Annotated in this window: 48 protein-coding genes, 1 tRNA gene and 2 pseudogenes (2 of these 51 running past the window's edge); 25 read left to right on the top strand and 26 right to left on the bottom strand. The window is 65.4% G+C overall.

The window, feature by feature from the left end:
* The 4 genes from AAE021_RS12895 to AAE021_RS12910 form a co-directional block, all read left to right on the top strand.
* Nucleotides 1–867 carry the 3' portion of a Gfo/Idh/MocA family oxidoreductase gene (locus tag AAE021_RS12895; protein WP_342022741.1) on the top strand. Its footprint begins 234 nt before the window's first position, so only the last 867 of its 1,101 coding nucleotides appear in the window; its start codon lies off the left edge, out of view; its stop codon occupies nucleotides 865–867.
* On the top strand, nucleotides 867–1,853 hold the full coding sequence (locus AAE021_RS12900; RefSeq protein WP_342022742.1) for a PmoA family protein: 987 nt from the start codon (nucleotides 867–869) through the stop codon (nucleotides 1,851–1,853). The genes AAE021_RS12895 and AAE021_RS12900 overlap by 1 nt, the downstream gene beginning before the upstream one ends.
* Nucleotides 1,853–2,632, top strand: a complete 780-nt coding sequence (locus AAE021_RS12905; RefSeq protein WP_342022743.1) for a cupin domain-containing protein — start codon at nucleotides 1,853–1,855, stop codon at nucleotides 2,630–2,632. Before AAE021_RS12900 ends, AAE021_RS12905 begins: the two co-directional genes overlap by 1 nt.
* 79 nt (nucleotides 2,633–2,711) lie before the next feature.
* Entirely contained in the window at nucleotides 2,712–3,011 is a 300-nt protein-coding gene (locus tag AAE021_RS12910; protein WP_342022744.1) for a hypothetical protein, read from the top strand.
* Nucleotides 3,012–3,052: 41 nt separating this feature from the next.
* Here AAE021_RS12910 and AAE021_RS12915 read toward each other — a convergent pair whose 3' ends face one another.
* The 3 genes from AAE021_RS12915 to AAE021_RS12925 all read right to left on the bottom strand — a co-directional run bounded on the left by AAE021_RS12915 (nucleotide 3,053) and on the right by AAE021_RS12925 (nucleotide 6,368).
* A complete protein-coding gene (locus AAE021_RS12915) occupies nucleotides 3,053–5,503 on the bottom strand; it encodes a Tex family protein (protein ID WP_342025408.1) in 2,451 nt (816 codons plus the stop codon).
* Nucleotides 5,504–5,586: 83 nt separating this feature from the next.
* On the bottom strand, nucleotides 5,587–5,871 hold the full coding sequence (locus AAE021_RS12920; RefSeq protein WP_342022745.1) for a helix-turn-helix transcriptional regulator: 285 nt from the start codon (nucleotides 5,869–5,871) through the stop codon (nucleotides 5,587–5,589).
* Complete coding sequence (locus tag AAE021_RS12925) at nucleotides 5,871–6,368, bottom strand: DUF2975 domain-containing protein (RefSeq protein WP_342022746.1); 498 nt, start codon at nucleotides 6,366–6,368, stop codon at nucleotides 5,871–5,873. The genes AAE021_RS12920 and AAE021_RS12925 overlap by 1 nt, the downstream gene beginning before the upstream one ends.
* 179 nt (nucleotides 6,369–6,547) lie before the next feature.
* Here AAE021_RS12925 and AAE021_RS12930 point away from each other — a divergent pair, with 179 nt between their 5' ends.
* Complete coding sequence (locus AAE021_RS12930; protein WP_342022747.1) at nucleotides 6,548–7,024, top strand: hypothetical protein; 477 nt, start codon at nucleotides 6,548–6,550, stop codon at nucleotides 7,022–7,024.
* A 66-nt stretch (nucleotides 7,025–7,090) separates the two neighbouring features.
* Nucleotides 7,091–7,849: a DUF998 domain-containing protein gene (locus tag AAE021_RS12935; protein WP_342022748.1), complete on the top strand. Its 759-nt coding sequence runs from the start codon at nucleotides 7,091–7,093 to the stop codon at nucleotides 7,847–7,849.
* Here AAE021_RS12935 and AAE021_RS12940 read toward each other — a convergent pair.
* On the bottom strand, nucleotides 7,809–8,105 hold the full coding sequence (locus tag AAE021_RS12940; RefSeq protein WP_342025409.1) for a DUF503 domain-containing protein: 297 nt from the start codon (nucleotides 8,103–8,105) through the stop codon (nucleotides 7,809–7,811). The genes AAE021_RS12935 and AAE021_RS12940 overlap by 41 nt on opposite strands.
* 106 nt (nucleotides 8,106–8,211) lie before the next feature.
* Here AAE021_RS12940 and AAE021_RS12945 point away from each other — a divergent pair, with 106 nt between their 5' ends.
* The 3 genes from AAE021_RS12945 to AAE021_RS12955 all read left to right on the top strand — a co-directional run bounded on the left by AAE021_RS12945 (nucleotide 8,212) and on the right by AAE021_RS12955 (nucleotide 11,217).
* Nucleotides 8,212–8,688 carry a DUF2243 domain-containing protein gene (locus tag AAE021_RS12945; protein WP_342022749.1) on the top strand — a complete coding sequence of 159 codons (477 nt, stop codon included), beginning with the start codon at nucleotides 8,212–8,214 and terminating at the stop codon, nucleotides 8,686–8,688.
* Nucleotide 8,689: 1 nt separating this feature from the next.
* A complete protein-coding gene (locus AAE021_RS12950) occupies nucleotides 8,690–9,487 on the top strand; it encodes a cytochrome c oxidase assembly protein (RefSeq protein WP_342022750.1) in 798 nt (265 codons plus the stop codon).
* 137 nt (nucleotides 9,488–9,624) lie between these two features.
* A complete protein-coding gene (locus AAE021_RS12955; protein WP_342022751.1) occupies nucleotides 9,625–11,217 on the top strand; it encodes a RecQ family ATP-dependent DNA helicase in 1,593 nt (530 codons plus the stop codon).
* A 20-nt stretch (nucleotides 11,218–11,237) separates the two neighbouring features.
* On the opposite strand, the gene mmsB is transcribed toward AAE021_RS12955, so the two are convergent.
* Both mmsB and AAE021_RS12965 read right to left on the bottom strand, forming a co-directional pair.
* Complete coding sequence (mmsB, locus tag AAE021_RS12960) at nucleotides 11,238–12,146, bottom strand: 3-hydroxyisobutyrate dehydrogenase (protein ID WP_342022752.1); 909 nt, start codon at nucleotides 12,144–12,146, stop codon at nucleotides 11,238–11,240.
* Between the two features lie 95 nt (nucleotides 12,147–12,241).
* A complete protein-coding gene (locus AAE021_RS12965; RefSeq protein WP_342022753.1) occupies nucleotides 12,242–13,726 on the bottom strand; it encodes an MFS transporter in 1,485 nt (494 codons plus the stop codon).
* Between the two features lie 243 nt (nucleotides 13,727–13,969).
* Here AAE021_RS12965 and AAE021_RS12970 point away from each other — a divergent pair, with 243 nt between their 5' ends.
* The 3 genes from AAE021_RS12970 to AAE021_RS12980 are packed head-to-tail and all read left to right on the top strand — an operon-like array spanning nucleotide 13,970 to nucleotide 17,261.
* The gene (locus AAE021_RS12970) at nucleotides 13,970–15,247 is read left to right on the top strand and encodes a type III polyketide synthase (RefSeq protein WP_342022754.1); all 1,278 of its coding nucleotides are present in this window, start codon (nucleotides 13,970–13,972) and stop codon (nucleotides 15,245–15,247) included.
* A complete protein-coding gene (locus AAE021_RS12975) occupies nucleotides 15,244–16,038 on the top strand; it encodes a class I SAM-dependent methyltransferase (protein ID WP_342022756.1) in 795 nt (264 codons plus the stop codon). The genes AAE021_RS12970 and AAE021_RS12975 overlap by 4 nt, the downstream gene beginning before the upstream one ends.
* Nucleotides 16,035–17,261: an NAD(P)/FAD-dependent oxidoreductase gene (locus AAE021_RS12980; RefSeq protein ID WP_342022757.1), complete on the top strand. Its 1,227-nt coding sequence runs from the start codon at nucleotides 16,035–16,037 to the stop codon at nucleotides 17,259–17,261. Before AAE021_RS12975 ends, AAE021_RS12980 begins: the two co-directional genes overlap by 4 nt.
* Nucleotides 17,262–17,336: 75 nt before the next feature.
* Here AAE021_RS12980 and AAE021_RS12985 read toward each other — a convergent pair.
* Both AAE021_RS12985 and AAE021_RS12990 read right to left on the bottom strand, forming a co-directional pair.
* Nucleotides 17,337–18,911 (bottom strand): annotated as a pseudogene (locus AAE021_RS12985) (MDR family MFS transporter); the annotation flags it as partial.
* Between the two features lie 125 nt (nucleotides 18,912–19,036).
* A complete protein-coding gene (locus AAE021_RS12990) occupies nucleotides 19,037–19,534 on the bottom strand; it encodes a MarR family winged helix-turn-helix transcriptional regulator (protein ID WP_342022758.1) in 498 nt (165 codons plus the stop codon).
* 164 nt (nucleotides 19,535–19,698) lie between these two features.
* Here AAE021_RS12990 and AAE021_RS12995 point away from each other — a divergent pair, with 164 nt between their 5' ends.
* Together AAE021_RS12995 and AAE021_RS13000 are read left to right on the top strand one after the other, a co-directional pair.
* On the top strand, nucleotides 19,699–19,938 hold the full coding sequence (locus AAE021_RS12995) for a hypothetical protein (RefSeq protein WP_342022759.1): 240 nt from the start codon (nucleotides 19,699–19,701) through the stop codon (nucleotides 19,936–19,938).
* 14 nt (nucleotides 19,939–19,952) lie between these two features.
* A complete protein-coding gene (locus AAE021_RS13000; protein WP_342022760.1) occupies nucleotides 19,953–20,567 on the top strand; it encodes a hypothetical protein in 615 nt (204 codons plus the stop codon).
* Between the two features lie 25 nt (nucleotides 20,568–20,592).
* Here AAE021_RS13000 and AAE021_RS13005 read toward each other — a convergent pair whose 3' ends face one another.
* The gene (locus tag AAE021_RS13005; protein ID WP_342025410.1) at nucleotides 20,593–22,257 is read right to left on the bottom strand and encodes a thiamine pyrophosphate-binding protein; all 1,665 of its coding nucleotides are present in this window, start codon (nucleotides 22,255–22,257) and stop codon (nucleotides 20,593–20,595) included.
* Between the two features lie 101 nt (nucleotides 22,258–22,358).
* Nucleotides 22,359–23,327 (bottom strand): agmatinase, encoded by a 969-nt coding sequence (speB, locus tag AAE021_RS13010; RefSeq protein WP_342022761.1) that lies wholly within the window; start codon nucleotides 23,325–23,327, stop codon nucleotides 22,359–22,361.
* A gap of 161 nt (nucleotides 23,328–23,488) precedes the next feature.
* On the opposite strand from speB, the gene AAE021_RS13015 reads away from it, so the two are divergent.
* Nucleotides 23,489–25,174 carry an FAD-dependent monooxygenase gene (locus AAE021_RS13015; RefSeq protein WP_342022762.1) on the top strand — a complete coding sequence of 562 codons (1,686 nt, stop codon included), beginning with the start codon at nucleotides 23,489–23,491 and terminating at the stop codon, nucleotides 25,172–25,174.
* A gap of 18 nt (nucleotides 25,175–25,192) precedes the next feature.
* Here AAE021_RS13015 and AAE021_RS13020 read toward each other — a convergent pair whose 3' ends face one another.
* Nucleotides 25,193–25,768 (bottom strand): helix-turn-helix domain-containing protein, encoded by a 576-nt coding sequence (locus AAE021_RS13020; RefSeq protein WP_342022763.1) that lies wholly within the window; start codon nucleotides 25,766–25,768, stop codon nucleotides 25,193–25,195.
* A 194-nt stretch (nucleotides 25,769–25,962) separates the two neighbouring features.
* Here AAE021_RS13020 and AAE021_RS13025 point away from each other — a divergent pair, with 194 nt between their 5' ends.
* A complete protein-coding gene (locus tag AAE021_RS13025) occupies nucleotides 25,963–27,498 on the top strand; it encodes a sodium:solute symporter (protein WP_342022764.1) in 1,536 nt (511 codons plus the stop codon).
* Between the two features lie 4 nt (nucleotides 27,499–27,502).
* Here the strand turns inward: AAE021_RS13025 and AAE021_RS13030 are convergent, their stop codons facing one another.
* Both AAE021_RS13030 and AAE021_RS13035 read right to left on the bottom strand, forming a co-directional pair.
* Nucleotides 27,503–28,666, bottom strand: a complete 1,164-nt coding sequence (locus AAE021_RS13030) for an AI-2E family transporter (protein ID WP_342022765.1) — start codon at nucleotides 28,664–28,666, stop codon at nucleotides 27,503–27,505.
* 64 nt (nucleotides 28,667–28,730) lie between these two features.
* Nucleotides 28,731–30,497 (bottom strand): long-chain-fatty-acid--CoA ligase, encoded by a 1,767-nt coding sequence (locus AAE021_RS13035; protein ID WP_342022766.1) that lies wholly within the window; start codon nucleotides 30,495–30,497, stop codon nucleotides 28,731–28,733.
* 359 nt (nucleotides 30,498–30,856) lie between these two features.
* Here AAE021_RS13035 and AAE021_RS13040 point away from each other — a divergent pair, with 359 nt between their 5' ends.
* The 3 genes and pseudogenes from AAE021_RS13040 to AAE021_RS18120 form a co-directional block, all read left to right on the top strand.
* Complete coding sequence (locus AAE021_RS13040; RefSeq protein ID WP_342022767.1) at nucleotides 30,857–31,981, top strand: VIT1/CCC1 transporter family protein; 1,125 nt, start codon at nucleotides 30,857–30,859, stop codon at nucleotides 31,979–31,981.
* Between the two features lie 81 nt (nucleotides 31,982–32,062).
* On the top strand, nucleotides 32,063–32,890 hold the full coding sequence (locus AAE021_RS13045) for an aldo/keto reductase (RefSeq protein ID WP_342022768.1): 828 nt from the start codon (nucleotides 32,063–32,065) through the stop codon (nucleotides 32,888–32,890).
* A gap of 210 nt (nucleotides 32,891–33,100) precedes the next feature.
* A pseudogene (locus AAE021_RS18120) lies at nucleotides 33,101–33,337 on the top strand (hypothetical protein); the annotation flags it as partial.
* A gap of 304 nt (nucleotides 33,338–33,641) precedes the next feature.
* On the opposite strand, the gene AAE021_RS13050 reads toward AAE021_RS18120, so the two are convergent.
* Complete coding sequence (locus tag AAE021_RS13050; RefSeq protein ID WP_342022769.1) at nucleotides 33,642–33,971, bottom strand: hypothetical protein; 330 nt, start codon at nucleotides 33,969–33,971, stop codon at nucleotides 33,642–33,644.
* A gap of 88 nt (nucleotides 33,972–34,059) precedes the next feature.
* Between AAE021_RS13050 and AAE021_RS13055 the strand changes: the two genes are divergently transcribed.
* A complete protein-coding gene (locus tag AAE021_RS13055; protein WP_342022770.1) occupies nucleotides 34,060–34,566 on the top strand; it encodes a hypothetical protein in 507 nt (168 codons plus the stop codon).
* 484 nt (nucleotides 34,567–35,050) lie between these two features.
* Nucleotides 35,051–36,991, top strand: a complete 1,941-nt coding sequence (locus AAE021_RS13060) for a BCCT family transporter (protein ID WP_342022771.1) — start codon at nucleotides 35,051–35,053, stop codon at nucleotides 36,989–36,991.
* A gap of 109 nt (nucleotides 36,992–37,100) precedes the next feature.
* On the opposite strand, the gene AAE021_RS13065 is transcribed toward AAE021_RS13060, so the two are convergent.
* The 6 genes from AAE021_RS13065 to AAE021_RS13090 form a co-directional block, all read right to left on the bottom strand.
* A complete protein-coding gene (locus tag AAE021_RS13065; protein ID WP_342022772.1) occupies nucleotides 37,101–38,510 on the bottom strand; it encodes a sugar porter family MFS transporter in 1,410 nt (469 codons plus the stop codon).
* Nucleotides 38,511–38,594: 84 nt separating this feature from the next.
* A complete protein-coding gene (sucD, locus tag AAE021_RS13070; RefSeq protein WP_342022773.1) occupies nucleotides 38,595–39,497 on the bottom strand; it encodes a succinate--CoA ligase subunit alpha in 903 nt (300 codons plus the stop codon).
* A gap of 38 nt (nucleotides 39,498–39,535) precedes the next feature.
* Nucleotides 39,536–40,705 carry an ADP-forming succinate--CoA ligase subunit beta gene (gene sucC, locus AAE021_RS13075; RefSeq protein ID WP_342022774.1) on the bottom strand — a complete coding sequence of 390 codons (1,170 nt, stop codon included), beginning with the start codon at nucleotides 40,703–40,705 and terminating at the stop codon, nucleotides 39,536–39,538.
* Between the two features lie 207 nt (nucleotides 40,706–40,912).
* Entirely contained in the window at nucleotides 40,913–43,402 is a 2,490-nt protein-coding gene (gene pcrA, locus AAE021_RS13080; protein WP_342022775.1) for a DNA helicase PcrA, read from the bottom strand.
* A 56-nt stretch (nucleotides 43,403–43,458) separates the two neighbouring features.
* Entirely contained in the window at nucleotides 43,459–44,259 is an 801-nt protein-coding gene (locus AAE021_RS13085; RefSeq protein WP_342022776.1) for an inositol monophosphatase family protein, read from the bottom strand.
* 122 nt (nucleotides 44,260–44,381) lie between these two features.
* A complete protein-coding gene (locus AAE021_RS13090; protein WP_342022777.1) occupies nucleotides 44,382–45,569 on the bottom strand; it encodes an acyltransferase in 1,188 nt (395 codons plus the stop codon).
* Between the two features lie 115 nt (nucleotides 45,570–45,684).
* Between AAE021_RS13090 and AAE021_RS13095 the strand changes: the two genes are divergently transcribed.
* On the top strand, nucleotides 45,685–46,296 hold the full coding sequence (locus AAE021_RS13095; protein WP_342022778.1) for a hypothetical protein: 612 nt from the start codon (nucleotides 45,685–45,687) through the stop codon (nucleotides 46,294–46,296).
* Nucleotides 46,297–46,449: 153 nt separating this feature from the next.
* Here the strand turns inward: AAE021_RS13095 and AAE021_RS13100 are convergent, their stop codons facing one another.
* The gene (locus AAE021_RS13100) at nucleotides 46,450–48,588 is read right to left on the bottom strand and encodes an MMPL family transporter (RefSeq protein ID WP_342022779.1); all 2,139 of its coding nucleotides are present in this window, start codon (nucleotides 48,586–48,588) and stop codon (nucleotides 46,450–46,452) included.
* Between the two features lie 79 nt (nucleotides 48,589–48,667).
* Here AAE021_RS13100 and AAE021_RS13105 point away from each other — a divergent pair, with 79 nt between their 5' ends.
* Together AAE021_RS13105 and AAE021_RS13110 are read left to right on the top strand one after the other, a co-directional pair.
* Nucleotides 48,668–49,219 (top strand): MarR family winged helix-turn-helix transcriptional regulator, encoded by a 552-nt coding sequence (locus AAE021_RS13105; RefSeq protein ID WP_342022780.1) that lies wholly within the window; start codon nucleotides 48,668–48,670, stop codon nucleotides 49,217–49,219.
* Between the two features lie 67 nt (nucleotides 49,220–49,286).
* Nucleotides 49,287–49,363: transfer RNA gene (locus AAE021_RS13110), tRNA-Arg, on the top strand.
* Nucleotides 49,364–49,505: 142 nt separating this feature from the next.
* Here the strand turns inward: AAE021_RS13110 and AAE021_RS13115 are convergent.
* The gene (locus AAE021_RS13115) at nucleotides 49,506–51,398 is read right to left on the bottom strand and encodes an ABC transporter ATP-binding protein (RefSeq protein ID WP_342022781.1); all 1,893 of its coding nucleotides are present in this window, start codon (nucleotides 51,396–51,398) and stop codon (nucleotides 49,506–49,508) included.
* 255 nt (nucleotides 51,399–51,653) lie between these two features.
* Here AAE021_RS13115 and AAE021_RS13120 point away from each other — a divergent pair, with 255 nt between their 5' ends.
* Nucleotides 51,654–53,321: a sensor histidine kinase gene (locus AAE021_RS13120; protein ID WP_342022782.1), complete on the top strand. Its 1,668-nt coding sequence runs from the start codon at nucleotides 51,654–51,656 to the stop codon at nucleotides 53,319–53,321.
* Nucleotides 53,322–53,373: 52 nt separating this feature from the next.
* Here the strand turns inward: AAE021_RS13120 and fdhD are convergent, their stop codons facing one another.
* The 4 genes from fdhD to mobA all read right to left on the bottom strand — a co-directional run.
* The gene (gene fdhD, locus AAE021_RS13125; RefSeq protein ID WP_342022783.1) at nucleotides 53,374–54,201 is read right to left on the bottom strand and encodes a formate dehydrogenase accessory sulfurtransferase FdhD; all 828 of its coding nucleotides are present in this window, start codon (nucleotides 54,199–54,201) and stop codon (nucleotides 53,374–53,376) included.
* Nucleotides 54,202–54,331: 130 nt separating this feature from the next.
* Nucleotides 54,332–55,630 (bottom strand): molybdopterin molybdotransferase MoeA, encoded by a 1,299-nt coding sequence (locus AAE021_RS13130; RefSeq protein WP_342022784.1) that lies wholly within the window; start codon nucleotides 55,628–55,630, stop codon nucleotides 54,332–54,334.
* Complete coding sequence (locus AAE021_RS13135) at nucleotides 55,620–55,910, bottom strand: DUF6457 domain-containing protein (protein ID WP_342022785.1); 291 nt, start codon at nucleotides 55,908–55,910, stop codon at nucleotides 55,620–55,622. The genes AAE021_RS13130 and AAE021_RS13135 overlap by 11 nt, the downstream gene beginning before the upstream one ends.
* A 41-nt stretch (nucleotides 55,911–55,951) precedes the next feature.
* On the bottom strand, nucleotides 55,952–56,351 hold the 3' portion of the coding sequence (mobA, locus tag AAE021_RS13140; protein WP_342022786.1) for a molybdenum cofactor guanylyltransferase. Its footprint extends 296 nt past the window's final position; the window shows 400 of its 696 coding nt (coding positions 297–696); the start codon falls outside the window, past its right edge; it ends in the stop codon at nucleotides 55,952–55,954.

The following is a 56,351-nucleotide window of genomic DNA, read 5'->3' on the forward strand; positions in this document are numbered from 1 at the left end:
TTCCACAAGGATCAGGCCATTGAAGCGCTGGGCAGCAACGTGAACGTGCTGTCGGAAAAGCCGCCGGCGTTGACCCTGGCGGACATGGATGAGATTGCGGCGGCTGAGGCGGCCTCGGAGGCCTTCTTTGCCACCGTTTTCCAGCACCGCTTTGGATCGGGAGCGGAGAACCTCAAGCGCCTGATGAGTGGAGATGACCTCGGCCGTCCGCTGGCCGCAATCTGCAACACCCTCTGGTACCGGCCCGACAGCTACTTTGACCTTCCGTGGCGGGGACAGTGGCTGGTGGAAGGCGGTGGGCCGACCATGGGCCACGGGATCCATCAGTTCGACCTCCTGCTGTCCCTGTTGGGGAACTGGAGCGAGGTGACGGCAGTTGCTGCCCGGCAGGCTCTTCCCACCAACACCGAAGACTTTTCCGCTGCGATTGTCAGCTTTGAAAACGGCGCGGTTGCCACCATCATCAACAGCCTCCTGGCGCCCAAGGAGACCAGCTACCTCCGCTTCGATTTCAGTGGAGCGACGGTGGAGCTCGAGCACCTGTACGGCTATTCGGATGACAGCTGGTCCCTCTCCCCCGCACCGGGCCATGAGGATCTGGAACGGCAGTGGAAAGAGGGCTTAACGGGACGGGCGTCCGGGCACTCGTCCCAGTTTGCCGCCATCTTCGACGCCCTTGAGTCCGGCGGCGTACCGCCCGTTACCAGCACGGATTCCCGGATGACCATGGACCTCATAGCTGCCATCTACGCCTCCGCGTTTACCCGCAAGCCGGTCTCCCGCGGATCGATCGACAAGAACTCCCCCTTCTATGGGGCCATGGATGGCAACTCCGCCCCGTGGGCAGACGTGAAAGAGAGCCACTAATGAGCCAGCACCACTCCCCCCTCACCGAGCCGGGACGCCCGGGACTGTCCCTGGACCACGAGCACGGACGCAGTTTGCGGGTGGCTTTCGACGGCCAGGACATTTTCCGGTACGTCTACGGCCCCTGGGATCCTCAGTTTGAATCGCCCCGCCCCTATTTCCACCCCCTGACCACGCTTGGCGGCAAGGAAGTCAGCACCTACCGCCCCCATGATCACCTCTGGCACAAGGGGATGGCCTGGTCGCTGCCCAACGTCGGAACCGAGAATTTCTGGGGCGGGCCAACCTATAACCGCGGCCGCGGCTATGAGCAGCTGGAAAACAACGGATCCACCAACCACGTGGAGTTCACCTCGCTGGAAGTCACCCCAGAGCGCATCACCGTGGTGGAAAGCTTGGAGTGGATCACCCAGGCCGGCGAACTGTGGGTCCGCGAGGAGCGTCGGTTTGCCGTGGAGGTCCTTGATGGCGAGCACGGCGAGCGGGCGTGGGCGCTGACCTATGCCACCAACTTCACAAATGTTTCCGGCGCGGAGATCGTGATGGGAAGCCCCACCACGAAGGGCCGCGAAAATGCCGGCTACGGCGGGTTGTTCTGGCGGGGACCCCGGTCCTTCACCGGCGGTTCCGTCTACATTCCCGGCCGGACCGGCGGGGACGATCTCAACGGAATCCGAGCACCGTGGATGGCTTTCAGCGGCCAGCACGACGGCGAGGGCGGGGCATCCACCCTGGTGTTCGTCGATTCTCCACACAACTCCTATCCCGGCGGGGAGAACACCGAGTGGTTTGTCCGCACCGGAATCTTCGCCGTCGTCAGCCCGTCTCCGTACTACTCGACGGAATTCACCTTCGAGCCGGGCCACAGCCTGTCCTATGAGTACGCCGTGGTCATTGCGGACGAGGACCGGGGCGTGGAAGGGTCGGAGCAGTTAGCTGCGGCCAGTCTCCAGCTGCTCGGCGTGTCAACGTCAGCGGGGCGCTGATGCTGAAGGATTCCGGCGGCGCTCCGGCGGGCTTTCCCGGCGGCACCGGCGTCACGCGCATCAATGTTTACACGTGGGATGCCGTGGACGGCCAGTGCGGAGGCAGCCCGCATCTGCATACCGCCACCACTGAAAGCTATGTAGTGGTGGGTGGCCGCGGGCGGGTCCAAACGCTGAGCTCTGCCGGATTTGAGGAGCACTCCCTCACCCCGGGGACAGTGCTGTGGTTCACCCCTGGGACAGTTCACCGACTGATTAACGACGACGGCGCCCTGGAGATTGTTGCCGTGATGGGCAACTCCGGGCTCCCGGAAAACGGTGACGCCGTCCTTACGTTTCCGGAGCCATACCTCGATGATCCGCAGAGGTACCGGGACGCGGCGACGCTTCCTCCCGGGGGCTCCGTGGAGTCCCGGGAAGCTGCCGTGATAGCCCGCCGGGACCTCGCAATGGAAGGCTTCCTCACCCTGCGGGACCGGGTGGAGGAGGAAGGGCCACAGGCCATGGAACACCTCTACCGGCAGGCCGCCGCCCTGGTGCAGGACAAAGTGGCCACGTGGAGCACGCTCGTCCACAATGGTCCCCTGGCACAGGCCCGGCAGAGCGTGGAACATCTGGAGCAGTTGGCCCGGGCCGATGGCAGCCACCTGCTCAACGCCGTCGTCCGCTCCGCGGCGCCCACGTCCCCGGATCCCGTGTACGGGATGTGTGGCCGGCTCCAAACCTGGAACCTCATGCCGTCGAGCACCGGGGTGGCCAGTCCCGTGCAGCCGCTCTGATCCGCGGGGCCCGGCCACCCCGCAGGCCGGTGGTACTGTCGAAAAATTGCTTCGAGAAGACATTTCGAGAGGATCTCCCATGACCACTGAACCCACCGGCCCCGCCAACACCGACGAGGATCCCCTGGGCCCCAGCGCACCGCAGCCCGAACCCACCGGCGATCCGCGCCGGCCCGGCTCGTCACCGGACAGTGCCTCGAACATCCGCGATGCTCAGGGCACGTCTCCGGGCGGCACCGTTCCCGCCGGCCATTCCGGCGGCACCGCTGATTCCGGCAGCCTGAACCCTTCGAGCGCCTCGAACGGTTCAGGGGCGGATGGCGGCCGGGGATCAGCGCCCGAGGATGCCTTGAATGAACCAGAGTCCGCGGACGGCTAAGCTCCCGCCCTAGACCAGTCCGCCGCTAGACCAGGCCGGCGCTAGACCAGTCCGGCCCGGCGCAGCGCCTCGGCCATCGGCCCCTGCGCCGGGGCGGCAGCTGGCGGACGGCGCCGGTTGTTGCCCGGCGCCGGACTGCCCGCTTTGGCGCTGCGCGCGGGCGCCGCGCCCTTGCCGGAGCTGTTGGCATCGGATCCCTTTGCAGGAAGGTTCTTTGCGGCGTTCTGTCCCATATTCCGGTTGTTCCGCTCGTTCCTGTCATTTCGGTCATTCCGGCCGTTCCGGTCCTTCCGCGGCGTCCGCGGCTCCCGGGGAGCGGCTGCGTCCTCGTCCAAGCGCAGCGTGAGGGAAATGCGCTTGCGTTCCGGATCAGCCTCCAGCACCCGGACCTTGACCACCTGACCGGACTTCACGACGTCGCGCGGGTCGGAGATGAAAGTGCTGGACATGGCGGAAATGTGCACCAGTCCGTCCTGGTGCACGCCCACGTCCACAAAAGCCCCGAAGGCCGCCACATTGGTGACTACGCCGTCCAGCACCATCCCGGCGCGGAGGTCACTGATTTTTTCGACCCCTTCGGAAAACGTGGCCGTGCGGAAGGCCGGACGCGGATCACGCCCGGGTTTGCGCAGCTCGGCCACGATGTCCAGGATGGTCGGCAACCCGGCTGACTCGTCCACGAAAGCCGACGGTTCCAGGGTATCCAGCGCTGCTCCGGCCGGACTCATCTCCGCCCCCGCTGCGGCGAGGATGCGGCGGGCAATGCCGTAGGACTCCGGGTGCACGCTCGATGCATCCAGCGGCTCGGAGCCTGCCGTCACCCGCAGGAAGCCTGCGCACTGCTCAAACGCCTTGGCGCCGAGGCGGGGCACCTTCTTGAGGTCCGCACGCCGGGCGAAGGGGCCGTTCTCGTTACGGAAGGCCACAATGTTCTCGCTCAGCAGTGGACCGACGCCGGCGACCCGCGTCAACAGTGCCGGCGACGCCGTGTTCACGTCCACGCCCACGGCGTTGACGCAGTCCTCAATCACCGCGTTCAGTGACCGTTCCAGCTTGGCCGCTCCGACGTCGTGCTGGTACTGACCCACACCGATCGACTTCGGATCAATCTTCACCAGCTCGGCGAGCGGATCCTGCAACCGGCGCGCGATGGACACCGCGCCGCGCAGCGAAACATCCATGCCCGGCAGTTCGGACGAGGCCAGGGCCGACGCCGAATAGACTGATGCGCCAGCTTCGGAGACCACAAGTTTCTGCAGGCCTGCCTGCGGAAGCAGCCGGATCAGTTCGGTGGCCAATTTGTCGGTTTCGCGCGACGCGGTGCCGTTGCCAATCGCAATGAGATCCACACCGTGCTCCTGCACCAGTGCGGCCAGCCGGGACAGAGCTTCGTCCCATTTGCGGGCGGGGGCGTGCGGATAAATGGTGTCGGTGGCCACCGGCTGTCCGGTGCCGTCCACGACGGCCACCTTCACTCCGGTGCGCAGGCCCGGGTCCAGGCCCAGTGTTGCGCGGTTGCCGGCCGGGGCTGCCAGCAGGACATCGCGGAGATTCGCGGCGAACACCCGGACTGCTTCTTCTTCGGCCGAGGTGAACAGCCGCACGCGCAGGTCGATGGAGAGTTTGGCCAGAATCCGCCGCCACGCCAGCTGCGCAGTCTGCAGCAACCACGCGTCCGCCGGCCGGCCGCGGTCCGCGATGCCCAGACTTGCCGCCACCGCCCGTTCGTACTTCTGCCGGGCGGCGGCAAGCGCCGCGGCGTCAGCCGGGTCCGCCTCCGCAAGGTCCAGGTCCAGGATGCCTTCCTTCTCTCCGCGCAGCAGGGCCAGGACCCGGTGTGAGGGCATTCCCGATGGTGACTGCGCAAAATCAAAGTAATCGGCAAACTTCTGGCCTTCAGCTTCCTTGCCCGCTTTCACCCGTGAACGCATCCGGCCCTGCTTCCACAGCCGCTCGCGCTGTTCGGTGAGCAGGTCCGCATCCTGCCCTGCCCGTTCAATCAGGATGGCGCGTGCTCCGGCGAGCGCCTCCGCGGCATCCGGAACAGTGTCATTTCGATATCCGGCGGCGGCACGCTCCGGCTCCAGCTGGGGGTTGGCCAGCAGTGCTTCGGCCAGCGGCTCCAGGCCGGCCTCACGGGCAATCTGGGCTTTGGTTCGGCGTTTGGTCTTGTAGGGCAGGTAAATGTCTTCGAGCCGGGACTTGGTTTCGGCAGCATCAAGTGCCGCTTCCAGCGCCGGGGTCAGCTTGCCCTGGCTGTCGATGGCTTCCCGGACCGCTGCCCGCCGTTCCTCCAGTTCGCGCAGGTACCGCAGCCGGTCATCGAGTTCACGCAGCTGCGTATCGTCGAGCGTGCCCGTGGCTTCCTTGCGGTAGCGGGCAATGAAGGGCACAGTGGAGCCCGCGTCCAGCAGATCGACGGCGGCTCGCACCTGCCAGGCCGCAACCCCGAGCTCCGCGGCAATCAAAGCGCAGACACGGTCGGTGGCCAGTTGGGCGGCCTTCTGGGAGGACGTTGGTTCGGGCTTTGATTCTTTGGGCTGTACCGGGGGAAGACTCACCCGGCCATTGTTCCCTATCGCCCGTGGGTGCGGTCAACTGTGGCCGCACCTTCGGCACTGCTCAGCACTCCGGCGTCGTCCGCTTCGTCCTCGTCGCCGGGCTCCCAGCGCAGCAGGTCTCCAGGCTGGCACTCCAGCACTTCGCACAGCGCAGCCAGGGTGGTAAACCGGACGGCTTTGGCACGCCCGTTCTTCAGGACCGCCAGGTTGGCGGGGGTAATGCCGATCCGTTCGGCCAGCACGCCCACCGGCATTTTGCGCTTCGCCACCATAACGTCAATGTCAACGATGATGGGCATCAAATAACCTCGTTCAGCTCGGTGCGCAGGTGGGACGCTTCGGCATCGATGGCCACCGCCTGGGCCAGCAGCGCCCTCAGCACCAGGACAATCAGCGCCACTCCGGCAACCGCCACCCCTGCCCCGCCAATCAGCAGCACGACGCCGGGAGCAACACCTTCTCCCGGGGCCAGGACTGCGCCGAGCCCAAACAACAGCAGTGCAGCGGCGGAAACGGCTGCGATGACAACATCGACGTAGCGGAACGCCGCCGGCGAAAAGACGGTTCCCCGGCGCGCCATGGTGAGCAGGCACCAGACACACACCAGAACGACCTGCACCGCAATGAGCCCCAGGACAACGATCACGATCACCGGAAGACGCACGGCCTCGGCAGCCGGACCCGCTTCGCCCAGGTCAATGGCGAGCAGCGGCACCATGACGGCCTGCACGAACAGTGTTCCGGCCAGTACCACCGCCATCACGATGCGCAGCGCGAGGATGGTCAGTTTTCCCATGGCAGTTCCTTCTTCCCGATACTCGCCGGCTACTTGCCGGCCATCCGCAGGACTTACCGTTCCACTGCGACCGAGCAACAGAAAGAATCTATCGATAATCGAGAGGAAAGACAAGGGCTCCCGCCTGCCCCCGGTGGGTCGCAACCCAACCGGCTTTGGTAACGGGCTAGGGTGCCGACATGGACAACAGGAGAAGGGCCGAATCCGGGCAAGGGTGGAGCGGCGGCGTGCGCATCCGCGAAGTCGGTGCTCCGGCCGGGAGCGAACATACTTATTCCTCAGAAGCGTTCCCTCCGGAGGACGGCGGCGCCCCGGTCAACTATCCCCAGCCGCGGCGGCGGAACAGCCCTTTCCTGGCCGCGTGGATATTCACCGGCATTCTGATCGGCATCGGTTTCCTGTGGCTCGGCGGAGCCTTGGAGGACGGTTCAATTCCTGACTACGGGTACACGGTAACGATGGATCCGGAAACCGGCCTGCCCGTCCAGCCTGACACACGCCCCCTGGAAGTGCAGCTGCGTAATCTGGGCTTTATTGCCCCCTTCATGCTCCTGATTGGGGTGTCGTCAGCGGCGGCGCTGCTGGCCCTCCAAGGCGTCCGGAAAGCACAACTATTTCGGGTTTCCGCACCCGAGCAGGAGTCCCAGCAGAGGTAGCGGGCGTACCGCTCCGGACCGTCGACACAAAACGGTTCGCAGCGCTCCAAAATGTACGCTCGGCTCATGACAAAAATCAGGTGGGGGGCCCTGTGCTGGATTTTATGCGCCATGGTTTATCCGGCGCAGATCGCCGCGGCGCTGCAGTGGCCGCAGAAGTACTCCTGGTCGCAGAACCTCATCAGTGACCTTGGGGTCACCGCCTGCGGGATGTACGACGCCGGGACGCGCGTGGAGCGCGGCATATGCTCACCGTGGCACCTCATGGCCAACGCATCAACGGTGGGCAACGGACTGCTCCTTGCCGCCGGCTGCGCACTGCTGTGGTCGGCATGGCCCAACCTCCGCCTGGGCCGGATCGCCTTGGGTTTCCTGGCCGTGGGAGGACTGCTGCTGGCAGCAGTTGGGATCCTCCCCTTGGATCTGCACCCCGACGGCCACAACGCCGCAGCCCTGCTGCAGGCTGTTTTCCAGTGGTGCGGAATGGGCCTTCTCATCCTCGCCGTGCGCAGCAAATCCGAATACCGGGCTGTCGCCGGACTCACCGCGGCAGTCCTGCTGGTCTCCGTTGTCGGGTTTGCCCTGTTCATCACCGCTGTGGGAGGACAGCCCGCCGTACCTGGCCTGGGTCTTGGGCTTACCGAACGCATTGCCTTTGACTCCCTGAACCTTTGGGGTGTTGGCACGGCGCTGCTCCTGCTGCGGATCCAGCCGATCCAGCCCATCCAGCCGGCCGCACTATCCCCAGAGTCCTCCGCAGCAGCATCGGATGCTGCCAGCGGAGTCAGAAGTCATCACTGGAGAACACCCTCCGGCGGGAACTAAGCAGCTCGGTCTCGGGGCGGGCGGCCACCAGCCGTTCGACGGCGTCCAGCACCTCAGTGATGTGGCCGCTGGAGGCGGACACCAGCCCCACACCAATTTCCGCCCGCCGGTGCAGTTCCGGCTGACCCGCCTCCGCCACGGATACCTCATATTTGCGCCGGATCTCGGCCATGATCGGACGAATGACGGATCGCTTTTCCTTGAGCGAGTGCACGTCTCCCAGGAGCAGGTCGAATTCAAGAGTGCCCATCCACATGGCCCCATGGTGGTACACCGCGTGCGCACCGCGCCAGCCGCCGGCACCCGGGATGACGATGGCAGACCCCGTGCACATGCCGCGGAGGCAGTGCTATCTTCTCTGGATGAGCACGTCCAGCAGATCCCCAGTCCGTCCGCGCCGCCGCAATGTTCTCTCCGGGGTACTGGTGGGAATTGGGATTGCGGCCTTCGTGGACGAAGTCGTTTTTCACCAGCTGCTGCAGTGGCACCATTTCTACGACAAGTCCACCACCGCCGTCGGACTCTTTTCCGACGGCCTGTTCCACGCCTTCGGCTGGTTTGCCGTTGTGGCGGGGCTTTTCCTCTTCGCTGACCTGCGCCGGCGGGCCATCCTGCTGCCCGCCCGCTGGGCCGGGGCCGTCCTGCTCGGCACCGGCGCGTTCCAGCTCTATGACGGAACCGTCCAGCACAAACTGATGGGCCTGCACCAGATCCGCTACAACGTGCCGCTGCTGCCCTATGACCTGCTGTGGAATGCGGCTGCTGTCCTGATGATCCTCGCCGGAGCTGCGCTGCTGTACCGGACCCGGCACGACGCGGCAGCTCCGGCCGGAGTCTAAAGTGCACGGCCACGAGCAGGGCGGCTCCGGCGCAGAGCTGGTGTTCCTGATTCCCGCCGCCGCGGCTGCGGCCGCCTATTGGGCCGGGGCCCTTTCTTCCCGGTCCCGAGGCTGGCCGGTGCACCGGGCGCTGCTTTTCACAGCAGGAGTGGTTGCTGTCCTCGCCACCGTCCTGAACCCGCTGGCTGCGCAAAGCCATGAGGATTTCGCTGTCCTGGCCGTGGCCCATGTGCTGGCCGGAATGCTGGGACCGCTTCTGCTGGTGCTGTCCCGCCCGGTGTCGCTGGCGCTGCGGACCCTTGACGTGGTGCCGGCCCGGCGCTTGGCCGGGGTGCTGCGCAGCCGGCCGCTGCGGGTCTTGACCTTTCCGCTCACGGCCGCCGTACTGAATGTCGGCGGCATGGTGGTGATGTTCCGTACCGGCGTTTTTGCCGCCATGCAGGCTTCGATGCCCGTCCACTGGCTGGTGACCTTCCACCTGGCCGCGGCCGGCTACCTGTACACCGCGGTGCTGGTGGGCCGGGATCCGATGCCGCACCGTGTCGGATTCGGGTTCCGCGCCGCCGTTCTGATCGGCGCGACGGCCAGCCACAACATCCTCACCAAAACCCTGTACGCGCAGCCGCCGCCCGGGGTGCCGCAGGCGGCAGGGGAAGCCGGTGCGATGATCCTCTATTACGGCGGCGGCGCCGTGGAACTGGCAGTGGTGGTTCTGCTGTGCCGCCAGTGGTACGTCTCAACCCGGCCGCGCGGATCTGCCGCCTCGCCGCAGTATCACTCCCGGCAGTATCATCAGTAGGCTTAGTATTATCTGCGGCCGATGGGACGGCCGCCGCACCACAAAGGGGTTCCATGACCATCAGCCGCCAAGATCTGTTAAGGACCGCCGCCGATATCTTCGGTTGGGACAATTTTCGGAACGGACAACTGGAAGCAATGGAAGCCGTCGCCGGCGGGCGGGACGCGCTTTGCGTGATGCCCACCGGTTACGGAAAGTCGGGCATCTATCAGGTGCCTGCACTGACGCTTCCCGGTGTCGCCGTCGTCGTTTCTCCGCTGATAGCCCTGCAGCGCGACCAGGCGGACGCCATCAACGAAGCCGCCGGCCGCGGCCGTGCCTGGGTGCTGAATTCCACGCAGGCACAGGGGGCCATCGATGAAGCCTGGGCTGCGGCGCAGAACCCGGACGAAGCGGTGCGGGCCAAGTTCCTGTTCCTCGCCCCTGAACAGCTGGCCCGGGAGGACGTCTCGGAGCGGCTCGCAGCTTTGGACGTTTCCCTCCTTGTCATTGACGAGGCACACTGCGTTTCTTCCTGGGGCCACGACTTCAGGCCCGATTATCTGCAGCTCGGCACCTTGGTCCAGGCCCTGGGGCGTCCGGTCCTGGCCCTGACCGCCACTGCCGCACCTCCCGTGCGCAGCGAAATTATCACCTCGCTGAACCTGCGGGACCCGCTGGTCCTGGCCCACGGGTTCGATCGGCCCAACCTGCACCTGGCCGTGCAGATGCATGTTTCGGCCGATGACAAGCACCGCGCGGTCCTGGAATCGGTGCCGGAGTTGCCCGGCCCGGGACTGCTGTACGTGGCCACCCGGCGTGAAACCGAGGAGTACGCCGCAGGGCTGGAAGAACGGGGCCTGCGCGCCGAGTCCTACCATTCATCCCGGCGGGCCCGGGACCGCGGGGAGGTGCACCGGAAATTCCTGGACGACGACGTGGACGTGGTGGCCGCCACCAGTGCCTTCGGCATGGGGATCGATAAGCCGAATGTCCGGTTTGTGGTGCACGCCGCGATTCCAGACTCCATCGACAGCTATTACCAGGAGATTGGCCGCGGCGGCCGGGACGGCAAGCCGGCCCACGCCGTCCTGCACTACCGGCCGGAGGATCTGGGGCTGCGCCGGTTTTTTGCCAGCAAAACTCCGGATGCCGACGGGCTTGCGCAGCTGCTGGCTGTCCTGCGGGCGCGCGACGGCGGCGCCACCGCCGCCGAGCTGCGCGCCGACCTGGGCGTCAGTTCACGGAAATTGGGCGGGCTGCTGAACCTGCTCCGGGAATCGGGCGCCGTGACGGAGGATTCCGGCGTCTACCGGGCGGGGACCATGGGCCCGGAGGACGCCGTTGATGCTGCCGTTGCCTTTGCCCAGCGGCGGGAGCACATCGACCAGTCGCGCGTGGATATGGCCCGCCAGTATGCCGAGACCACCGGCTGCCGCAGGGAATTCCTGCTGGGCTATTTCGGCGAGCAGCTCGGGGCGCCCTGCGGAAACTGCGACAACTGTGAGAAAGCCGCGGCGCAGGCGGACACCGCGCCGGAGCCCGTCGAGGAGCAGGGGCCGAGACCCTTCCCGCTGCAGTCGCCAGTGGCCCACCGCGAGTGGGGTCCGGGCATGGTGATGAGTTACGACGACGGCACCGTCACCGTGCTCTTCGAAAGCGAGGGCTACAAGACGCTTTCGGTGGATTTGGTCCTGGAAAAGGACCTGCTCAAGCCTGCCGGTGCCGGCACGGAGAACTCCGCCGAATAGCTCCCGGAATGATCCAAGGCTCAGGTGCGGGTCTCCGCCGCCAGGGTTCCATCCACCAGCTGGACAATCATGGAGCAGTCCTTGGCGGACAGGCCGGCATCCACCAGGCGCTGGAAAAGCTGTTGGACGTGTTCGCCGATTTCCAGTGGAGTTCCGGTGTCCCTGGCAGCTGCGATGGCCAGGTTGATGTCCTTGTTGGCCAGTTCGGCGGTAAACGTTGGAGCGAAGTCACGGTTGGATGCGGCGGAGGGCACGACGCCGGGAATGGGGTACCAGGTGCGCAGCGCCCAGCTGTCGCCGGAGGACACCGACGCAATATTCCAGAACACCTGCTTGTCCAGCCCCAGACGGTCGGCCAGGACGGCGCCCTCGGCAGCGCCGGCAAGATTGATAAACAGCATCAGGTTGTTGCAGATTTTCGCCGCCTGGCCGGTGGTGGCTCCGCCGGTGGGAATGATGTTGCCCGCCATTGGCTCGATGTACCCGGCGGCATCCCGGACAGCGTCCGCTTCGCCGCCAACCATGAACGTCAGGGTGCCTGCCTCGGCACCGCTGATTCCGCCGGAAACGGGGGCATCGACAAAACGGTAGCCGCCGGCAGCGGCTGCGTTGTGCAGTTCCTGGGCCGATTCAACGTCAATGGTGGACGAATCCACCAGCAGGGTTCGGGTGTCAGCGGATGCCAGTACCCCGCCATCCCCCAGATACACCGCCCGGGCATGCTCGCCCTTGGGAAGCATGGTGAAGACGACATCGGCACCGGTTACGGCGTCGGCAATGCTGTCCACGGGTTGCACTCCGCGCTCCTGCGCGGCGGCTACCGCCGCCGGATTCAGGTCGTAGCCGCGGACCGTGTGCCCGGCTTTCACCAAGTTGGCCGACATGTAGCCGCCCATGTTTCCCAGGCCAATCCATCCCACTGCAGCCATGATCCAACTCCCTTGTTTGTCCGGCACCTGCGGGGCGCAGGTTGCGAAAATTCTGACTGGCACTCCGCCGCAGTGCCTTCACAGCGGAGTGCCTGCTACTTTCGGTTCCTCCTGGTGGCCGCCCGGGAGGTCCCGGAGGCCTCATTCTCCGAGGCCTCAGCGCCGGAGGACTCGGCACGCTTGGCCTCGGCACTCTTGGAGGCCGCCAGCAGGTCCGCCGTTCCCTGGGCATCAGCGGCGTCCACATCCTGCAGGGAAATGCCGTTGGTTTCCCGCAGCACCAGCACGGAAACCGCAGTGACGGCACAGGCAATGAGCAGGTAGATCGCCACCGGTGTGGAGGAGTTGTACCGCTCCAGCAACGAACTCGCAATGATTGGAGCCAGCGAACCGGCGACGATCGACGTCACCTGGTACCCCAGGGAAACACCGGAATAGCGCATCCGGGTGGGAAACATTTCCGCCATAATGGCCGGCTGCCCGGCATACATCAGCGCGTGGAACAACAGCCCGATCGTCACGGCCGCCAGAATCATCAGGTCATTACCGGTATCCATCATGGGGAAGGCAAAAAAGCCCCACGTGGCGCCCAGGAGTGCTCCGGCAAGGTACACCGGACGCCGTCCCAGCCGGTCCGACATGCGGCCCACCATCGGCACCGCCAAGAAGTGGATGAAGTGGGCAACAAGCAGCAGCAGCAGAATCCGTGACGTATCCACCTCGACCACGAGACGGAGGTAGGTGATGGAGAAGGTCACGACGAGGTAGTACAGGATGTTCTCGGCAAACCGCAGTCCCATGGCGGTGAAGACGCCGCGGGGGTACCGCTTGAAGACTTCGAGAACCCCGTACCCCTTGGCCTCCTGCTCAACTTCTTTCTGGGCCTCCAAGAAGATGGGTGCGTCGCTGACCTTGGTCCTGATGTAGTACCCCACCAGCACGATCACCGCGGAGAGCCAGAACGCCACGCGCCAGCCCCAGCCCAAAAACGCGGCTTCGGACAGGGTGGAAGAGAGGATGAACAGCACACCGGTGGCGAGCAGGTTGCCCATGGGCACCGCTGACTGCGGCCAGCTGGACCAGAAGCCGCGCGACTTATTGGGACTGTGTTCCGCCACCAGCAGCACGGCGCCACCCCACTCGCCGCCCACGGCGAAGCCCTGGATGAAACGCAGCAGCACCAGCAAACCCGGAGCCCAGTACCCCAGCTCGTTGAATCCCGGCAGGCATCCCATGAGGAACGTGGAAACGCCCACCAGGATGATGCTGAGCTGGAGCAGCTTTTTCCGGCCGAGTTTGTCACCGAAGTGCCCAAACACGATTCCACCGATGGGCCGTGCGACAAAGCCGACGGCGTAGGTCACGAAGGCGGCGATGATGCCGTCCAGTTCGGTGTTCGCATTGGGGAAAAACAGTTTCGCGAAAACCAGCGTCGAAGCCGCTGCATAGAGGAAAAACTCGTACCACTCGACTACCGTCCCGGCCATGGAGGCCGCAACTACTTTCTTCAGCCCTTCGGGAGCCGCTTCCCTGCCGCTGCCTGTCCGCGCTCTGCCCTGCCGTGGAATTTCTGTACTCATTGGATGCTCCTGAAGATGTCTCCGTTGACACTGCATGTAAGCACCAAAAACTGCCGGGGCAGCTGATGATGGTTAGAGTATGGCCGCATAACCTGGCCTGTTCAACGCTTCCCGGTACACGGCGCGCCGTACATTATTTAGACAATGGCGTGCAGGGCTCTGACGGCCGCTCCCGGTGCCGCCGGGTACTTCACGGCGAACCCGGGCATTGTGTCCTACAGAACATTCCCCTAAGAATGGACTATGACGGTTACCCTCAGATCACTGGAAATTGCTGTTCCGCCCACCGTGCTGGTCCAAACCGAAGCACGGGATGTATTCGCCGCCCAGCCCGGCCTCACCAGGCTGGGACAAAGGCTCGTTAGCACATGCTTCAATTCAGCGGCCATCGACACCCGACGCACCGCTCTTGAAGAACTTTCCCTGACGCACCGGTCGGAAAACCCCGTATTTTTTGACTCAGCCTCCGGGAAGATGCTCAGCCCCAGCACCAAAACCCGAAACGATATTTTCGCCACTGAAGCCACCAAACTCTTCATTGAATCAGCCCAAAAAGCCGTCGACGCTTGTGAGGGCATCGGCCCCGGGGACATTACGCACGTCATCACCGTCTCCTGCACCGGATTCTTCAACCCCGGTCCGGATTACAAGGTGGTCCGGGCACTGGGCCTGAACGCCTCAGTGCAGCGGTTCCACCTGGGGTTCATGGGCTGTTACGCCGCATTCCCGGCGATGCGGGCAGCAAAGTCCTTCTGCGATGCCGATCCTGAAGCGGTGGTGCTCGTGGTCAGCGCCGAGCTGTGTTCCCTGCATGTGCGCACGTCCAATGATCCGGACACCATCATGGGCTCTTCGCTCTTTGCCGACGGCGCCGCCGCAGCCGTCATCACCGCCCGTGACCTGCCCGGCAACGCCCCCGGTATTCAGCTGGATCACTTCGAAACCGTGCTGACCCCGGTGGGCGAGGAATCCATGGCCTGGAACATCGGAGATGAGGGATTCGAGATGGTGCTGGGAACCTATGTTCCGCACATCATCGACGACCACATTGTCGGCGCCCTGGAACCGCTGCTCGCCCGCGACCCCTCCGTGGCCGGGCTGCCGTACCGGGACATTGAGCACTGGGCCATCCACCCCGGCGGGCGGAGCATCCTGGACAAGGTGGAGGCCAAGCTCGACCTGACCGAGGAACAGCTGGTTCCGGCCCGCGAAACCCTGCGCAACTGGGGCAACATGTCCAGCGCCACCGTGCTGTTTGTGCTCAAGCACATCCTGGACCAGCCCTTCAACGGCGGTAACGAGCGCATCTGTTCCATGGCCTTCGGTCCCGGGCTGACCGTTGAAACCGGGCTCTTCACCAGGGTTGGCGGTCCGGTGAATCCCGGACCGGCAGCCGCTGGCGAGCAGGCGGAAGTGCACGCTGCGGATGAGGCGCAGGATCCGGCGCAGAGGCAAACAGCTGCACGGGAAACGGCGGAGGCACCGGACCGGACAGCGGTTCCGGCCCCGGCGGGCGTGTGAGCGGCAAACCCTCCACGGTGCCCAGCTCCACGGCACGGGGCTCCCTGGCACAGGGACCCTTGTCGCGGCGCCTCACACCGCCGCACCTTCGGTCCCTGACCGCACGGGACCCCGCAGCCGTGGAGGAAATGGACCGGCCGGACTGTGATCCGGAGAAGCTGCGGCGAACCTACGCCCAGTTCTGGCTGATCAATTCCGTGGTGTCCGGATGGAGGCGCAACTACGTCCGTTACCTGCGTCCGCAGTTCAGCTCCGACCGCACCAACACCCTGCTGGACATAGGTTCCGGCGGCGGCGACGTGCCGCGCATGCTGGCCCGCTGGGCGCGCCGGGACGGCCTGCGGCTGGACATTACCGGGATAGATCCCGACGCGCGGGCGCATCAGTTTGCGTCGTCGCGCCCGGCCCTGCCCGGCCTCACCTTCCGCCGGGCCTTTAGTTCGGAGCTGGTCGAAGAGGGACGGAGCTACGACGTCGTTATCTCCAACCATGTGCTGCATCACCTCACCGGCGCGCAGTTCTCCGCCCTGCTCGCCGACTCTGAAGCGCTGGGCAGCCGGTTGAGCCTGCACTGCGACATAGAGCGTAGCCGCTGGGGTTACGCCCTGTTTTCCGCCGGAACCCTGCCGTTTTTCCCGGGGAGCTTTATCCGCCAGGACGGGCTCACCTCCATCCGGCGCAGCTACACGGCGGAGGAGCTTGCGGCCGCCGCCCCGCCCGGCTGGCAGTGCCTGCAGCAGCACCCCTGGCAGAACCTGCTGATGCGCACAGCGGCGGGAGACCGGGGATGACGGCGCTGCCGCTGCCACCCGCCGTCGTTCCCCGGCCCGCCACGGATGTGGCGGTGGTGGGCGGTGGACCGGTGGGCGTCTTCCTCGCCGTACTGCTGGCCCAGGCCGGAGTGAGCGTCCAGGTGCTGGAACAGCGGCTGGAAAGGTCCCCGCACTCGCGGGCCATCGGCATCCATCCCCCGGCCCTGGCCGCGCTGGCGGAGGCCGGAGTGGCTAAGACGATGAGCAGTGAAGGCGTGCAGATCCGCCGCGGTGAAGCCCGCAGCGGCGGCCGACCCGTGGCGGCGGTGGATTTTTCCGCTGCCTCCTCCAGGTTTCCGTATGTCCTGACCCTGCCGCAGCTGCGGACCGAGGCAATTCTGGAGGCCCGGCTGCGGGAACTGGATCCGCAGGCGCTGGTGCGCGGGGCGAGGGTGGACAGCCTGCACGACGACGGCGGCCGGGTGCTGCTGCGCGGCACCACCGGCCGCGCTGGTGAGGCAGAGGCGGCGGCTGGACGCGCGGATGAGGCTGATACGGGCCCGGCCTTTGGGGCGTCGGCCCGGATCATCGTGGCAGCCGACGGCGCCCGGTCGCCTGTGCGTACCCTGCTGGGGACACCCTGCCCGACCCGTGCACTTCCGGACACCTATCTGATGGGTGACTTTGCGGATTCCACCGGTGACGGCCCGGTGGGCGTGCTGTACCTGGAGTCCGGGGGCATCGTGGAGTCCTTTCCGCTGCCCGGCGGCATCCGTCGCTGGGTCGCCCACACCGACACGCTGATGGGAGCGGCCACGGCCGGGGACCTGGCAGCCCTCGTTGCCGAGCGCACCGGGGTTCGCCCGGACCCGGAGACCAACACCATGCTCAGCGCCTTCTCGGTGCGCACCGGCCTGGCGCGTGAACTGGTGCGCGGCCGGACCGTGCTCATCGGCGATGCCGCCCACGAGGTGAGCCCGATCGGCGGGCAGGGCATGAACCTCGGTTGGCTGGATGCCGCCGAGCTGGCCCCGATCATCACCGCATCGCTTCGCGGGGACACTGTGGGTGCGGAGCTGGCGGCCTACGGGCGGACCCGGCGCCGGGCCGCCGTCGTGGCTTCCCTTCAGGCCCAGCTGAACATGATGCTCGGCCGGCCGCTGGCGCCCCGCCTGCTCGCGGTCCGCAACGCGGGGCTGTCCCGGCTCTTCCAGGTCCCGGCCGCAGGCAATCTGGTGGCCCGCCGGTTCACCATGCAGTAGCTGGCTGCCGGCGGGCGCCTATCGGGAGCCGGTTCCGGTTTCGGAGCTGCCCCGGGTGTCCGCCGCTGCCGTGGGGACAGTGGACATGGCACCGGAGTTCAGCATCTCGGATCCGCCGGCCAGGCCCGGCTCGGCGGGCATCTTGGCGGTCGGCTGGATATCCAGGGTGCGGCGCAGCACCTTCTCCTTGATAAAGAGCACCGCGATCAGCGCCACCACGGAAATGACGGCGGCAATCTGGAAAATCGTGGCGGTGGCGTCACCGTACGCGGCACGGAAGATGCCCTGGACCGCTTCGGGCAAACTGCCAATGTCCAGCGAATCACCGGCTCCGCCGTCGCTCACCGGAATGTTGGCCGCCCGTAGGCCCTCGGCCGCCCGGCTGCTGACCGAGCTGGACATCACGGCGCCCAGGACGGAGACGCCCACGGCGCCGCCAACGGTACGGAAGAACGCGATGGATGCACTGGCCGATCCCACTTCGGAAACCTTGACCGTGTTCTGGACGGCCAGGACGAGGTTCTGCATGAGCAGGCCCATTCCCAGGCCAAGCACGAAGATGTAGAGGCTGACCAGGAGCATGTCGGTTTCATGGTCAATGGTGCCAGCCAGCCCGGTTCCGGCCATCACCATCAGGGTGCCGGCGATCAGGTACCGCTTCCACTTGCCGAACCGGCTGATCAGCTGGCCGGAGCCCACGGATCCCAACAGGTTGCCGGCGATCATGGGCAGCATCAGCAGGCCGGCCTCCGTGGGGCTGTAGCCGCGGGCAATCTGGAAATACTGTCCCAGGAAGGTGGTGGAACCGAACATGGCAATGCCGACGGCAACCGAGGCCACGATGGACAGCGCAGTGGTGCGTTCGCGGATGATCTTCAGCGGAATGATGGGTTCACGGACCTTGGATTCCACCAGGACCAGCAGCGCCAGGAGCACAACGCTGGTTCCAACCATCGCAGCGGTCTGCCAGGACATCCACTCGTAGTAACCGGCCTTGCCGGCGAACGAGACCCAGATCAGCAGCAGAGAGACGCCTGCGGTGAGCAGGATCGAGCCCAGCCAGTCAATGCTGACCTTGCGGCGGGTGTGCGGCAGGCGAAGGGTGACCTGCAGCAGGAACAGCGCCACCACGGCCAGCGGCACGCAGAGGAAGAAGGTCCAGCGCCAGCCCAGGGGGCTGTCCACGATGAAGCCGCCCAGCAGCGGTCCCCCGGCGGTGGCCACCGCCATGACGGCGCCCATGTAGCCGGAGTACCGGCCGCGTTCGCGCGGCGGAATGATCGATCCGATGACGGCCTGCACGAGGGCGGTCAGTCCACCCATGCCGATGCCCTGGATGACACGTGCCGTCAGCAGGACCGGCATGTTGTCGGCCAGCCCGGCCACCACGGATCCGATGACGAAGACGATGATGCTCAGCTGGACGAGGAGCTTTTTGCTGAACAGGTCAGCAAGCTTTCCCCAAATGGGAGTGGAAACGGCATTGGCCAGCAGCGCCGCGGTCACCACCCAGGCAAAGTCGGTCTGGGTGCCGTGCAGGTCGGCCATGATGGTCGGCAGTGCGTTGGCCACGATGGTGGTGCTCAGCATGGCCGTGAACAGCGCGGCCAGCAGGCCGGTCAGCGCCTGCAGGATTTGCCGATGGCTCATTTCGCCGGGGACCTGGGCCTGGCGTGCTGGTTTGCCGTTCTTCCCGGATTTGGGATGACGGCCGGGCTTGCCGGTGGGCGTCGAGGTGTTCTGGTTTTCTGTGGTGGTGGCTCTTTGCGGCTCTGTCACTTCGTTTTTTCTCCTGCCGGGATGGGCGTTTGATGGGTGCCCGGCTTCATTGCGCGGATCGATGCATGCAGTGTGTCGGCCAGCTTGGCCAGGGAATCGCTGGCGGAGGAGGCTTCATCGTTGGTCCAGTCATCCAGCATCTGCTGCAGCAGTTCGGACCGGCGGCGCATCTCTTCCGCAACCGCCAAGGTTCCGGCCGGGGTCAGGCTGATGAGGTACGCCCGGCCGTCCTCCGGGTGCGGGCGCCGGCTTACGTAGCCCATTTCCACGAGCTCCGAGATGTGGCGGCTCAAGCCCGCTGCCCCGATGCCGAGCTTTCCCGCCAGTTCCGTTGCCCGGATTTCGGGCTGTTCGCCGATAAGCCGCAGGACTGCCTGGAGCGCTGTTCCGGGGCCGCGGGGGTCCGTACTGCGCTGGGCGACGCAGCGCAGCTCGCGCTGCAGCCGAAACACTTGGGTGATCAGTTCTTCTGCTGTCTGCTGGTTTACGGACACGAAACACCTGCCTGGGAAGCCCTTTATTGTTTGCCTCAGGCAACGATAAGACAGGTTACTTGCCTGCGTCAACCAACTAAGGAAAAGAATTCGATCTGTAAAGTCCGGCTGCGACAGGCAAGGTAGCCTTGCCGACGCGAGGAAGGCAAGCTAGCCTTGCATCCATGAATCCGGAAGCGAAGATCAGATCGACCAGGCGGCTGATGTTCGCCGTTATTATTGCCGGCCTCACGCTCGGCGTGGTCGGAGTGTTCATCGGCATGGGCATTCCCGGCCTCATTGTCAGCTTCACCGGGTGGATCGCCGTCGTCGCCGGCATTGCCTGGATTCTGACGGCGCATCATCAGAGATCGGCGGCCGCATCCCGAGCCGGATCGTGGCGTCCCGGCGACGACGCCCCATGAGTTCGTCCTCCGACATGAGTTCATCCTCCGCCGCGCGGCTGGCCGTCGAGCTGTCCCGGCTAGCCGCGGCTCATGGAACTGTCCTTTCCAGTGAAGCTGTTCCCTCCAGTGAGCCCTCAGACACGTCCCCCAGCACCGAGCAGCTGCTAACGGCCGTGGAGTCCTTCCATGATCTGGTGCGGATCTCCACTGATTTACAGGGACAGGCTGTCCGGGCAGCGCATGACGCCGGCATCAGCTGGGCGAAAATCGGCAACGTCCTGGGCACGTCGCGGCAGGCGGTCCAGCAGCGATTCGATCCGAACTACCTATCGGGCGGGGTACCCGGAGCACCTCACATCAACGCTTCGAACGGGGGTGCCGCCGAACCCGGGGCAGCGACCACTCGAATTCTCGGGCCGGTCACCCGCGGTGAGGAAATGCATCACCTGGCTGAGGCAGGCTCCCAGGGCTGGCGGCTCATCCAGTCGCTGCATGGTGAACATGTGCTCGAGCTCGATGACCGGGCGTGGGAGGCCAAACGGGTCTCGGTGCTCTCCGCCCGGCCGATGCCCTCGGCCGGGGACGGCTGGCATGCGGCCGCCACCCGGTTCCCGGACTGCTTCTATATCCGCCCGCTGCCGGCATAGCGCCCGCTGGTCACAGCCCAGATGGTCACAGCCCCAGATGAGTGGGTGCGAACAGGCCAAGTGTTGCCTCCACCACCACCACGTTGGGACCGTCGGCAGCCAGTGATTCCGCCAGGGCCTGCCGGACGCCGTCGGGCGTTGTCCGCCGCGCGGGTACTCCAAAGGACTCGGCCAGCTTCACGAAGTCAGGCCCGGCCAGTTCGGTTGCCGTGGCCTTGCCGAAGGCTTCGACCATGTACTCGCGCAGGATCCCGTAACCGCCGTCGTCGACAATCAGCCAGGTAACCGGCAGATTGTGCTGCCGGGCGGTGGCCAGTTCGGCAATCGAATACATGGCCGAGCCGTCACCCGAAACGGCCAGCACCCGCTCCCCCAGCCCCACGGCGCCGCCAATGGCACCCGGATAGCCGTAGCCCAGGCCTCCCGCGCCCTGGGCCGAATGGAACTGGCCGGACTTTGCATCCCAGCAGCTCCAGGCCCAATACGCGGAGATGGTCATGTCCCAGTACGTCTGCATGCCGGCGGGAACTGCGGCGCGGATATCAGCCATAAAGGCCCGCTCCATCCCCAGGTCCTGGCTGTCCAGCCGGGCGGAGACCTTCGCCAGGGTGGCAGCCACAACGTCCTCCGGGCTGAACCCGTGCCAGTCCGGTGCCCGGCGGGGCGAAGCGTCAAGAGCTTCGCCCATGGCGCGGTCCAGGGCAGCGAGCGCCTGCCCGGCGTCGGCCCGGATACCCAGCGCCGGCTGATTGGATTCCAGCACCCGCGGTTCGGCATCGATCTGGATGATCCGGCCGCGCGGCTTCAGGGTGAAGTAGTTGGAGGTGACCTCGCCCAGCGAGGATCCGATGACGAGCAGCACGTCGGCGTCCTCGAGGACCTCGGTGGTGTGGCGGTCCTCAATCCAGGACTGCAGGGACAGCTCATGCTCCCAGGGGAAAGCGCCGTTGCCGCCGGGGGTGCAGATGACCGGTGCGCGCAGCTTTTCGGCGAGCGCCAGCAGATCCGCTTCGGCCCGGCCGCGGCGGGTGCCGCCGCCGGCGATGACGGCCGGCCGTTCCGCGGCGGCGAGCCAGCGCACGGCTTCCTTGACCAGCTCGGTGCGGGGCGGGTTATCAAAGGGTTCGGCCAGTGCATCTTCCACGGCCGGCACCAGGACCGGATTCAGCAGGACGTTTTGCGGCACTTCCAGCCACACCGGTCCCATCGGTGAAGAGATGGCTTCAGTCCAGGCGTCCTGGATGGCCGACGGAATGCCGGACGCGTGCTGGATCAAACGCTGGCTTTTGGTGACGTTAGCCGCCGAGGCCTTCTGGTCATCCAACTGGTGCAGCATTCCACGCCGGCGCGCCCCCAGGCCCTCAATCGGGATCTGACTGGCAACCACCACCATCGGAACGCCGGTGGCATAGGCTTCCTGCAGCCCGGACAACGCGGTCAGGGCGCCGGGGCCGGTGGACAGGAACAACACCCCTACTTGGCCGGTGGCGCGGGAGAATCCATCGGCGGCAAAGGCCGAGTTATTCTCCACCCGTGAGGAGACGAAGCGCAGGTCGGAGCGGGACAGCGCATCGAAGAGCCCCAGCGCATGCTGCCCGGGAATGCCGAAGACAGTGGTGGCACCCAGCGCGGTGAGGGTTTCGATCACCAGGTCTCCGCCGTTGCGCACCACAGCCCCGGCGTCCGGCATGACCGCGATTGCGGTTGCCTCATCCCGGATGTTGTGCGACGGCGTTCCGCCGGCGGGTGTTGCTTCCGGCCCCTCTGCGGCGCTCATTCCGGCAGCCTCGCTCATTCCGGCAGTCCCATCAGGGTGATCAGGTCGTAGGCGACATGGGAGGCAGCCACCGCGGTGATGTCGGCATGGTCGTAGGCCGGAGCGACCTCAACGACGTCGGCACCCACCAGGTTCAGTCCGCGCATTCCGCGCAGGATCTCCAGCAGTTCGCGGCTGGTCATGCCGCCGGCTTCGGGGGTCCCGGTTCCCGGCGCGTGGGCCGGATCCAGGACATCGATGTCCACCGAGATATAGAGCGGCCGGCTGCCGATCCGGTCCCGGAGCTTGGCCACTACTTCATCCACGCCCTGCCGGAACACGTCCGAGGAGGTCACGATCCCGAAGCCGAAACGCCGGTCGTCCTCCAAGTCGCGCTTACCGTAGAGCGGTCCGCGGGTTCCGACGTGGGAAATGGCCTCCGTGTCCAGGATGCCCTCCTCCACGGCCCGGCGGAACGGTGTGCCGTGCGTGTATTCGGCACCGAAGTAGCTGTCCCAGGTATCCAAATGGGCATCAAAGTGCAGCAGTGCCACGGGCTGCCCGGCCCGTTCGGCGGCGGCGCGCAGCAACGGAAGCGCGATCGTGTGGTCTCCGCCCAGGGTGAGCAGTTTGGCGCCCGTCTTGGTAAGGTCCAGCGCATTTTCCTGGATGGTCTCGATGGCCTCGTTGATGTTGAAGGGGTTGACCGCCATGTCACCAGCGTCCGCGACCTGCAGGTTTTCGAACGGCGAGGTGTCCTGTGCCGGGTTGTACGGGCGCAGCAGCCGGGAGGCTTCACGCACGTGGTTGGCGCCGAAACGGGCGCCGGGGCGGAAGGACACACCGGTGTCGAAGGGAACCCCCACTACTGCCACATCCGCGTGCTGCACCTCGTCCAGGCGCGGAAGCCGGGCATAGGTGGCCGGGCCGGCGTAGCGGGGCACCAGAGCCGCATTGATGGGTCCGACGTTGCCGTTGGAGCGGATGCGCGGCGGATTCTGCATGGTGGCTTCTCCAGTTCCGATCCCGCCGACGACCAGCGGAACCTGTGGCGCATCCGCGGCACCGGCTCGGCCGGCCCCCGGACGCGTTTTCTTATAGGCATCAAGTGTTTCCCCTGAGGCTAAAGTGGAACCGGGGCTCAGGTCAAGACTAGGCTGTGACTATGGCGGCTCATCAGCACAGTGCGGACAATAACTACGACGTCGACGTCCTGATCGTGGGCGCGGGACCCACAGGGCTGGCCCTGGCGGCCCAATTGAGCAGTTTCGGCACAAGTTTCCGCATCATTGACCGGCAGTTGGACCGCTCCGACCACTCCCGGGCGCTTGCGCTGCAGCCCCGGACGCTCGAAGCACTACGGCCGTTTGGCGTGAGCGCCGGTCTGGCCGCAGCCGGTCACCCGGCACGCGGGCTCCACCTGCATCTGCCCGAGCAGACCATCCCGGTTGACCTCTCCGACGCGGGCATTGAAGACTCCGAATACCAGCACCTGCTCTTCCTCTCACAGGCCGAGACCGAGCGCGCCCTGGTTTCCCACTTAAGCACCCAGGGCGTCCGGGTGGAACGCGGGGCCGAGCTGCAGGATCTGGAGCGGCTGGACCCCGAGGATCCGTTTGCCGGCATGGAAGCCAAAGTCCAGCGCCTGGACCGCGGCATCGAGCGTGTCCGCGCTCGCTATGTTGTTGGCGCCGACGGCGCGCACAGCACGGTGCGCTCCAGGGCCGGCATGGACTGGCGCGGCAGCGACTACCCCGGCACCTTCGTGCTCGCCGATCTGGAAGCCGACGGCGCTGAGCCCGGCGTCGTCCACTCCTACCTCAACGACGACGGCTTCATGATGCTGTTCCCACTGGGCAGCCCCGCCACCTGGCGGTTGATCGGCATGAAGGAACAGGACGACACCTCGGAGGCAACCCTCGTTTCACTTCAGGCAATGGCGGATAAGTTCACCGGCGGCGCCCTCCAGCTGAAGGACCCCCAGTGGATCAGCACCTTCAAGCTGTCCCACCAGATTGCCGAGTACTACCAGTCGGGCTCCGTCTTCCTCGCCGGCGACGCGGCGCACGTGCACTCGCCCGTGGCAGCGCAGGGCATGAACACCGGCATCCAGGACGCCCTGAACCTGGGCTGGAAACTCGCGCTGGGTGCGCGCGGCCTGGCCTCGGACGAGCTCGTGGACAGCTATGACGCCGAACGGCGTCCGGTGGGACAGGGCATCCTGCAGTTCACCGACCGCGTTTTCAAGCTGGCCTCCAGCCGCAGCGGACTGCTGAAACTCCCCCGCACCAAACTCCTGCCGGCCCTCGCGCCCAAAGCTTCCGGTTCAAAGATGCTGCGGAACCGGTTGTTCCGGACGGTCTCCCAGCTCGACACCGGCTACCGCGGCAGCGACATGGTGGATACCGGCGATACCCGGTTGCCGGCATTCCTGACCGCCGGGCCGAAGGCCGGAGACCGGCTGCCTGATGCCGTGGTCCTTGATCACGGCAGGGAAACCCGGCTGCACGACATCCTGGCCACCCCGGGATTCCATGTGCTGCTCTGCGGGCGCGGCTGGCCGGCTGACACCCAGCTTCGGCTGCACGATGCCCTGGGCCGTCTGTCGCCGTGGCTGAGTGTCCAGCGTCTGAACGTGGGAAGCCGGCTGGCAGCAGCAAACCCCAACGAAATCCAGGACATCAGCGGACTGGCCTTTGAACGCCTTGGCCTCAGTGTCCGGCGCCCCGAACTGCTGGTGGTCCGTCCGGACGGGCATATTGGGTTCCGTTCCTCCGGCACGGACATTGCCGGTGCCGTGGACTACCTGAACCGCATCACCACTTCAGCCGCGGTTCATCAACCGGCATAGTTTCCCAGCATGGTTGACCTAGCTGACTGAAGGGCTGACCAGGGTCCAGAGGACCACGGCCTCCTCACTGGTGGGGTTGTGCCATGAGTGCGGTTCCTGGCCGGGAAAGGTGACGGTATCGCCTTCCGCCAGCTCCATCGATTCTCCGGCGAAGATCAGGACAAAGCGGCCGCGTGCCACGTGAAGGACCTCAACATCGCAGTCCACCGAGTACAGCTCCGTCTCCCCCGAGCCGCCGGGAGCAATAACCGCCCGGATCACCTGCACGCGGCGCTCCGTCCGGGGAGTGACCAGCCGCTCGGTGATTCCCGTCCCGCCCAGGTTCACTGAGGGGGCATCAACCCACCGGGTAAGCTCCGTGGCCGGCGCCGTGAAGAGATCCCCGATCGAGATGGACAGGACCTGGCAAAGCGTCAGCAGTGAGGCAACCGACGGCGAGGTCAGGTCCCGCTCCACACGGCTCAGGAAACCCTTGGTCAGTCCGGTGGCCGCAGCCACCTGCTCAATGGTCATCCGGCGTGCCTGCCGTGCCAGCCGGATCCTGGGGCCAATGGCCACCGGAGCGTTGGACGGCTCTACGGGCAAGGCCTTCATGACGGAATTGTCCTCTCAGTGCGGCTTTATCGCCGCGAAGTCGCATATAACCTTTTCAGAGCATATCCAGCGCCGCCAAAAATCGGCCGCGGAGCCAGTAATCATTGACGGTGGCACCCTGCTGAATTAGCCTACGGGAAAACAAATGTTTACTTGTGGGCACATAACCCGCATCCGGCAACGGCAGGATCTTCATGGAATACGTCAATACCGTCATTGTGGTGGCCTATCTGGCGGCCATGCTCGCCTTTGGCTGGTGGGGCAAGTCCCGCACCAAGAATGTCAGTGACTATCTGGTGGCCGGCAGACGGCTCGGCCCCCTCTTCTACACGGGCACCATGGCCGCGGTGGTGCTCGGTGGGGCTTCCACCGTGGGCGGCGTCGGGCTCGGCTACACCTATGGCATCTCGGGCATGTGGCTGGTGGTGGCGATCGGAGCCGGCGTGCTGCTCCTGAGCCTGCTGTTTGCGTCCACCCTTCAGAAGCTGAAAATCTACACCGTTTCGCAAATGCTGACGCTGCGCTACGGCACCCGTTCCACGCAGGCTTCCTCCATCGTGATGCTGGCCTACACACTGATGCTGTGCGCGACGTCGACCGGCGCCTACGCCACCATCTTCGTGGTCCTCTTTGGTTGGGAACGCTGGGCGGCGATCGCCGTGGGCGGCGCCGTTGTCCTGGTGTACTCAACCATCGGCGGCATGTGGTCAATCACCCTGGCGGACATGGTTCAGTTCATCATCAAGACCATCGGCGTTTTTGCCCTGATGCTGCCCTTCACCTTCAACGCAGCCGGCGGCTTGGACGGCATCCGTGACCGGGTGGGCACTGAGTTCTTCAGCCTCACCGGCATCGGGGCGCAGAGCATCATTACCTACTTCGTGGTGTACACACTCGGGCTGCTGATCGGCCAGGACATCTGGCAGCGCGTCTTCACGGCTCGAACTCCACTGATCGCCCGCTGGGGCGGCACCGCAGCCGGCATTTACTGCATCCTGTACGGCGTCGCCGGCGCGCTGATCGGCATGGCTGCGGCCGTGGTGCTGCCTAACGTGGCGTCCAAGGACGACGTCTACGCGGACGTTGCCATCAGCATTCTTCCCGTAGGACTTGGCGGCCTCGTCCTGGCTGCGGCCGTGGCGGCCATGATGTCCACCGCTTCCGGTGCACTGATCGCCGCAGCAACCGTTGCCCGCGCCGACGTCGTACCCTTTGTGGCTGGCTGGTTCCGGGGACGCAACTCTGCCGGCGGGGAAAACACCTCCGGGCAGGACACCGGGGAGAACCCGGAGCACGCCGTGGCCCAGAACCGGGCCTGGGTCCTGGGGCTGGGGCTGGTCGCCATTGGACTGGCCATCGCGGTGCAGGACGTAGTGGCTGCCCTCACGATCTCCTACGACATCCTGGTGGGCGGGCTGCTGGTGAGTATTCTCGGCGGGCTCGTCTGGAAGCGCGGCACCGGATTTGGGGCAGCGCTCTCGATGGCCGCCGGCACCGCGGTGACGCTGGGAACCATGGCCTTCCTGGAACTTACCGCCGAGCAGGAGTACGACGGGATCTACGCCAACGAGCCCATCTACTTCGGGCTGCTGGCCTCGGCCGCGGCGTACATTATCGGCTCGCTGCTCACTCCCCGCACCGACGCCACCGTGATGCTGGCCTGGGAAGACCGTGTCGCCGGCCGCGGCAGCGAGACCGATACCGATACCGTGGCGGCTTCCGCGAGCTGAGGCCTCAGGCCCGGTCTGCGTCAGCGGCGTCGCTGGCTTCCGACTCTTCCGGGTCCGGGAGTTCGGCGACGTCGTCCGGGTCGCCGTCGTCCTCCCCGATCCAAACCTTGATGACCGCCCAGGACACGGCGGCGATGGGAACGGAGAGGATCGCGCCGATGATGCCGGCCAGGATGGTTCCGGCGGTCAGTGCCAGCAGAATCACCAGGGCATGGATGCTCAGGGTCCGGCCCATGACCACCGGCTGCAGGAAGTTCCCTTCCAGCTGGTTGACCGCGATGATCACGATGACGACGATCAGGGCAACAATTGGACCATTGGCGACCAGCGCTATCAGGGCTGCGAGAACCCCGGCTGCGGTGGCACCCACCAGCGGAATGAACGATCCAACAAAGACGATCACGGACAGCGGCAGTGCCAGCGGCACCTGCAGGATGAACAGCGCCGCTCCGATGCAGATCGAGTCCACAGCTGCCACAATCGCGGTTCCGCGCACGTAGCCGCCGAGGACCTCCATGGCGCGGGCTCCGGACAACCGGGCCTTCTCCTGCCGCTCCCCATGGAACCAGCGCAGGAAGAACGCCCAGATTTTGTCGCCATCCTTGAGGAAGTAGAAGAGCACAACGGCCATCAGCAGGAAGCCGGTGACGAAGTTGGTGGCCGCTCCGATTCCGGCCAGCGCGCCGCTGCCGGCAGTGGAGCTGGTGGCGAAGTCAATGGCCGCATCCCGGGCGTTCTCGATGGTGCTGCTGTCGAACGGGATGGGACTGTCCTGGAGCAGCCGGTACAGCTCGTTGAAACCCTCCACCGCCTGGTCCACCAGCGAGCTCCACTCGCTGCGGATGGCAAAGACAATGCCGGTGATGAGGCCACCGAAGGCGGCCAACAGAAGCAGGAAGGAGACACCGGTGGCCAAGGCACTGGGCCAGCCCTTGCGGCGCAGCCAATTCACGAACGGCGCGATGGCGGCTGCCAGGATCAGCGCCAGCAGGACAGGAATGACCACCAGGGTGATCTGGCGGAGGCCATAAATGGTGACCCCGGCCAAGAGCAGGACCAGAAGGATCTGCGCTGACCGCTGGCCCGCGTGCCCCAAGGCACCGCTCCAATACCGCTGAGGTGAGTCTGCGGCCTGCCTGCGCTGTTCGGGGGACGGGATTCTGGGCATGGCCTGGTCTTCCTGTTGGCGGAACCGGTGGGGAATTGCTGGCGGAACGTTTTGGGCTGGCGGGTTAGGGCTTGTTCTGTGACGTGGCGGAGCTCTGAGTATCACCTTCGGGCGCCGTGAGCTGGTCACGGACGTGCCGGCGCAGGACCTTGCCGATCAGGGAACGCGGCAAATCCGGAATCTGCACAATCCTGCGTGGCACCTTATACGCGGCCAGCTCGTTGCGGACATAGGTCCGCACCTCTTCGGCATCGAAGTGTGCATCCTGTTTCAAAACCACCGCCGCCACCACGTCTTCCCCGCCGCCGGCTTTCCCGATCCCGACGACGGCGGCATCGGCAATGCTTGAGTGGCGCTTGAGCGCTTCCTCCACTTCGGAGGGAGACACGTTAAAACCGCCGGTGATAATCAATTCCTTGATCCGGTCCTGGATCGTGACGAAGTGGTCATCATCAACGGTGACAATGTCACCGGTTCGGAACCATCCGCCGTCGAGCAGTGCCGCCTGGGTTTCCGCCGGCTTGTTCCAATATCCCTGGAACACCTGGGGGCCGCGGATCAGGAGTTCTCCCTGCTCGCCGTGCGAGCGGTCCACCTGCGGGTTTTCCGGATCCACCACCCGGATGTCGGTCAGCGGAAATGGAACACCCACGGTTCCGGGTTTGCGGGTGGGACCCATGGGATTCCCGATTGCCACGGGTGAAGTTTCGGTCAGCCCGTAACCCTCGATCAGGTAGCCTCCGGTAGCCTCTTCCCAGGCACTGACGGTGGCCGTCGGGAGGTTCATGGCCCCGGAGATCGCAAACCGCACGCCCTGCAGGGAGACACCCTGCTCATTGGCCGCGCTGACAATCCGGTCATAAATCGGCGGAACCGCCGGCAGGAACGTTGGCGGGGTCTTCTTGACGGCCTTAAGCACGAGGTCCGGATCAAACTTGGGAAACAGCACCAGCCGCGCTCCGAGGCTCATCGCGAAGGTCAGGCAGAGCGTGAGTCCGTAGGCATGGAACATGGGCAACACCGCGTAAAACGTTTCCTTGCCCGGGCGCAGCCCCGGAACCCAGGCCCGGCCCTGAGCGGCGTTGGCCATCAGATTGGCGTGCGTCAGCATGGCGCCCTTGGGTACGCCGGTGGTGCCGCTGGTGTACTGGATGACGGCCAGGTCCGAGGCCTCGGGCCGGGGGTGCCTGCGCCGCAGCGGCCGGTGATCCAGCAGCTTCTTCCAGGGCAGGATCAGGCGGGTGCTGCTGCGCGGAGTCTTGGACACGGTGAGGGCGCTGCGGGCCTTGCGGGCCGCCGGCACCGGCAGCTTCAGGGCCAGGCGGTTACCGAAGGGCATGCTGTCGACCAGGTTGACGGAGATGATGGTGCGCAGCGGAATATCGGCCGGCATGGCCTGCACTCGGTCCACGGCCTTGTCCCAGACGATGGCCACGGCGGCCCCGTGATCCTCGAACTGGTGGCGCAGCTCCCGGTCGGTGTACAGCGGGTTGTGTTCCACCACGATGGCGCCCAGGCGCAGGGCCGCGTAGAACGCCACAATGTGCTGCGGGCAGTTCGGCAGCACCAGGGCAACCCGGTCGCCTTTTTTCACGCCGAGCTTCCGGAGTCCGGTTGCAGCGCTGCGGATTTGTTCGCCCAGGGCCTGGTAACTGGTAACGGCGCCGAAGAACTGCAGCGCCGGTTTGGATCCGAACTTCCGGATCGACTCTTCCACCATGTCCACCAGGGATCCCTCGGGCAGGCGCAGGTCGGCGGGGACGCCTTCTCCGTAATGACGGGTCCAGGGGCGCGTCGGCTCGGTCAGGTCGGAGGAGGCTTGAGTACTCACATGCTCGACTTTAGCCGCTGCCCGGGGCCCCTCCCGCCTCGCATTGCCGCTACCTGCGCCAAATCTGCCTCCTGCTGGCCGCATGTTGCCTTCCTCGGGTTTCACTCTGTTCTCCGCTACACTGTTAGCTCGAAGGGGAGTAGCTCCGGCCCTCCCGCAGAATCAATCTTAGTGAACGCCCAGCGCGTGCACGGGACCCCTGCGGTGACGGCCGAGGTCTGTCGACATACTGGCCGCCACCGTGCGGCCCGGCATTCCACCCACAGCGCACTGCGCCGGGGCGAGCGAGACCTTCGGTCAGTTTCGCCATCAGCTGACCGGAGCACCCCGAACAGCTCCGGTCTTCCACCAGGAGCATTGTGAACACCCACCCCGCAGGCGCGCCTTCCGAACGCCCCCAGCCGCCGTCGTCGTCCGACCTGAGACGCTGGCGGCAGTACCTCGCCGATGAACGCGCCGAAGCCGACACCTACCGCTACCTGGCCGAGCGCCGCGACGGCGAAGAACGCGATATCCTCCTCGCCCTGGCCGAAGCCGAGGGCCGCCATGAGGCCCATTGGCGTGAAATGCTGGGCGAGGATGCGAACCGCCGCACCAAGGCGTCCCTGCGCAACCGGATGCTCGGGTTCCTGGCCCGCCGTTTTGGGTCGGTCTTTGTCCTGGCCCTGGCCCAGCGCGCCGAAGGCCGCTCCCCTTACGCAAGTGATCCGAACGCCACCAGTGCGATGGCCGCCGACGAGCAGATCCATGAGGAAGTGGTGCGCGGGCTGGCCACCAGGGGCCGGACCCGGCTGTCCGGAAACTTCAGGGCCGCGGTTTTCGGCGCCAACGACGGCCTGGTCTCCAACTTGGCCCTGGTCATGGGCATTGGTGCCACGGGCGTCTCCAGCGGCTTCATTCTTTTTAGCGGCCTGGCCGGCCTGCTGGCCGGTGCCCTGTCCATGGGTGCCGGAGAATATGTCTCGGTGCGCTCCCAGCGCGAGCTGCTCGAGGCCTCCCGCCCCACGCAGATCACGCTGGCCGCGGCGAAATCACTGGACATCGACGCCAACGAGCTGGTGCTGGTCTACCGGGCACGCGGCATGTCCCTCGAAGCGGCCGAGCACCGGGCTGCTGAACGCATGGGGCTGTACAGCTGCGACTGCGATCCCAGTTTTTCGCTGAACCCCGAAGCATCCGTTGAGGGGAATGACGAGCATGAAACCGTGGGCACCGGACTCGGCGCCGCACTGTCCAGCTTCTGCTTCTTCGCGTCCGGCGCCATCATCCCGGTCCTGCCGTACATCTTCGGGTTCACCGGACTCGCCGCCGTCATCATTTCCTGTGTCCTGGTGGGACTGGCGCTGCTGATGACCGGCGCCGTCGTCGGCCTGCTGTCCGGCGCGTCCCCGCTGAAGCGCGGTGTGCGTCAGCTGGCCATCGGGCTTGGCGCCGCCGGCGCCACCTACCTCCTGGGCATGCTGTTCGGCACCGGCGTCGCCTAGCGCCAGGCGCGGCGCCTTGCCTTTTTGCCCATCGCGGAGAACGATGCGGAGAAACTGCCGCTACTTCCGTAAGGATCATTCATGACCGTCCTGTCTCCTGTCCTGCCGCTGCGAAGCGGGGCATTGATCCCACAAATCGGCTTGGGCACGTGGCCAATGGACGACGACGAGGCGGCCAGCGCCGTCAACACCGCCGTCGGTCTCGGCTACCGCCACTTCGATACAGCCGAGAACTACGGCAATGAAAAGGGGGTCGGCGAAGGGCTGCGGCGCAGCGGTCTGGACCGCAGCGAAGCCTTCATCACCACCAAATTCAATAAGGAGTGGCACAGCTTCGACGGCGCCCGCCAGGCTGCGGAGGCCGCACTGCAGCGGCTGGGCACCGACTATGTTGATCTGCTGCTCATCCATTGGCCCAACCCGGGCCTGAACCGTTTCGTCGATGCTTTCCGCGGAATGCGCGCGGCCCAGGAAGACGGGCTGGTCCGCGCCATCGGGGTATCCAACTTCAAGCCCGCCCACCTGCAGCAGCTGGCGGACGCCGGTTTGGTTCCCGAGGTGAACCAGATTCAGCTGGATCCATACCGTCCACGCCGTGACGTCCGGGAATCCCATGCCCGCCTCGACATTGTGACCGAGGCCTGGAGCCCCCTGGGCAAGGGCACCGACCTGCTGAAGGACTCCCGCATTACGGCCCTGGCCGACAAATACGGCAGGACCCCTGCCCAGATCGTACTGCGCTGGGACGTCCAGTCCGGTCTTGTCACGATTCCCAAATCCGCCAACCCCCAGCGCATGGCTGAGAATCTGGACGTCTTCGGATTTGAGCTCGATGCCGAGGAGATGGCAGCCCTGGACGGCATGGAAACCGACGACCGCATCTCGGATTCGGATGTCTTCGGCCACTAGCAGCACGACTTTTCCACAGGTAAAACCACTCCATATCCCCGCCTCACGCACTCGGTTAGATTGAGCGGACCGGGGAGGGCCCGCGCCGCGGGCCCTCCCCGACTCACTTGATCGACCGCCGGGAGGTGCGCGGCTCCGCGTCATCAGCGCGGCTCCGCGGCAAGGGAAGGGAGAGTCATGGTTGCCTATGACGTCGACACTTCTGCCGTGATGGACGCGGTCCGAAGGACAGGAGCAGAGATTGCCGGCCTGGCGTCCGTTCCCTCCGAACTTCAGCGCAGCGTGCACACCCTGGAGGCCGCCCTCGGCGCCAGCCGGGTGGCCCGTGCCTTTACTGACTACGGCAACGGAGAACTCCTGCCCCGTTGGCGGTCCGTCCTGCACCGGGCGGAGGATGCGGTGCAGGGCATCAACCAAGCAGTGGCCGAGTATCTCCGCGCAGACGATGAGATGCGCGCCCGGGCTGAAGCTGCGGCAGCCGCCGTATCCGAGCCCTCCGGCAAACGCCCTAGTCATGCTTTCCCGCCCGTTGGCAGCCCCATCGCCCCGTCGGCACGGCCGGCTCCGGGTCCCAAGGCCGGAGCCGGAGATCCGCCGACGGCACGTCCGCTGCCCGCGCCGTTCCCGCAGCCGTTGCTGCCGCCACCGCAGGAACCGGAGCCGGAACCCGAAAGGCTGGTGCCCCTGCCCGGCCCGCCGCCCTGGAACCCGGAATGGCTGTTCCGCCCAGCGCTGCCGGGGCGCCCGCCCATCATCCCAGCGCGTGACTTGATGCTGCGGCTTCGTTTCCCCTGCCCCGGTCACTGGCATCCGAACCCCGGCTGCAGTCCGCGCTGGTGGGGGCCGGCATATCCGCCCGGCGGCTGGTATCCCCGCTGGCCTGAGCCCGGGCGCCCGCCCGGTAACTGGTTTCCGCGGTGGCCGGAGCCCGGACGGCCACCCCGTAACTGGTTTCCCCGCTGGCCGGAGCCCTGCCGGCCGCCTCAGGGGAGATTTCCGTGGTGGCCGGCCCGTCCGCTCCCGGGGCTGGTCCCGGATCCCCGGCATATTCCGCCTGGTGGGCATGAACTTGTTTGGCCATTGGAAACCCCACGATTGCCCTTCGCCTTAGCCGTTGGCAGTCCGGAAGCTGTGTCCAGGGGTACCTCCAGTGGAAAGTGGGGCCTGACATGAGCTCCGTTGATTTAAGCGGCACCGCGCACCTGCCGGCCGCCTCGGAGCTCCTGGCAGGTGCCGCCTCGCTTGTGAAGTACAGTTCCCGCGCCGGCGAGTCGATCAGCCGCGCCCGGGATCACTGGTCCCGGCTGTCAGAGACTTATGCCGCCCCGGAACAGCATCTTGTGCACCAGGCACTGGATGAACCGCACGCTGCCGGGCACTCAGCGCTCGATGCCGCCTGCCGTGTGGCGAAGGCACTGGAGACCTTTGCCACCGCCGCTGCCGACATCAGCAGGAGGCGGCTGGAGCTGCAGGAGGCGGTGGAGGAACTCCGCGGGAAAGACGGGCAGGACGCCATCCCGAGCGTGAACGTGTCCGGGTCCGGGTCCGGGTCCGATACTGGCATGACCTTTGCGGAAACCCTGCTGCAGGCCAGAGCAGACCAGTTGGCACAGGAACTGGTCACTGCCGAGGATCGGTGCATTGCAGTCCTGAACCAGTGTTCCGGGCGGTCCTGAACCGGTGTGCCGGGCGGTCCAACGGGAACCGGGGCAAGGGGTGCTGCAGAAGCCCGCAGGGTGTTTGCGGCAATTTGTGCGGCGCATCCTGTGCTTCCAGTTGGTCCTGTGATCAGGATATATGTGACACGGACCAGGATATATGCGCCGCGGCGAATGTGTATTTGGACACCCCCGCTCTCCCAAGTCCCTTAGGGCGGCGGGGATCCCAGCTCCGGTGACGCACCGTGGCCGCGTGAAAATTTGACTTGCGCATGGAAGCGGGAAACTGTAGTAGAGACTACGCATCACCACGTACCAGGTACGGAAGAAACGTATAAGAGGGGCAGCGCCGCTTTCATAACCCGGTAGTGCCATGCCCGCAGATGAATGCACACCTGCGAATCCGGGCCCCGGCCGCTCCTCTCCAGCTGCCCGATGAACCCCCCTGCGGGAACCGGGCATATCTTCCGTTAATCCAGGAAGAACCATCTAGGAAGGCCCTATGGCTAACATGACTGAGCCCACCCCGGATTCCGGGCAGGGCCCGGAAAGCCGCGGCGGAGCACTCCTCCACCCGGACTCCGGACCAGCAGCATCACACGTCGACCAGCTTCCCGCTGAGCCCGATGCAGATCCGGACCAGGAGCTGCTGGCGCAGCTTCGCGAGACCGAACAAGCACATGAAACCGCCCGCTCCACCGAGACACCCGCCAGACTGGACAAGGTCCTTTTCGGGGTAACCGGAGCCCTGGCCATTGCCTTCATTCTGTGGGGTTTCTTCGGCCGCGAGTCCCTGGCCACCTCGTCCCAGACAGCGCTGGACTGGGTTATGGAACACACCGGCTGGATGTTTGTCCTGCTGGCGTCCTTCTTTGTCGTCTTCGTCCTGTGGCTGGCTTTGGGCCGGTTCGGCAACATTCCCCTCGGCAAGGATGATGAGGAACCCGAGTACAAGACGCTCTCCTGGATTTCCATGATGTTCGCCGCCGGCATGGGCATTGGCCTCATGTTCTACGGTGTCGCGGAGCCGATGTTCCACTTCATTTCGCCGCCTCCGGGCACAGTGGACGGTGAGACTCCCGAAGCCATCCGGACGGCCATGGCCACCTCGGTCTTCCACTGGGGCCTGCATCCATGGGCCATGTACGCCATCGTGGGTATTGCCATGGCATACGGCACTTACCGGCTGGGAAGGAAGCAGCTGATTTCCTCCGCTTTCACTTCCCTGTTCGGCCGGGCACGAGTGGATGGACCGCTGGGCAAACTCCTCAACATCTTCGCCATCTTCGCCACATTGTTCGGCACTGCCGCCTCACTGGGCCTGGGTGCTCTCCAGATCGGCAGCGGGCTCGAGTCCCAGGGGTGGGTCGCCAGCGTTGGCACGCCCATTCTGGTGGCCATTGTCGCTATCCTGACCGCCTGCTTTGTTGCCTCTGCCATGTCCGGAATTTCCAAGGGCATCCAGTGGCTCTCCAACATCAACATGGGCCTGGCCGTGCTGCTGGCGATTATTGTCTTTATCGCCGGTCCGACCCTCTTCATCCTGAACGTCATTCCTTCCGCCATCGCCGACTATGCGGGGAACATGGCAGAGATGGCTTCTCGCACCGAGGCCGTTGGCGATGAGACGATGCGTGACTGGCTCTCGGGATGGACCATCTTCTACTGGGCCTGGTGGCTCTCCTGGACGCCTTTTGTGGGCATGTTCATTGCCCGCATCAGCCGCGGCCGCACTATCCGGCAGTTCGTGACCGGTGTCCTGCTGGTTCCCTTTGTCGTCACTATTCTCTGGTTCTCCATTTTCGGTGGCGGTGCCATTGGCACACAGCAAAACGCAGCGCCCGGCGATGCCGACGCCCTCATGGCAGCAGCAGGCTCGGATGCCGCATTGTTCGAGCTTTTCGCCCTGCTGCCCATGCCTAACCTGATAGCCGCGGCCGTTGGCATCCTGGCAATGGTCCTTGTGGGCATCTTCTTCATCACCGGAGCTGATTCCGCGTCCATCGTCATGGCATCGCTCAGCTCCAACGGTGCTGAGCACCCGGCGCGTGCCGTGGTGGTTTTCTGGGGCGTCCTGACCGGAGCCGTCGCCGCCGTCATGCTCTTGGCCGGCGGTGATGAGCCGTCCGCGGCACTTGATGCGCTTCAGCGCATCACCATCGTGGCAGCCCTGCCGTTTGCGCTGGTCATGCTTCTCATGACGGTGGCCCTGACCAAGGATCTGGCCCGCGACCCGATGGCTCTGCGCCGCCAGCTGACCAAGTCGGTGGTGGAGCGTGCCATCGCCGCCGGTGTGGATGAGCACGGCGGGTCGACCTTCGACCTCGCCACGCAGGAACACGACACCACGGCACATGACGTCATCACTCCCGCCCCCGTTCCGGCGCGTCCGGCAACGGCGGCAGCAGCGGAGAACGACGGCGACCTGCGTCCGCGCGGCTAACCGCAGCCGCTGAAAAGGCGCTGTAAGGCCGGCGCCCAACAAAAAGGGACCTGCCACCGGATATCGGTGGCAGGTCCCTTTGTTTGTTGCGGAAGGTTGTCGGTGACGCCTACTTGGATCCGGCTGCCTTCAGCTCCGTTTCCAGCTGCTCCAGGGACTTGCCCTGGGTCTCCGGCATGAAGCGCCGCACGAACAGGATGGCGCAGAGGCCCAGCCCCACGAAGATGAAGAACGTGCTGGAGATTCCCAGTCCGGCCATCAGCATCGGGAAGGAGAAGCCCACGGCGAAGTTGGCCATCCATTGCACGAACACTGAGAGTCCCATTCCCAGGCCGCGGACCCGCAGCGGGAAAATCTCCGCGATCATCAGCCAGGTCACCGGCGAGATGGAGCCCTGCTGGAAGGCCAGGAACGCAACGGTCAGGGACAGCACCACAAAGCCGCGGGCAGTGCCTTCGGCCATCGTCAGTGACGCCACGCCAATAAGCAGCAGTGTGGAGGACGTCCCGATCAGCCCGGTGATGAGCATGGGGCGCCGTCCCACCCTGCCGAGCAGCCAGATGCCCAGGATCGCTGCCGCAACGGACACGACGCCGTTGGCGATGTTAGCGGTCAGGGCTGCCTCGGTACCGAAACCGGCGTCGGCCAGGATCTGCGTGCCGTAGTACACGATCGCGTTGACGCCGGTGATCTGCTGGACCACTGACATGCCCATGCCGATCAGCAGCACCCGGAACAGCCACGGCTCGGCAAAGTCCTTCAGCGAGCCGCGGCGGGTGGTTTCATGGCTTGCCAGGGCGCGGACGTCGTCGTACTCCGTTTGTGCGTCCTCGGAGCTGCGGATTTTCTGCAGCACCGCCATCATCTGCGGATAGCGTCCCTGCGCGGCGAGCCAGCGCGGGCTCTCCGGCACAAACTTCATGCCGATCCACAGGGCGATGGCGGGAAGTGAGGCCACGGCCAGCATCCAGCGCCAGATGTGGTTCTCCTCGCCCCACACGTTGCCGATTACTGCATTGGTGGTGAACGCCGCCAGCTGGCCGGTGACGATCATCAGCTGGTCCCGGGTCACCATCTGTCCGCGCCGTGCGGCAGGGGCGATTTCGGACAGGAACATGGGCACGACGGCGGAGGCCCCGCCCACGGCCAGGCCGAGGACCACCCGGGCCACCACCATCAGTCCGATGGATGGCGCAACCGCAGTACCGAGAGCTCCGGCCAGGAAAACCACGGCCAGCATCATGAGCAGCCGGCGCCGGCCGAAGCGATCCGCAAGCTGCCCGGCGATGACGGCGCCAAAGGCGGCACCGAACAACAGGCTGGAGGTGATCAGGCCTTCGGTGAAGGGAGTCAGCCCCAGATCATCCTGCATGAAGGGCAGTGCACCGTTAATGACGCCGGTGTCATAACCGAACAGGAACCCGCCCAGGGTGGCGATCCAGGAGGCGCGGCCCAGGGCGCCGCGGTGGCGGCTGCTCCCCTGCTTCGCGGCTGCTCCGGGGGTAAGAAGTGTGGACATCAAAGGTCTTTCTGCGTATATCCGAGCGCACAAAACCCCCGTCGGTCGGAGATAATCCGGCCGACGGGGGTCTGCGTGCGTGTACTAGAGTGCTGCGAAAACTTCGCGCAGCAGGGTGGCGGTCTCGGACGGCGTCTTGCCGACCTTCACGCCGGCAGCCTCAAGGGCTTCCTTCTTGGCCTGTGCGGTTCCTGCGGAACCGGAGACGATGGCGCCTGCATGGCCCATGGTCTTGCCTTCGGGAGCCGTGAAGCCTGCCACGTAGCCGACAACCGGCTTCGTGACGTTGGCCTTGATGAACTCGGCGGCACGCTCTTCAGCGTCACCGCCGATTTCGCCGATCATGACGATGGCCTTGGTTTCGGGGTCAGCTTCGAACGCAGCCAGGGCGTCGATGTGCGTGGTGCCGATGACGGGGTCGCCGCCGATGCCGATTGCGGTGGAGAAGCCCAGGTCCCGCAGTTCGTACATCATCTGGTAGGTCAGGGTGCCGGACTTGGAGACCAGGCCGATCGGGCCCTTGGAGGTGATGTTGTTCGGGGTGATGCCAACCAGTGCCTCGCCCGGCGTGATGATGCCCGGGCAGTTCGGGCCGATGATGCGGGTGACCTGGTTGCCGTCGGCGTCCACCTTGGACTGGGCGTGGGCCCAGAACTCGGCGGAGTCCTGTACGGGGACACCTTCGGTGATGACGACGACGAGGCCGATGCCGGCGTCGATCGCTTCCATGACGGCGTCCTTGGTGAAGGCCGGCGGCACGAAGACGATGGAAACGTCGGCGTTGGTCTTGTCGATGGCCTCGGTGACGGTGCCGAAGACGGGCAGTTCCACGTCGCCGTGGGTAACCGTGGTTCCAGCCTTGCGGGCGTTAACGCCACCCACAACCTGGGTTCCGGCCTTGAGCATCAGGGCGGTGTGCTTGGTGCCTTCGCCGCCGGTGATGCCCTGAACGATGACCTTGGAGTCCTTGTTCAAAAAGATAGACATAAGGGGATTCTCTTTCTAAAAGGTTCGACAGGCTGGGGTCAGCGAGCGGCGTAAGCGAGCTCGGCAGCCTTGTCGGCGCCTTCGTCCATGGTGGTGGCCAGCGTGACCAGCGGGTGGTTGGCGTCGGCCAGGATGCGGCGGCCTTCTTCGACGTTGTTGCCGTCCAGGCGGACGACCAGCGGCTTGTTGGCTTCGTCGCCGAGGATTTCCAGGGCCTTGACGATGCCGTTGGCCACTGCGTCACAGGCGGTGATGCCGCCGAAGACGTTCACGAACACGGACTTGACCTGCTCGTCATTGAGGATGACGTCCAGGCCGGCAGCCATGACGGAAGCGGAAGCTCCGCCACCGATGTCCAGGAAGTTGGCCGGCTTGACGTTGCCGTGCTTCTCGCCGGCGTAGGCGACGACGTCGAGCGTGGACATGACCAGGCCTGCACCGTTACCGATGATGCCCACCTGGCCGTCAAGCTTGACGTAGTTGAGGTCGTTGGCCTTGGCCTTTGCCTCCAGCGGGTCGGCAGCGTCCTTGTCTTCCAGTTCGGCGTGGCCGGGCTGGCGGAAGTCTGCGTTTTCGTCCAGCGAGACCTTGCCGTCGAGGGCCAGGATCTCACCGTTGCCGGTGCGGACCAGCGGGTTGACCTCCACCAGGGTGGCGTCTTCCTTGACGAAGACGTCCCACAGCTTGAGGATCGCGTTGATGACGCCGTCGCGCAGTTCGGGAGCGAACCCTGCGGTGTCAACGATTTCTTCGGCCTTGGCCTGATCGATGCCGACGGCGGGATCAACGGCAACGCGGGCCAGGGCGTCGGGACGCTCAACAGCGAGGACCTCGATTTCCATGCCGCCTTCCACCGAGCACATGGCCAGGTAGTTGCGGTTGGCGCGGTCCAGAAGAACGGAGAAGTAGAACTCCTCGGCGATGTCGGCGCCCTGGGCGATCATCACGGTGTTGACGGTATGGCCCTTGATGTCCATGCCGAGGATGTCGGAAGCGTAGGAGAACGCCTCGTCAGCGGTCTTCGCGACCTTGACGCCGCCGGCCTTGCCGCGGCCACCGACCTTGACCTGTGCTTTGACGACAACTACGCCGCCAATCTTCTCGGCAGCAGCTTTTGCTTCTTCGGGAGTGTGCGCCACGATTCCGGCAAGCACGGGTACACCGTGCGCCTCAAACATATCGCGCGCCTGATATTCAAACAGGTCCACGGGCTAGTGTCCTTCTACGTCGAAGTAGGTTTACATTCGATCAGATGATCGCCGGAGCAAATGCGTCATGCCGGTCTGCCCCACTGGAACTTTAGTCGCTTGGCATCCAACGCCGCCCCCAGACTACCCCTTTAGTGATTAAGCGCACAGTTCTATGGTTTGTAGAATTTGCGGCGGGTGGGTTATGTCTGCGGGGCTTGACCGCGGTCAGGATTCCTTGGTCAGCGGCGCGTAACGCAGCAGCAGGCGCTTCTCTCCGACGTCGAACTTCACCTTTGCCACGGTCTTGTCGCCCGCGCCTTCGACCGCCAGGACGGTTCCGTGGCCGAAGGTGGTGTGGTTGACCTTGTCCCCCACCCCCACGGAGATGACCTCTTTCTGCGGCTGGACCCGGCCAATGGCCTTGGAGACCGGTGCCGCGGCGATGCTGCCGCCCGTCCCTGAGCCCGACGCCGAACCAGCACCCCAGGAGGATCCTCCGTAGCGGCTGGAGCCGGAGCCGGTGCTGCCGCCCCACGTGGGCCGGTCCATGCCCTCGCGCTTCCAGTCGATCAGTTCTCCCGGGATCTCGCCGACAAACTGGCTGGCCGGGTTGTACTGGCTTTGCCCCCACATGCTGCGCACTTCCGAGCGCGTAATGTACAGGCGTTTCCGTGCCCGGGTGAGGCCCACGTAGGCGAGCCGGCGTTCCTCGGCCAGTTCCGCGGGGTCGGTGGCGGAGCGCTGGTGCGGGAACAGCCCCTGCTCCATGCCGGTCAGGAAGACCACTGGGAATTCCAGGCCCTTGGCGGTGTGCAGCGTCATCAGCGTGACCACGCCCTGACGGCGGGATTCCTCGACGGCGGCTGCCACTTCCTCGGCGGAGCCTTCGGGGGCATCGGGGATGGAATCGGCGTCGGCTACGAGGGAGACCTGTTCGAGGAACTCTCCCAGGGAGCCCTCCGGGTTTTCCTTTTCGTATTCGCGGACCACAGCGACGAGTTCGGCGAGGTTCTCCACCCGTGATTCGTCCTGCGGATCCGCGGAGGACCGCAGCTGGGCCAGATAGCCGGTCTGCTCCAGCACCGCTTCCAGGGCGGCGGAGGCCCCGGACCCGTTGGCCACCTCGGCGAGGTCGTCAATGAGCTTGACGAAACCGTTGACCGCATTGAGTGAACGGGTGGCCAGTCCCGGAGCTTCCGCTGCCCGGCGGAGGGCAGCCATGAACGAAATCCGCTCCCGTTCGGCCAGGGCGGCCACGGAGTATTCGGCCCGGTCGCCGATGCCGCGCTTGGGTTCGTTCAGGATCCGGCGCAGGTTCACGACGTCGTCGGAATTCACCAGCACCCGCAGGTAGGCCAGCGCGTCCTTAATTTCCTTGCGCTCGTAGAACCGGGTGCCACCCACCACCTTGTAGGGCAGCCCCACCCGGACCAGGACGTCTTCCAGGGAACGGGACTGGGCGTTGGTGCGGTAGAACACCGCCACGTCTCCCGGGCGCAGGTTTTCCTCATCCTGCAGCCGGTCGATTTCCTCGGCGATGAACCGCGCTTCCTCGTGTTCGTTCTCACCGACGTAACCGATGATCTTTTCGCCGCTGCCCTCGGCCGTCCACAGGCGTTTTTCGGGCCTGTTGGGGTTGCGGGAAATCACTGCGTTGGCGGCGTTCAGGATGTTTTGGGTGGAGCGGTAGTTCTGCTCCAGCAGGATGGTCCTCGCGGAGGGGTAGTCCTTCTCGAAGTCCACGATGTTGCGCACATCGGCGCCGCGGAAGGCATAGATGGACTGGTCGGAGTCGCCCACCACCGTCAGCTCGGCCGGCGGTATCTCCAGGGTGTTGCCCCCGCCGGGCACGCCCACGAGTTCACGCACCAGCGCGTACTGGGCGTGGTTGGTGTCCTGGTACTCGTCCACCAGGATGTGGCGGAACCGGCGGCGGTAGTATTCCGCGACACCCGGGAACGCGCGGAACATGTACACCGTCTGCGCAATCAGATCATCGAAGTCCATGGCGTTGGCCGAGCGCATGCGCTCCGTGTAGCCCTTGTAGACGTCGGCCACGGCCTGCTCGAAAGGATCGGCCAGGTTGGCGGTCGAGGCGAACGTTTCATCGTCGATCAGTTCGTTTTTCAGCGCCGAGATCTTATGCATGATCATCTTGGGCGTGAAGCGCTTGGGATCAAGATCCAGCCCCTTGGCCACCAGCGTGATCAGGCGCAGCGAGTCTGCGGAGTCGTAGATCGAGAAGTTGGAATTCATCCCCACGGACTTGGCCTCGCGGCGAAGGATCCGCACGCAGGAGGAGTGGAAGGTGGAAATCCACATGGTTTTCGCGACGCCGCCCACGAGGGCCTCGATGCGTTCACGCATTTCCGCGGCGGCCTTGTTCGTGAAGGTGATCGCCAGGATCTGGCCCGGATTGGAACGTCCGGTGGCCATCAGGTACGCGATCCGGTGGCTGAGCACACGGGTTTTGCCGGAGCCGGCTCCGGCGACGATCAGCAGCGGTGAACCGCCGTGCTTAACGGCCTCTTCCTGCTGCGGGTTCAATCCCTGCAGCAGGTCCGCCGCCCGTTGTTCATCCGCGCGGGAGGCCTTCCCCTGTCGCTGCGCAGGGCTCTGGGCGGGTTCCGCGTCAGCGGACTCCCCCCGGGCGTCGGTGGCGCTGGAGGAGTCCGTTTTAGCGGCTGAAAAGTACGGATCAAAAAGATAGTCCATGGTGTTCTTAAGTCTAGGTGCTGCCGCCGACTCTTTCCGGCGGGTCCACACCCGGGCTAAACGGAGGCCAGGGCACCGCTGATTTCACGCACGGCGGAGGGCGTCCCGGCGATGTGCCAGCGGTAGCCGTGCACCACGGTGACTGCGGTGCTGCCGCCTGCCGCCCGAACAATGGCCTTGCCCGGCAGCCAGTCCCATTCCGGGCAGCTGTGCTGGAACCACGCCCCCAGCCGTCCGGACGCGACACCGCCAAGATCACAGGAACCCGATCCCAGCATGCGGATGGTTGCTGTCCGCGCGGCTGCGGCTGTCCACGGGCCAGCCACCTCCGGACGCAGCAGCCAGGTCGGATGCAGATAGGTCCCGGCGCTGAGGCGGTCCAGGGGCGCGTCATCCAGCCGGGGAAGCGGAGCACCGTTGAGAGTTGCGGGATGATCCTCCCCGCCCAGCCACAGCCGGTCTTCCTGGGGCTGATAGATGGCACCCAGCAGCACTTCGGGATCCCCGTTCAGGGATTCAGGTTCGTCCGCCTTCAGGGCAAGGGCAGAGCACCAGTACGTGGATCCGGCGAAGAAGTTGTAGGTGCCGTCCACCGGATCAATCACCCAGGACCGGCCGGAGGTGCCGGTGACACTGGCCCCCTCCTCACCCACAATCCCGTCATGGGGCCGCAGCCTGCGGAGCCTGTCCACCACCAGCTTTTCCGCGGCGTGGTCGGCGGCGGTCACGACGTCGGACACCGTGGTTTTCGAAGTGGCGGTCAGTCCCTGAGAGCGCATGCGCAGGGCCAGCGCACCGGCGTCGCGCACCAGTTCCGCGGCAAGGGAGAAGTCGTCATCTGTTGCCTTAACACTCATGCAGCCACCCTATCGGGCAGACCCGGTCCCGGGGGAAGAGTCGGGGAAGAAGGAACTGCGGCGGTTCGGACCCGGGTCGGAAGGTCCGTGGGCTTGGGGCCGTCTCGGGATCCCGGGCGAGGTTAGTTCGGGGCCGGGAGGGGCGATCCGTCAGGGGTTACCCCGACAACGTTGCTGTCCGCGGCCTGCGCCGGAACTCCCGCATCAGGTCCGGCAACGGCCGGGACCGTGGCAGGGGTTTTACCTGTCCGCCGAACCGCGCGCATGATGGGACGCTCCAGCAGGATCCAGCTGGCCACAGCGGGGATAAAGGTCAGGACTGCCGCGATGCAAATGTAGGCTGTCAGGCCGTGCTCGTGCAGTCCGTACAGAGCGAGCAGCTGCTGCACCGGAAAAGCGTAGATGTAGATGCCATATGAAACGTCGTTCTTCTTGATGAGCCGGGGCGATGGCAGCCACAGCGATATCCACAGCAGGCCGTAGGCGATGAATGCTCCGGAAGCTCCGCCGCCCCAAGCCGGGAAAAATGCCGTCAGGGCCGCTGCTGCGGCAAGGGACAGTATGGCGGGAAGCCAGTGGATGCCAATCCGGTGTTTCCAGACGTAGACCACCGCGCCGCCCAGGAAGAACGGCAGCAGGTGCACCAGCATTTCGAATTCATAGTTCGCCTGGGCGTAGGGCGAGACCCTGACCATGAACACGTTGGCCGCCACAGACAGGAGGAAGAAGATCGTCAGTGGCCAGGGGGACTTCCGCACCAGCGCAAAGAGCCCGATAAACGCCACGATCAGATAACAGCAAAACTCGAAGTAAATGCTCCAGAGCGAGCCGTTCCACACTCCCGCGTACGGGACAGCGGCAGGCGTGCCGGCAACGTCGTACACTGACATCCGCAGGCCCAGGTTGCTGAACACGTAGTTGAAGGGCGTGGTTGCCGCACCCAGGAACCCGTCCAGTGATCCGTTGGCCTTGACGTAGCCAACGGGTGCAAACATTCCCGCCACCACAATCAGGCAGATGACAAAGGCCGGAACAATCCGTGCCACCCGGTGGACCAAGTAGTCCCCCAGGCTGTGGGTGAAGCGGCTGTGCGTAATGAGGTATCCACTGATCACAAAGAAGCCCGCAACGGCCCAGCCGCCGAGGGTGTCTCCGGCGAAGGCTGGGGAATTCTCCGTGCCGGAAAGCGGCCAGGCATGATGCACCAGCACCGCCAGCGCGAAAATCAGCCGGATCAGGTTCAGGCTGTTGTTCCGGGAGTCAAAGGACTTGCCCACCCATAGGCCGCCGTCTGCGGGGCTTTTTCCCAATGTGGCCTCCAGAAGGCGTAGATAACCTGTCCATGCTAGCGGATTGGCGTTCTGCTCCCCGCGCAGGTCAGGACGCGGTCGCCGGCGCTGTTGCTGCCGGCGATACTCTGTAGACATGGGAAAAACTCCGGCACAGCGGGCGGCCAAGCACGGCGAGAAGGCTGCCCTGCCCCCGCACTTAGCGAACCAGGCCACGCCGCGCTCACCTCAGCAGGCCAAGAGCAACGCGAACCTGATCCTCATAGCTGCGGTGGCCACCACACTGTTCATGTTCTTTTACCTGCATCTGATGGTGCTGAGCCAGATGACCCAGATTTCCGGCGGGATGTCGATGCCGGACTCACTCGTGGGCGGCTACAGCATGGAGTACCTGAACGATCTGCGCTCTGTCATGGATGAGGATGCCCTCGGCCAGCTCAGTTACGTGCACAAAACCGCCGGGACGATTTTTCCGCTCATGTTCGGTTTCACCTGGCTGCTGATCATCGGCTTGAATGCGCGCGGCCGCGCCAAGCGCTGGGTGCTGTGGGCGGCGCCGATCCTCTTTGTCATTGTTGATCTGTGGGAGAACGTCGTGATTGACGCGGCTTTGGGGGCAGAAACCCTGTCCAGCTCAGATGCAGCCCTGGCCAGTGCCCTGACCATAGCCCGCTGGGTGCTTTTCGGATTGAGCCTTGTGGCGTCAGCCGTTGCCGTGTTCGGCCGTCGCGGTCCCAAAACCCCCTAACCGAAGGCCAAAAGTACCGAAGCCCAAAATTTAAGGGCCCCGCCGGAAACATTCCGGCGGGGCCCTTGGTTTTGCTGCTTCACCTTCTGAAGTTCACGTTCGGTACGTCATTTTACGTTCCGCCGAGAACCCTGCGGCCAGGTGTGCCAGCAGCTAGCTGACGTTGGCGCGGTGGGCCCCGGCGGGAGCCGTCTCAAGTTTCGGACCCGAGTCCTGCCCCGGCTGCGCCTCGTGCCGGCCGCCGGTTCCACCCTCGCCTGAGGGCTTGGAGGGCCACCAGAACTTCTCGCCCAGGGTGAAGGCCAGTGCCGGAACAATGACCGTCCGCACCACCAGGGTGTCCAGCAGCACGCCGATGGCCACGGTAATGCCCACCTGGGTTAGCGTGACCAGGGGCAGCACGCCGAGGACGGCAAACACAGCGGCCAGCAGGATGCCGGCACTGGTGATCACGCCGCCGGTGGACCGCAGGGCACTGAGCATGCCCTGCTTGGTGCCCATGGTCATGGCGTTCTCCCGGGCCCGGGTGGTGAGGAAGATGTTGTAGTCCACGCCCAGGGCCACCAGGAAGATGAACGAGTACAGCAGCGTGAGCGTATCCAGGGCCGGGAAGCCGAGGACGTTCACGAACAGGAACCAGCTGATGCCGGTGCTCGCAACGAAGGTCAGGAGCACTGAGGCAACCAGCAGCACCGGCGCCACGAGGCTGCGCAGCAGCACCAGCAGGACCAGGAACACGAGGATGATCACGGAGGTGACCACCAGGGTGAGGTCATGCTGGTTTGCGGCCAGCTGGTCCACGCGCTCGGCTGCTTCTCCGCCAACCAGCGCGCCGTACTCCGGGGTGGCGGCAAGGTCGGCACGCAGGTCCTCGATGAATTCGTTGGACTCGGCGGTGCCCGGCTCGTAAGTGTCGATGATGTCGATGCGCGTCAGTCCGTCGTGCTCCGAGGCCGCTTCGGCTCCCGAGACGCTTTCCAGGGCTGATACTTCCTCGATCACCGCGTCGGCGCTCTCTGAGTTGACCAGGACGATCACCGGTGAGGATGAACCTGCGGGGAAGCCTTCGGCCAGCGTCTCTGCGGCCGTAACGGCCTGCGGCTTCTCGGTGAACTGCTCATTTTCGCTCAGACCGATCTGAACGTTGAACAGGAGTCCGCCGGCAGCCAGCAGGACGACGACGGCGGCACCGGCAATGCGCTTGGGCGCGCGGGCCGTGGCCTCACCGAGCTTGCCCCAGAACTTGCCTTCACGGGCGGCGTCGCCGACCTTAGGCACGAACGGCCAGAACAGCTTTCGGCCCAGCAGCACCAGGGCGGCGGGCAGGATGAAGAGCGCACTGAGGATGGCCAGGACAATGCCCGTGGCGGCCGAGAAGCCCAGTCCGCGGTAGCTCAGGGTGTCCGTGAAGAGCAACACCAGAAGGGCCAGGATGACGGTTCCGCCGGAGGCGATAATGGCTTCCCGCGTCCGGGAGAGTGCCTTGCCCATCGCGGCGTACTTGGACTCGTGGATGCGGAGTTCCTCGCGGTAGCGCGCGATCAGCAGCAGGGCGTAGTTGGTGGCTGCACCAAAGACCAGCACGCTGGTAATGCCCACCGCTGAGGGGTCGACGTCGATACCGACCACCGGTGCCAGCAGGTCAACAACCTTCAAGGCGGACTGCTCGATGGTTGCCACCACCGCCAGCGGCACAAGCCAGAGCCACGGTGACCGGTAGGTGATGAGCAGCAGCAGGGCGACCACACCGGCCGTGACGGTCAGCAGGATGAAGTTGGCGCCCGAGAAAACCCCGGCCAGATCGGCGGTGAATGCTGCCCCACCGGTCAGCTGTGCGGTCAGTCCGTCCGGTGCCGCATCTGAAATGCCTTCGCGGAGGCTCTCCACTTCGGCCGACACGGCGTCGCCGTCGTCGGCCGCTGCCTGCAGCGTGACCGGAACCAGGCCCACCAGCTTGTTTTCGGAGACAATCGGGGGCACCTGCGGCGGCGGGCCAACGGCGCCAAGTTCGGCTGCTGCGGCATTGATGTCCGCGATGGCCGCCTGATCGGCGTCGGTCATCGGCTCCCCGTCTTCCCGGGACACCACAATCAGTGCGGTGGACTCCTGGGCGTCAGGGAACTCTTCCAGGAGCTCATTGACCTGGGTTGTCTGGTACTCCTCGTCGAGGCCGCCCACCGTGGACGCCTCATTCTCCTGTGCCGGCAAAGCAAAGAGGCCGATGACGACCGCAAGGCTCAGCAGCAGCGTGATCCAGGCCGCTTTGGCCGATTTCACAATCCCTGCGTTCATGTTCCGCTCCTGGTGCAAATAAAGTATCTCCTCGAAAAAGTATCTCAATTTTAGAGATACTTCAAGGTAGAGTTACAATATGAGGGTGGAAGAGAACGGCCTTCGGCGGGATATCGTCAACGGAATCCGCGGCATGGCGCTGGATGGACAGCGGGTCGCGGATACTTTTGCGCACCGGGAAGGGCTCAACGCCACCGACATGCGGGCACTGACGCTGATCATGGAAGCCGAATCCCGCCGCGAAGCCCTCACCGCCGGGCAACTCAGTGCCAAGCTGGGCACATCCACGGGAGCCACAACGGCGGTCATTGACCGGCTTGAGCGCATCGGGCATATTCACCGCAACCGGGAACACGCCGACCGCCGGAAGGTGACCCTGCATTTCGAGCCGCTGGCCATGCAGCTGGCCGCTGCCTACTTCGGCCCCCTTGGCGCGCTGACGGACGACGTCATGAGCCGATACTCCACGGAAGAACTCGAAACGGTGCGCCGGTTCATGGCGGACATGCGCCAGGCCTACGCCGATCATCAGGCGGCACTGGCTGAGCCCCGTTCCACTGAAGCCGATGCCGGCCCCGGTGCCGGCGGAGATGCAGGTCCGGACGCCGGCACGGAACAACACGCACGGTAACGGATGCAGCATGCCGGCCGCAGAAGCAGGTAAGCTGATAACCGCCTGCCGGCCAGTCCGGCGGCACGCCCTCGTAGCTCAGTAGGATAGAGCGGCCCTCTCCTAAAGGGCAGGTCGTCGGTTCGATTCCGGCCGGGGGCACCACAGCTTCCCCCACGGCCTTCCCCTCTGTCTTTGACACTGCCCCTTTGACACTGCCTTGAACGCGGTCTTCGACACTGTCCTCGACGCAGCCTTCGACACTGTCTTCGACGCGCCGGGACAGCCCGTATGCATCCCGGGACCGCTACCCGCGGACAGCCCCTTCATCCGTAACCGGGTCCACGGCGAACTGCGTGCCGTGCAGCTCCGCATAGCGGCCGCCGAGCTCCAGAAGCTCTGCATGCGTGCCCTGTTCCGCGATCCGGCCGCCCTCAATGACCAGGATCTTGTCCGCGTTGCGGATCGTCGAGAGCCGGTGGGCGATGACGACGGCGGTGCGGCCTTCCAGTGCTTCTCCCAGCGCTGCCTGTACGGCTGCCTCGGAGGTGGAGTCGAGTGCGGCGGTGGCTTCGTCCAGGATGACGATCCTCGGCTGCGCCAGCAGGAGCCGGGCAATGGTCATCCGCTGGCGTTCTCCGCCGGAGAGCCGGTAGCCGCGCTCCCCCACCATGGTGTCCAGGCCGTCAGGCAGGGATCGGATCAGATCCTCCAGCCTGGCCCGGCGCAGGGCGTCCCACACCTGGTCTTCGGTGGCCTCCGGATTGGCGAGCAGCAGGTTGGACCGGATGCTTTCATGGAACAGGTGCCCGTCCTGCGTCACCATTCCCAGTGCCTGGCGCATGGAGGCGAAGCTGACGTCCCGCACGTCGGTGCCGGAGAAGCGGACCGCTCCGGAATCGACGTCGTACAGCCGCGACATCAGCTGGGCGATCGTGGACTTGCCGGCGCCGGACGTGCCCACCAGGGCAACGGTCTGGCCTGGTTCCACCCGGAAGGAAATACCGTGCAGCACCTCTTCGCCGCCGCGCGAGTCCAGCACGGCGACCTCTTCGAGCGAGGCAAGCGAAACCTTGTCCGCGGTTGGATAGGCGAACCGAACGTCGTCGAACTCCACGCCCAGCGGACCCTCCGGAACCGGAACAGTGTGCTCCTTTTCGCGGATCAGCGGCTTCAGGTCAAGGATCTCGAAAACACGCTCAAAGCTGACCACGGCACTCATGATTTCCACCCGGGCGTTGGCCAGCGATGTCAGCGGCGCGTAAAGCCGGGTCAGCAGCAGGGCAAGAGTGACGACGTCGCCGGTGTTCAGGCTGCCCGTGAGGGCCAGATATCCGCCCAGGCCATACACCAGGGCCAGGGCCAGGGCTGATACCAGCGTCAGCGCCGTAACAAACACGGCCTGCATCATGGCCATCTTTACGCCGATGTCGCGGACCCGGGCGGCACGGACGGAAAACTCGTTGGATTCCTGTTCCGGCCGGCCAAACAGCTTGACCAGAGTAGCTCCGGGCGCGGAGAACCGTTCGGTCATCTGGGTTCCCATGGAGGCATTGTGATTGGCCGCTTCGCGCCGAAGCGCCGCCAGTTTCCCGCCCATCCGGCGTGCCGGAATAAGGAAGACCGGCAGCAGAAGCATGGCCAGCACTGTCACCTGCCAGGAGGTGTTGAGCATGACAATCAGGGTCAGGATCAGTGCGACGAGGTTGCTCACTACGCCGGAGAGGGTTCCACTGAAAGCCTGCTGTGCTCCGATCACGTCGTTATTGAGCCGGCTGACCAAAGCTCCCGTGCGCGTGCGCGTGAAGAAAGCGATGGGCATGCGCTGGACGTGGTCAAACACCGCGGTGCGCAGGTCCAGGATCACCTGTTCCCCAATCCTGGAGGAGAACCAGCGAGTGGCAAGCGACACCGCCGCATCCGCCACCGCCACCGCGGCAATCAGCAGGGCGAGCTGGATAACACGGCCGGCAGCGGAACCCGCAACTATGGAATTGACCACCCCACCCGCCAGGACAGGGGTGGCCACGGCCAGGAAGGCTCCCAGCGTGGACAGCAGGACAAAGCCGATCAGCTGCTTCTTATAGGGTGAGGCGAAAGTAATGATCCGCCGCAGCGTTTCCCGTGAAATCTTGTTATCGCTGCCCCTGGCTGTGGAGATCTTGTATAAGGAACTCCACGCCGCGCCTTCCATGCTCATTTATGTGCCTCCGTTGTATTCACTCTTCAGTTTAAGCCTCGGCACCGACACTCCATTCCCCGGCGCGCTCCCGCCGGCCCCGCCCACCGGATGTGTGGATGCGGGCCTGCCCCGACGGTTGGCCGGCCAGGCCCGCGCGGCGGCCGCCTGACGTGCAGTGACACCGAACACACGGGCGGCCGGTCCGCTGGTACACTTCCATTCGCTGCACCCTCTCGGGAATTGCGCAGACGACGAAAGGCCTCCATGCCCAGGGTGCTTCAACCACTGCAACCGACGTCCGGTGACACCACCGCGCAGTTTGCCGTGGTGGGGGTGCGTCCCAGTGAACTCCGGGCGGCGGCGGACACCGTGCTGCGCGAGGCGGGCCTGCTGACACTGCACGTTGAGGACGAGTTGGCCGCCATCCAGGCGCTGCAGGAACACGACGTGGTGCTGGGTGTGGTGGATGCGGCAATGCTCGGAGCTGCGCAGCCGGACCAGTTGCGCCGCCTTCGGCAGGAACCGGCGATTGCCGGGCTGCCCGTCATCCTGCTGTCCGGCGGGCAGGAACTGGACGTCGAGTTAATGATCCAGCTCGGCATTACGGACTTTGTTGCCGGGCCCGTGGAGGGCACCGATTTCGCGGCCCGGGTGGCACTGGTCCTGGCCGGCAGCCGGGCCACCCGGCGGCGCAAGGTTGCCGCGGCACGGCTCCGTGATGATACCCGGGCCATTTCCGCGGCCTTGCGCGGCACGAACGATCCCGAGCGCATGGCGGCCCTCGTGGTGCGGGGCCTCGGCGAGACGTTCGCCGGTTGTCATGTCCGCCTCGAAACGTTTCCGGGAGAACGGGTTCCGGAGCTGGCAGCCTCCTGGAACCGGACCGTCCCGGCGAAAGGCTTCCGCGAAATTCCGCGGCAGGCGGCACTGCAGCTGTGTGCACAGCTTTGGGAACAGGAAACGGTTCTTCGGGTGGAGGACCACCACAGCCCGGATGACCCCGAAAGCAGGATCCTTGCAGCGGCAGCCCCGCCCGAGCTGCGCACTTCCGTTTTTGCACCGCTGGCCCACGGGGAACAGGTGCTGGGCTACATCTGGATCGCCGGGACCACCGGCCCACGGCACTGGAGCCGGACGGAACTGTCACTCATCCAGCATGTGTGTGGAAACCTCGCCCACGGACTGGTCCAGGGACATCTCATCACCGCCCAACGGGAGGTGCTGTCCCGGCTGAGGGAACTGGACCAGGCCAAGACTGACTTTGTCGCCACGGTTAATCATGAGCTCCGAACACCGCTGACGTCCATCACCGGATACCTGGAACTGATCCTGGACGGCTCCGCAGGGGAAGTTCCTGCACACATGGTGCAGATGCTGGACATCGTTGGGCGCAACGCATCACGGCTGAACCAGCTCATCACTGATTTGCTGACCATTTCCCGGAGCGACGCCCAGGCCAGCCTGGCAGTGGAGGAAATCGATCTGGCTGCCCTGCTGGAATCGGTTGCGGCGGCGCTGGCCCCGGCTGCGGCGTCGAACGATATAGCGCTGAGGCTGGCACCAATGTCCGCTCCTTTCCTGGTGGACGGGGATGAAACACAGTTGGAGCAGGTCTTCACGAATCTGTTTTCCAACGCCGTGAAGTTCACGCCGCCGGGAGGAACCGTGGATGTGCTCGTGGACGTGGTCAAGACGAAGTCCGGCCCGCAGGTCCGGGTCAGGATCGCGGACACGGGGATTGGAATCCCCGAAGTGGAGATCCCGAAGCTGTTCCGGCGGTTTTTCCGGGCTTCCAATGCAACGGCTGCAGCAATTCCCGGCACCGGTCTCGGCCTGGCGATCGTGCAGGACATCGTCCTTCAGCACGGTGGGGAACTGGACATCGACTCAGTGATGGGACAGGGCACCACGGTAACCGTGCACATTCCAGCCCGGCGCTGACCCGGCCCGCTGCCGGTGACGGGCGCCGACCCGGCCCGTTGCCGGTGACGGGTCAGACGGAAATCCGCTCCGGAAACGCGTAGCAGTTCAGCGACGCACCACGGCTGAAGCCGACCAACGTCATTCCGGCGTCGGAGGCCAGCTCCACTGACAGTGACGACGGAGCGCTGACGGCCGCCAGCAGGGGAATTCCTGCCAGCTGTGCCTTCTGCACCAGTTCAAAGGATGCACGGCCGGAAACCTGCAGGACGGTTCCGCGCAGCGGCAGCTTGCCGGCCCGCAGGGCCCATCCCACCACTTTGTCCACCGCATTGTGCCGTCCTACGTCTTCGCGCAGGCACAGCAGTTCCCCTTCGGCGGTGAACAGGCCGGCGGCGTGGACCCCGCCGGTGCGGTCAAACACTTTCTGGTTCCGGCGCAGCTGGTCCGGCAGCGCTGACAGCACCGCAAGCGGAACGCGCACGTCATCCTCGCCGAGGGAGAAGTGGGAGGACTTGCGGACCGCCTCAATGGACGCAGTGCCGCAGATCCCGCAGGAGCTGGACGTATAGACGTGGCGTTCCATGGCAGTGTCCGGAAGGGCGGTGCCCGGCCGAAGCTGTACGTCCACAACGTTGAAGGTTTGCTGTCCGGACTCGTCAACGCCTGCACAGTACCGAAGGCTGATCAGCTGCCCCGGATCCCAGATAATTCCTTCCGAGACCAGGAACCCGGCAACGAGATCAAAGTCGTCGCCGGGCGTCCGCATCGTGACAGTGAAGGATCGGCCCTCCACGCGGATCTCCAGCGGTTCCTCGCCGGCCAACACGTCTTCGCGCTTGGTGACCGTTCCATCCGTTCGGAATTTTGTGATCTGGCTCCGCCTGGTTACCCGTCCCATTCCGTCTCCTTCACCGCTGTGTTTCTCAACCCGTGTCCTGTTCAGCAGCACCGTTGGCGGCGCGCCGTTTCAGCGCCGGCCGCCTGACCCATTCAAACGCAGGGTCCCGGCCGGCGCCATCCCCGCCCCGCTAGTGAGCCGGGGGTTCCTTGACGGTCCATGGCAGCGGCAGGGCCGTGATCGCTTCGTCCTTGGTGCACCCGGCCTCCGGAATGACCATCACGGCGTCCGCGTCGGCAATGCCCCGCAGCATTCCCGACCGGAAGTACGGCGAAGGAAGGGCCCGCCCGTTCTCGATCCTGCAGGGGACCAGCCGGGTGCGTCCCGGAAGCGGCTCGATGTCCACGCCCACCAGCACATGGCGCTCCGGCGACAGCGGAGCGCCACGAAGCCCGTCCAGCAGCGGCGACAGCACGGTGAACACCGCCATCATTGCGGCGAGCGGGTTGCCCGGCAGCGCCACGAGCAGCCGGCCGTCCGGAAGGCGGGCCAGCATAGTGGGGTGGCCGGGACGCATCGCGATGCCGTTGATCAGCATTTCAGCGTCCATATCCTCCAGCGCCTGGCGCAGGTGGTCCGCCTCGGAGCGTCCGGTGCCACCAGTGGTAATGAGGACGTCCCCGGAGGACATGGCAATGGAGGTTTCATCCGTAGCGTCGGTGCTCAATGCGGCCAGCACGTCCTCGTAGCGGTCCGACAGGCGCCGGACAACATCCATCCGTCCGCCCAGCATGGCCACCAGCTGGGGAAGCTGCGGACCGAAGGTGTCCCGCACCTGGCCGGACTCGGGCAGTCCGTATTCAATAACCTCGTCGCCCGTCAGCAGCAGCGACACCCGGGGGGCCCGGAGCACCGGCAAGGTGTCGTGCCCACAGACTGCGGCCAGGGCAATGTGCGCCGGATTCAGCAGTGTTCCGCGCGTAATCGTTACTTCCCCGGCCGCTGCCTCTTCGCCGGCTGGCCGGATGTGTTCACCACGCCGGGGTTCGTCAGCGCGGGCCGAACTATTGAGTGACAGCACCGGGCTGTCCCCGCCGGAAAGCACACCGCTTTCGGACCGCAGCACACTGTGGGCTCCGGCCGGAATCATCCCGCCGGTCAGGATGCCAACGGCTTGGCCCGGCTGCAGCGGGCGCCGTCCGGACTCCTTGTGGATTTGCCACCGCTCGGTCTTTGGCTCCTGATGCGTCACCAGCTTCCACGGCGGCGGGCCGGAAACGGCCCAGCCATCCATCGCCGACGACGCATAGTGCGGAACGGGCTGCAGAGCAGTAACGTCCTCGGCGAGGACCTGCCCGAGCGCCTCGGCCAGCGGCACCGTCTCAAAGGGCAGCGGCCGGCCCGCCGAGAAGGCTACGCTCCGGGCCTGCTCCCAGGGTGAGTTGGGCTGAAGCGGCAGTATGACGGGGGTGGAATTGTCAGTTGTCATCGAAGTCTCCGGTCTCACCGTAGTTTTTGCATTCGCGGGCTGCCACGCGCATCGCTGCTCCCATGGCGACGGCGTCGTCAGCCTGTCCGCTGCCCGCCGCCATTCCTGCCGCGAATCCGGCCACAAAAGTCGTCAGCGGGGCAGCGGGGCGCACCACCGAATGGGCCGCATCGGATGCCAGCTGCAGCACTGCCCCAACGTCCACCGCGATTCCTTCCAGCTCCAAGGCGGTGAGCAGCCTGCCGACCCACGCTTCGAGTTGTTCTTCCTGGCTTGCCATTTACTGCTCCTCTGCTGGCCTTCATCCGCACGCTGCGGGCCTTATGTCTGTGCGGGACGGGCGGCTTCCACCGACCAGCGCCGGGCATCCTCCCACGTGTCAACATCCGCTGTGCTGTGGGCGGGCACCCTGACGTCCCTCCTCTGCACCCTAGCAAGGAGCGTCTTCATCGATAGATTCACCAAGCCGCCGGGCCTGTCGAACCGGCGTACGGCGTCATCCAGCTGAACGCTCCTGTACAGCGCGGCCAGCGGCTGGGCCCTTCCGGTCTCATCGAGCGCCACGAGCGATTCCGGCGGGCTGCCGGGGGTTGTCCCGTCCCGGGCCTCCTCAGCCCCGCCCTCGGCCAGCAGCGTTTCGACGGCCGCGGAGATGAACGGCATGTCGCAGGCGAGAACCAGCGTCCAGTCGGGCGTGCGGCGCCCGGCTTCGGCGTCGAGG

This window comes from Arthrobacter citreus (assembly GCF_038405225.1).
Classification (GTDB): domain Bacteria; phylum Actinomycetota; class Actinomycetes; order Actinomycetales; family Micrococcaceae; genus Arthrobacter_B; species Arthrobacter_B citreus_A.

What these genes read in the sequence shown, in the direction of transcription:
- AAE021_RS13015 (WP_342022762.1), top strand. Translation starts at nt 23,489, where the DNA reads ATGGCGGCTCATCAGCACAGTGCGGACAATAACTACGACGTCGACGTC.
- AAE021_RS13055 (WP_342022770.1), top strand. Translation starts at nt 34,060, where the DNA reads ATGAGCTCCGTTGATTTAAGCGGCACCGCGCACCTGCCGGCCGCCTCG.
- AAE021_RS13030 (WP_342022765.1), bottom strand. Translation starts at nt 28,666, where the DNA reads ATGCCCAGAATCCCGTCCCCCGAACAGCGCAGGCAGGCCGCAGACTCA.
- AAE021_RS12980 (WP_342022757.1), top strand. Translation starts at nt 16,035, where the DNA reads ATGACGGCGCTGCCGCTGCCACCCGCCGTCGTTCCCCGGCCCGCCACG.
- AAE021_RS13020 (WP_342022763.1), bottom strand. Translation starts at nt 25,768, where the DNA reads ATGAAGGCCTTGCCCGTAGAGCCGTCCAACGCTCCGGTGGCCATTGGC.
- AAE021_RS12945 (WP_342022749.1), top strand. Translation starts at nt 8,212, where the DNA reads ATGAGCACGTCCAGCAGATCCCCAGTCCGTCCGCGCCGCCGCAATGTT.
- AAE021_RS12925 (WP_342022746.1), bottom strand. Translation starts at nt 6,368, where the DNA reads ATGGGAAAACTGACCATCCTCGCGCTGCGCATCGTGATGGCGGTGGTA.
- AAE021_RS12920 (WP_342022745.1), bottom strand. Translation starts at nt 5,871, where the DNA reads ATGCCCATCATCGTTGACATTGACGTTATGGTGGCGAAGCGCAAAATG.
- AAE021_RS13065 (WP_342022772.1), bottom strand. Translation starts at nt 38,510, where the DNA reads ATGTCCACACTTCTTACCCCCGGAGCAGCCGCGAAGCAGGGGAGCAGC.
- AAE021_RS13000 (WP_342022760.1), top strand. Translation starts at nt 19,953, where the DNA reads ATGAGTTCATCCTCCGCCGCGCGGCTGGCCGTCGAGCTGTCCCGGCTA.
- AAE021_RS13115 (WP_342022781.1), bottom strand. Translation starts at nt 51,398, where the DNA reads ATGAGCATGGAAGGCGCGGCGTGGAGTTCCTTATACAAGATCTCCACA.
- AAE021_RS12940 (WP_342025409.1), bottom strand. Translation starts at nt 8,105, where the DNA reads ATGTGGATGGGCACTCTTGAATTCGACCTGCTCCTGGGAGACGTGCAC.
- AAE021_RS12935 (WP_342022748.1), top strand. Translation starts at nt 7,091, where the DNA reads ATGACAAAAATCAGGTGGGGGGCCCTGTGCTGGATTTTATGCGCCATG.
- AAE021_RS13060 (WP_342022771.1), top strand. Translation starts at nt 35,051, where the DNA reads ATGGCTAACATGACTGAGCCCACCCCGGATTCCGGGCAGGGCCCGGAA.
- pcrA (WP_342022775.1), bottom strand. Translation starts at nt 43,402, where the DNA reads ATGGACTATCTTTTTGATCCGTACTTTTCAGCCGCTAAAACGGACTCC.
- AAE021_RS13105 (WP_342022780.1), top strand. Translation starts at nt 48,668, where the DNA reads ATGAGGGTGGAAGAGAACGGCCTTCGGCGGGATATCGTCAACGGAATC.
- AAE021_RS12910 (WP_342022744.1), top strand. Translation starts at nt 2,712, where the DNA reads ATGACCACTGAACCCACCGGCCCCGCCAACACCGACGAGGATCCCCTG.
- AAE021_RS12905 (WP_342022743.1), top strand. Translation starts at nt 1,853, where the DNA reads ATGCTGAAGGATTCCGGCGGCGCTCCGGCGGGCTTTCCCGGCGGCACC.
- AAE021_RS13045 (WP_342022768.1), top strand. Translation starts at nt 32,063, where the DNA reads ATGACCGTCCTGTCTCCTGTCCTGCCGCTGCGAAGCGGGGCATTGATC.
- speB (WP_342022761.1), bottom strand. Translation starts at nt 23,327, where the DNA reads ATGCAGAATCCGCCGCGCATCCGCTCCAACGGCAACGTCGGACCCATC.
- AAE021_RS12930 (WP_342022747.1), top strand. Translation starts at nt 6,548, where the DNA reads ATGGACAACAGGAGAAGGGCCGAATCCGGGCAAGGGTGGAGCGGCGGC.
- AAE021_RS12955 (WP_342022751.1), top strand. Translation starts at nt 9,625, where the DNA reads ATGGAAGCCGTCGCCGGCGGGCGGGACGCGCTTTGCGTGATGCCCACC.
- AAE021_RS13095 (WP_342022778.1), top strand. Translation starts at nt 45,685, where the DNA reads ATGGGAAAAACTCCGGCACAGCGGGCGGCCAAGCACGGCGAGAAGGCT.
- AAE021_RS12995 (WP_342022759.1), top strand. Translation starts at nt 19,699, where the DNA reads ATGAATCCGGAAGCGAAGATCAGATCGACCAGGCGGCTGATGTTCGCC.
- AAE021_RS13130 (WP_342022784.1), bottom strand. Translation starts at nt 55,630, where the DNA reads ATGACAACTGACAATTCCACCCCCGTCATACTGCCGCTTCAGCCCAAC.
- sucD (WP_342022773.1), bottom strand. Translation starts at nt 39,497, where the DNA reads ATGTCTATCTTTTTGAACAAGGACTCCAAGGTCATCGTTCAGGGCATC.
- fdhD (WP_342022783.1), bottom strand. Translation starts at nt 54,201, where the DNA reads ATGGGACGGGTAACCAGGCGGAGCCAGATCACAAAATTCCGAACGGAT.
- AAE021_RS13085 (WP_342022776.1), bottom strand. Translation starts at nt 44,259, where the DNA reads ATGAGTGTTAAGGCAACAGATGACGACTTCTCCCTTGCCGCGGAACTG.
- AAE021_RS13025 (WP_342022764.1), top strand. Translation starts at nt 25,963, where the DNA reads ATGGAATACGTCAATACCGTCATTGTGGTGGCCTATCTGGCGGCCATG.
- AAE021_RS12900 (WP_342022742.1), top strand. Translation starts at nt 867, where the DNA reads ATGAGCCAGCACCACTCCCCCCTCACCGAGCCGGGACGCCCGGGACTG.
- AAE021_RS13100 (WP_342022779.1), bottom strand. Translation starts at nt 48,588, where the DNA reads ATGAACGCAGGGATTGTGAAATCGGCCAAAGCGGCCTGGATCACGCTG.
- AAE021_RS12970 (WP_342022754.1), top strand. Translation starts at nt 13,970, where the DNA reads ATGACGGTTACCCTCAGATCACTGGAAATTGCTGTTCCGCCCACCGTG.
- AAE021_RS13005 (WP_342025410.1), bottom strand. Translation starts at nt 22,257, where the DNA reads ATGCCGGACGCCGGGGCTGTGGTGCGCAACGGCGGAGACCTGGTGATC.
- AAE021_RS12965 (WP_342022753.1), bottom strand. Translation starts at nt 13,726, where the DNA reads ATGAGTACAGAAATTCCACGGCAGGGCAGAGCGCGGACAGGCAGCGGC.
- mmsB (WP_342022752.1), bottom strand. Translation starts at nt 12,146, where the DNA reads ATGGCTGCAGTGGGATGGATTGGCCTGGGAAACATGGGCGGCTACATG.
- AAE021_RS13135 (WP_342022785.1), bottom strand. Translation starts at nt 55,910, where the DNA reads ATGGCAAGCCAGGAAGAACAACTCGAAGCGTGGGTCGGCAGGCTGCTC.
- AAE021_RS13050 (WP_342022769.1), bottom strand. Translation starts at nt 33,971, where the DNA reads ATGGCCAAACAAGTTCATGCCCACCAGGCGGAATATGCCGGGGATCCG.